This is a genomic window from Caballeronia udeis (assembly GCF_044909315.1).
Lineage (GTDB): Bacteria > Pseudomonadota > Gammaproteobacteria > Burkholderiales > Burkholderiaceae > Caballeronia > Caballeronia udeis_A.
In genome coordinates, this window is record NZ_JBIYEB010000007.1 from 1 (window position 1) to 57,671 (window position 57,671).

The 57,671-nt window shown below is 61.9% G+C and carries 40 protein-coding genes (1 of these 40 running past the window's edge); 23 read left to right on the forward strand and 17 right to left on the reverse strand.

What is annotated here, in order from left to right; translation table 11 throughout:
• Positions 1 to 173: 173 nt before the first annotated feature.
• From ABH944_RS13415 to ABH944_RS13440, 6 genes are all read left to right on the forward strand, one after another.
• Complete coding sequence (locus tag ABH944_RS13415; protein ID WP_404606971.1) at positions 174 to 482, forward strand: hypothetical protein; 309 nt, start codon at positions 174 to 176, stop codon at positions 480 to 482.
• Positions 483 to 1,183: 701 nt separating this feature from the next.
• A complete protein-coding gene (locus ABH944_RS13420) occupies positions 1,184 to 2,014 on the forward strand; it encodes an IclR family transcriptional regulator (RefSeq protein WP_404606972.1) in 831 nt (276 codons plus the stop codon).
• 576 nt (positions 2,015 to 2,590) lie between these two features.
• Positions 2,591 to 3,955, forward strand: a complete 1,365-nt coding sequence (locus tag ABH944_RS13425; protein ID WP_404606973.1) for an MdtA/MuxA family multidrug efflux RND transporter periplasmic adaptor subunit — start codon at positions 2,591 to 2,593, stop codon at positions 3,953 to 3,955.
• A 33-nt stretch (positions 3,956 to 3,988) separates the two neighbouring features.
• Positions 3,989 to 7,117, forward strand: coding sequence for an MdtB/MuxB family multidrug efflux RND transporter permease subunit (locus ABH944_RS13430; RefSeq protein WP_404606974.1), 3,129 nt, complete (start codon positions 3,989 to 3,991; stop codon positions 7,115 to 7,117).
• Positions 7,118 to 7,121: 4 nt separating this feature from the next.
• A complete protein-coding gene (locus tag ABH944_RS13435) occupies positions 7,122 to 10,439 on the forward strand; it encodes an efflux RND transporter permease subunit (protein ID WP_404606976.1) in 3,318 nt (1,105 codons plus the stop codon).
• A gap of 100 nt (positions 10,440 to 10,539) precedes the next feature.
• The gene (locus ABH944_RS13440; protein ID WP_404606977.1) at positions 10,540 to 11,196 is read left to right on the forward strand and encodes an SDR family oxidoreductase; all 657 of its coding nucleotides are present in this window, start codon (positions 10,540 to 10,542) and stop codon (positions 11,194 to 11,196) included.
• Here the strand turns inward: ABH944_RS13440 and kdpE are convergent.
• The 5 genes from kdpE to ABH944_RS13465 all read right to left on the reverse strand — a co-directional run bounded on the left by kdpE (position 11,172) and on the right by ABH944_RS13465 (position 17,412).
• The gene (gene kdpE, locus ABH944_RS13445; RefSeq protein ID WP_062087883.1) at positions 11,172 to 11,870 is read right to left on the reverse strand and encodes a two-component system response regulator KdpE; all 699 of its coding nucleotides are present in this window, start codon (positions 11,868 to 11,870) and stop codon (positions 11,172 to 11,174) included. The two genes, ABH944_RS13440 and kdpE, sit on opposite strands and share 25 nt — an antisense overlap.
• Before the next feature lie 6 nt (positions 11,871 to 11,876).
• Positions 11,877 to 14,732, reverse strand: a complete 2,856-nt coding sequence (locus ABH944_RS13450; protein ID WP_404606979.1) for a DUF4118 domain-containing protein — start codon at positions 14,730 to 14,732, stop codon at positions 11,877 to 11,879.
• A gap of 452 nt (positions 14,733 to 15,184) precedes the next feature.
• Positions 15,185 to 16,159 carry a quinone oxidoreductase family protein gene (locus ABH944_RS13455; protein WP_404606980.1) on the reverse strand — a complete coding sequence of 325 codons (975 nt, stop codon included), beginning with the start codon at positions 16,157 to 16,159 and terminating at the stop codon, positions 15,185 to 15,187.
• 46 nt (positions 16,160 to 16,205) lie between these two features.
• A complete protein-coding gene (locus ABH944_RS13460; RefSeq protein WP_404606981.1) occupies positions 16,206 to 16,592 on the reverse strand; it encodes a methylglyoxal synthase in 387 nt (128 codons plus the stop codon).
• 40 nt (positions 16,593 to 16,632) lie between these two features.
• Entirely contained in the window at positions 16,633 to 17,412 is a 780-nt protein-coding gene (locus ABH944_RS13465) for an SDR family oxidoreductase (protein ID WP_404606983.1), read from the reverse strand.
• 340 nt (positions 17,413 to 17,752) lie between these two features.
• On the opposite strand from ABH944_RS13465, the gene upp reads away from it, so the two are divergent.
• From upp to rng, 9 genes are all read left to right on the forward strand, one after another.
• Positions 17,753 to 18,406, forward strand: coding sequence for a uracil phosphoribosyltransferase (gene upp, locus ABH944_RS13470; protein ID WP_062087891.1), 654 nt, complete (start codon positions 17,753 to 17,755; stop codon positions 18,404 to 18,406).
• 421 nt (positions 18,407 to 18,827) lie between these two features.
• Positions 18,828 to 19,556, forward strand: coding sequence for a YebC/PmpR family DNA-binding transcriptional regulator (locus ABH944_RS13475; protein ID WP_062087893.1), 729 nt, complete (start codon positions 18,828 to 18,830; stop codon positions 19,554 to 19,556).
• 580 nt (positions 19,557 to 20,136) lie between these two features.
• Positions 20,137 to 21,426 (forward strand): phosphoribosylamine--glycine ligase, encoded by a 1,290-nt coding sequence (purD, locus tag ABH944_RS13480; RefSeq protein WP_404606985.1) that lies wholly within the window; start codon positions 20,137 to 20,139, stop codon positions 21,424 to 21,426.
• 218 nt (positions 21,427 to 21,644) lie between these two features.
• On the forward strand, positions 21,645 to 22,568 hold the full coding sequence (gene hemF, locus ABH944_RS13485) for an oxygen-dependent coproporphyrinogen oxidase (protein ID WP_404606987.1): 924 nt from the start codon (positions 21,645 to 21,647) through the stop codon (positions 22,566 to 22,568).
• A gap of 70 nt (positions 22,569 to 22,638) precedes the next feature.
• A complete protein-coding gene (locus ABH944_RS13490) occupies positions 22,639 to 23,361 on the forward strand; it encodes a nicotinate-nucleotide adenylyltransferase (RefSeq protein WP_404606989.1) in 723 nt (240 codons plus the stop codon).
• 16 nt (positions 23,362 to 23,377) lie between these two features.
• Positions 23,378 to 23,818 (forward strand): ribosome silencing factor, encoded by a 441-nt coding sequence (gene rsfS, locus ABH944_RS13495; RefSeq protein WP_404606991.1) that lies wholly within the window; start codon positions 23,378 to 23,380, stop codon positions 23,816 to 23,818.
• Positions 23,819 to 23,890: 72 nt separating this feature from the next.
• On the forward strand, positions 23,891 to 24,361 hold the full coding sequence (rlmH, locus tag ABH944_RS13500; RefSeq protein WP_404606993.1) for a 23S rRNA (pseudouridine(1915)-N(3))-methyltransferase RlmH: 471 nt from the start codon (positions 23,891 to 23,893) through the stop codon (positions 24,359 to 24,361).
• Between the two features lie 69 nt (positions 24,362 to 24,430).
• Positions 24,431 to 25,051: a Maf family protein gene (locus ABH944_RS13505; RefSeq protein WP_404606995.1), complete on the forward strand. Its 621-nt coding sequence runs from the start codon at positions 24,431 to 24,433 to the stop codon at positions 25,049 to 25,051.
• Positions 25,052 to 25,058: 7 nt separating this feature from the next.
• Entirely contained in the window at positions 25,059 to 26,528 is a 1,470-nt protein-coding gene (rng, locus tag ABH944_RS13510; protein WP_062087906.1) for a ribonuclease G, read from the forward strand.
• 603 nt (positions 26,529 to 27,131) lie between these two features.
• On the opposite strand, the gene ABH944_RS13515 is transcribed toward rng, so the two are convergent.
• On the reverse strand, positions 27,132 to 31,286 hold the full coding sequence (locus tag ABH944_RS13515; RefSeq protein ID WP_404606997.1) for a CheR family methyltransferase: 4,155 nt from the start codon (positions 31,284 to 31,286) through the stop codon (positions 27,132 to 27,134).
• A 769-nt stretch (positions 31,287 to 32,055) separates the two neighbouring features.
• On the opposite strand from ABH944_RS13515, the gene ABH944_RS13520 reads away from it, so the two are divergent.
• The 4 genes from ABH944_RS13520 to ABH944_RS13535 all read left to right on the forward strand — a co-directional run bounded on the left by ABH944_RS13520 (position 32,056) and on the right by ABH944_RS13535 (position 37,094).
• On the forward strand, positions 32,056 to 32,277 hold the full coding sequence (locus tag ABH944_RS13520) for a hypothetical protein (RefSeq protein ID WP_404606998.1): 222 nt from the start codon (positions 32,056 to 32,058) through the stop codon (positions 32,275 to 32,277).
• Positions 32,278 to 32,757: 480 nt separating this feature from the next.
• Complete coding sequence (locus ABH944_RS13525; RefSeq protein ID WP_404606999.1) at positions 32,758 to 35,982, forward strand: multidrug efflux RND transporter permease subunit; 3,225 nt, start codon at positions 32,758 to 32,760, stop codon at positions 35,980 to 35,982.
• Between the two features lie 94 nt (positions 35,983 to 36,076).
• A complete protein-coding gene (locus ABH944_RS13530) occupies positions 36,077 to 36,382 on the forward strand; it encodes a hypothetical protein (protein ID WP_062087910.1) in 306 nt (101 codons plus the stop codon).
• 73 nt (positions 36,383 to 36,455) lie between these two features.
• The gene (locus tag ABH944_RS13535) at positions 36,456 to 37,094 is read left to right on the forward strand and encodes a VC0807 family protein (RefSeq protein WP_404607002.1); all 639 of its coding nucleotides are present in this window, start codon (positions 36,456 to 36,458) and stop codon (positions 37,092 to 37,094) included.
• Between the two features lie 63 nt (positions 37,095 to 37,157).
• On the opposite strand, the gene msbA is transcribed toward ABH944_RS13535, so the two are convergent.
• From msbA to ABH944_RS13565, 6 genes are all read right to left on the reverse strand, one after another.
• Positions 37,158 to 38,885, reverse strand: coding sequence for a lipid A export permease/ATP-binding protein MsbA (gene msbA, locus ABH944_RS13540; RefSeq protein ID WP_404607333.1), 1,728 nt, complete (start codon positions 38,883 to 38,885; stop codon positions 37,158 to 37,160).
• 352 nt (positions 38,886 to 39,237) lie between these two features.
• Positions 39,238 to 40,530 (reverse strand): O-antigen ligase family protein, encoded by a 1,293-nt coding sequence (locus ABH944_RS13545; protein ID WP_404607004.1) that lies wholly within the window; start codon positions 40,528 to 40,530, stop codon positions 39,238 to 39,240.
• Positions 40,527 to 41,663, reverse strand: coding sequence for a glycosyltransferase family 9 protein (locus tag ABH944_RS13550; protein ID WP_404607005.1), 1,137 nt, complete (start codon positions 41,661 to 41,663; stop codon positions 40,527 to 40,529). The genes ABH944_RS13545 and ABH944_RS13550 overlap by 4 nt, the downstream gene beginning before the upstream one ends.
• Before the next feature lie 60 nt (positions 41,664 to 41,723).
• Entirely contained in the window at positions 41,724 to 43,004 is a 1,281-nt protein-coding gene (locus tag ABH944_RS13555; RefSeq protein WP_404607007.1) for a nucleotide sugar dehydrogenase, read from the reverse strand.
• A 91-nt stretch (positions 43,005 to 43,095) separates the two neighbouring features.
• Positions 43,096 to 43,920, reverse strand: coding sequence for a polysaccharide deacetylase family protein (locus tag ABH944_RS13560; protein WP_404607009.1), 825 nt, complete (start codon positions 43,918 to 43,920; stop codon positions 43,096 to 43,098).
• Positions 43,917 to 45,014, reverse strand: coding sequence for a glycosyltransferase (locus ABH944_RS13565; protein ID WP_404607010.1), 1,098 nt, complete (start codon positions 45,012 to 45,014; stop codon positions 43,917 to 43,919). Before ABH944_RS13565 ends, ABH944_RS13560 begins: the two co-directional genes overlap by 4 nt.
• A gap of 430 nt (positions 45,015 to 45,444) precedes the next feature.
• Between ABH944_RS13565 and ABH944_RS13570 the strand changes: the two genes are divergently transcribed.
• Positions 45,445 to 46,212, forward strand: coding sequence for a glycosyltransferase family 2 protein (locus tag ABH944_RS13570; protein WP_404607012.1), 768 nt, complete (start codon positions 45,445 to 45,447; stop codon positions 46,210 to 46,212).
• On the opposite strand, the gene ABH944_RS13575 is transcribed toward ABH944_RS13570, so the two are convergent.
• Both ABH944_RS13575 and dnaE read right to left on the reverse strand, forming a co-directional pair.
• On the reverse strand, positions 46,181 to 47,278 hold the full coding sequence (locus ABH944_RS13575) for a glycosyltransferase family 4 protein (protein WP_404607013.1): 1,098 nt from the start codon (positions 47,276 to 47,278) through the stop codon (positions 46,181 to 46,183). The genes ABH944_RS13570 and ABH944_RS13575 overlap by 32 nt on opposite strands.
• A gap of 11 nt (positions 47,279 to 47,289) precedes the next feature.
• Complete coding sequence (gene dnaE / locus ABH944_RS13580) at positions 47,290 to 50,856, reverse strand: DNA polymerase III subunit alpha (protein WP_404607335.1); 3,567 nt, start codon at positions 50,854 to 50,856, stop codon at positions 47,290 to 47,292.
• Positions 50,857 to 51,120: 264 nt separating this feature from the next.
• On the opposite strand from dnaE, the gene ABH944_RS13585 reads away from it, so the two are divergent.
• Entirely contained in the window at positions 51,121 to 52,068 is a 948-nt protein-coding gene (locus tag ABH944_RS13585) for a sulfurtransferase (protein WP_404607014.1), read from the forward strand.
• A gap of 47 nt (positions 52,069 to 52,115) precedes the next feature.
• Positions 52,116 to 53,030, forward strand: coding sequence for a tRNA glutamyl-Q(34) synthetase GluQRS (gene gluQRS, locus ABH944_RS13590; protein ID WP_404607015.1), 915 nt, complete (start codon positions 52,116 to 52,118; stop codon positions 53,028 to 53,030).
• Positions 53,031 to 53,098: 68 nt separating this feature from the next.
• On the opposite strand, the gene ABH944_RS13595 is transcribed toward gluQRS, so the two are convergent.
• Positions 53,099 to 54,601, reverse strand: coding sequence for a DEAD/DEAH box helicase (locus tag ABH944_RS13595; protein WP_404607337.1), 1,503 nt, complete (start codon positions 54,599 to 54,601; stop codon positions 53,099 to 53,101).
• A gap of 329 nt (positions 54,602 to 54,930) precedes the next feature.
• Here ABH944_RS13595 and ABH944_RS13600 point away from each other — a divergent pair, with 329 nt between their 5' ends.
• Complete coding sequence (locus ABH944_RS13600; RefSeq protein WP_404607016.1) at positions 54,931 to 55,107, forward strand: hypothetical protein; 177 nt, start codon at positions 54,931 to 54,933, stop codon at positions 55,105 to 55,107.
• A 146-nt stretch (positions 55,108 to 55,253) separates the two neighbouring features.
• On the opposite strand, the gene ABH944_RS13605 is transcribed toward ABH944_RS13600, so the two are convergent.
• Together ABH944_RS13605 and ABH944_RS13610 are read right to left on the reverse strand one after the other, a co-directional pair.
• Positions 55,254 to 56,711, reverse strand: coding sequence for an aldehyde dehydrogenase family protein (locus ABH944_RS13605; RefSeq protein WP_404607017.1), 1,458 nt, complete (start codon positions 56,709 to 56,711; stop codon positions 55,254 to 55,256).
• A gap of 30 nt (positions 56,712 to 56,741) precedes the next feature.
• Positions 56,742 to 57,671: the 3' portion of an acetolactate synthase large subunit gene (locus ABH944_RS13610; RefSeq protein ID WP_404607018.1), read on the reverse strand. Its footprint extends 723 nt past the window's final position; the window shows 930 of its 1,653 coding nt (coding positions 724-1,653); the start codon falls outside the window, past its right edge — the gene reads right to left on this strand; its stop codon occupies positions 56,742 to 56,744.

Genomic DNA, 57,671 nt, shown 5'->3' on the forward strand with positions numbered 1-57,671 from the left:
GGTTCGATCAGTGCCCACAATTCGTCATCGATGATAGGTGCCGGCATTCCTTGATCCGTTGTTCAGGTATCCAAGGTTAACCGTTTCGTGGAAAACTAAACAGCCCTTCCGAGCTCTTTTTGAACTGGCCTTTTATAGTGCGGCCATCCTGAATTCGATATTGAAGTGTCGCCATGATCCTGATGAACCTGCTGGTTGCCCTCGTCGCCGGGCTGATCCTTTTCGAGCCGTTCACGCGCACGCCAATGTCGCGTTCAGTGCGTTTTTCCGGCTATCGCAACCGTGCCCGACGCTCCTTTGCGCAGGCGGGCGCGGCGCTGGTCGCCTCGATGGTCGTTGCCACCAGCAATCCTTCGCCGCAGCAGATTTCGCCTGTGCTGGTATTCGGCAGCGCGGCGCTATTGGGCATGACGAGCATCTATTGGACGTTGCGCGGTCGGCACTTGCTCAAACCCGGCAAGATGTTCGCCGCACACCGCTAGACGGATTGATCGGGACATGAGCCCTTCGCCGGGTCATCCACCCTGCACATACCCGCGCCTCTCACGATGCCTTTTCGTTTCGGAAGGGCATCGGCTTATTGGCAAAAGCATCAGAATCCTTTAGTTCACCAGAAAATACTAAACATACGCGGCGAACGAATTGGAAAACCGTGAGATAAGGTAGCGTAAGTACTTGCGTCGCGTACGCGCCACATGCAGCGTCTACCCTGTCCTGCATCGCGGCAAGATCAGTACTGGGCAACAACGTTTTTCGACCCGTGAACTCAGGCAGGCAATCAGGATGGTGGCATCCTGAACATGTTCAGGTGTGCCTTTGACAGGCAAAAAAAAGGCGCTACGTTGCCGTAGCGCCTTAAAAGTTCTAGCCATTCCGAGGGCCGTGCTAGAACCTGAGAGCTGGTTATCGATCGCAATTCGACGCGCGCAACTCGCGCTTCCGGAGTGCTTTCGAAATCGGGTTCCATTTTTTACGTTATGCGAAACCTAGTCAAGCGAAATTTCGAGGATTGAGCGACTATCTGACAGTAAGGTACGCTGGTTTGATGACAAAAACGGGTCCAGCAAATGCACGTTTTGGATTGCTGGTTAATACGATTCCGGTGAGCGGTGGCGCGCGTGCTCAGTCAGCTTCAACGAACGGCGTCTCCGGCCTTTCCAACGAAACCAAGTTCCGAAAAATAATGCATACCACTGAGAGCCGGCCTATAAGCCGGGAAAAGGAAAAAGGGCGTGATGGGGAAGAAGTCGTCGCGTTGTCGCGAGGCCTCGATGTGCTCCGGCGAATCGCCGCTGCCGACGCTCCGGTCAGCAATCGTGAACTAGCTGAATGGACGGGTATTCCCAAGCCGACCATCTCGCGGTTGACGGCGACCCTGGTGAGCGCCAATTTGCTGTTTCAATTACCCGACAGTGAGCGTTTCGTCCTGACGGCTTCGGTCCTGGAGTTGAGCAACGGCTTCCTGCGCAACTTCGACATCCGGGCGCGGGCGCGGCCGTTTCTCATCGAACTGGCGGACCGGACCACACTAAGCGTTCATCTGGCCGTGCGCGACAGGCTGGACATGGTCGTCATCGATACCATCCGGCCACGCTCGGCCGTGCTCGTGTCGCGGCTCGAAGTAGGCTCGCGGATGGATCTGGGACGCACGGCGGTCGGGCGCGCGTATCTGGCGGCGCTCGGCGAACCCGACCGGGCCGGTCTGCTCGACAGCCTGCGGACCGCTTCGGGCGACGACTGGCCCAGTATCGACGGTAGCCTGAAGCCGGGTCTGGAAGACGCGGTGCGCCGTGGCTTCGCGATTTCCACCGGCGAGTGGCATCAGGGGCTCAACGCCGTTGCAGCAGGCTTTGTAGGGCCGTCCGGGCAACGTTACGCGGTCAATTGCGGCGGCGCCGAATATCAGGCGCCGCGGGACGCGCTCCTGAACAAGGTCGCTCCGGCCTTGCTTGAATGCGTCGCGAAGATCACGCACGAGATAGGCGGAACACCGTCCGCGCGCCTGAGCGAGTAACACACCCGGCCCCGCGCCCGATGGGCGACAAAACACCGGTCGCGGTGCGCCCGCATCCGCGACATCGGGACATTTCGCCGCCCATCGTTTCATTGCGCCGCGCATACTCGCCGCCGCGCGACGTCCCCTGCTTCGCCCGTCCCAGCGGCGCAGACTCATTGAGCACGCCGTGCCGTGCCGTGGCTTCGTCTGACTCGCAAACGTACAACGCGATACGATGTCGGCCCGCGTTCACGCCCCTCCCGCGCGTTGATTTCGTTTTGCCTTCCGTCCCCGGCGGGACTCGTAACGTTCGTAATCAATCGAAAGAAAGATAGCTGGACTGCAACGAAGCGCGGGACGTAGCATCACACTTCGCGCGCGGCCCAGCTTTCGATACTTTCACTCACGTGAACCCTTCGTAAGCACACTGTGCATCAATGGCATGCTCGCCGCCTGATTCGCGTAAAGTGCGGGACGTAAATTCGAAGGCGTTCCCGGCAGGCTTCAGAAGCGTCCGCGCGAACGCCTGCACGCCAATCCGCCAGCACCTCAAGACAGTTTCCAAGCCCACCGACTCACCGAGCCACTGAAACGATGGACGAACAGAAAAAACACCCAGCACCACCGCCGCACTCTGACACCCGTTCGCCCGTATCCCAAGCCTCGACTCCCCCTGTATCCGCCTCCCGGTCCCGCCGGCGGCGGCTTGTATGGATCGTCGTCGCGATCCTGATGGTGGCGGGCTTGTTCGCGTGGCATCCGTGGAATCGTGGCGGTGCTGACAACTCGCAGCAAGCGCGGCAGGCAGGCGGGGGCCGGCGCGGTGGCGGCGGTCCGGGCATGGCGGCTCCGCCGCAACCCGTGCATGTCGCGACGGTGACGCAGGGCGAAATGCCGGTGGTGATCAACTCGCTCGGGACGGTGACGCCGCTGGCGTCGGTGACGGTCAAGACCCAGCTCAACGGCACGCTGCAGGACGTTGCGTTCCAGGAAGGCCAGATGGTCAAGAAGGGGGACGTCCTGGCTCAGATCGATCCTCGCCCTTACGAGATCTCCTTGCGCAATGCACAAGGCACGCTCGCGAAAGACCAGGCGCTGCTGCAAACCGCGCGCCTCGACCTGAAGCGCTATCAGATGCTGCTCTCGCAAGACTCGATCGCGAGCCAGCAAGTGGACACGCAGGCGTCGCTCGTCCAGCAGTACGAGGGAACGGTCAAGTCGGACCAGGCGAACGTGGATACCTACAAGCTCGACCTGACGTATGCGCGCATCACGGCGCCGGTGTCAGGCCGTGTCGGCTTGCGGCAGGTCGATCCGGGCAACTACGTGACGACCGGCGACACGAACGGCGTGGTGGTCATTACGCAACTGCAGCCCATCAGCGTCATCTTCACCACCTCCGAAGACAACCTCACCGCCATCCTGAAGCCGCTGCATGCGGGCACGAAGATGTCGGTGACCGCGTATGACCGGGCCAACACCAAGTCGCTCGAGAGCGGTTATCTGGAAACCATCGACAACCAGATCGACACCACCACGGGCACGGTCAAGCTGCGCGCGACCTTCGACAACAACGAAAGCATGCTGTTTCCGAACCAGTTCGTGAACACGAAACTGCTGGTCGATGTGATCAAGGACGCGGTCATCGTGCCTACGCCCGCCGTGCTCAACGGTTCGTCGGGCGCGTTTGTCTATGTGGTCAAGCCGGACAATACAGTCACCGTGCGTAATGTGAAGATCGGTCCCGTCGATGGTGAACGCACCAGTATCAAGACCGGACTGGAAGTGGGCGAACGCGTGGTGATCGACGGTTCCGACCGCCTGAAGGAAGGCGCGAAGATCACGATCCCGGCAGAAAAACCCAAGGCCGCTTCCGGCGCCTCAGGCGCTGCTGCGGCATCGGCTGCATCGGCTGCTTCGGGCACGCATCGCGGCCACCATCGCAAACAGCCGCAGTGATGCGCTCATGATCCATAACCGCACTGCACCCGCATGAATCCATCGCGTCCTTTTATCCTGCGTCCGGTCGGCACGGCGCTGCTGATGGCGGCAATCATGCTGGTCGGCCTCGTCGCGCTGCGCTTCTTGCCGCTGTCCGCGCTGCCCGCCGTCGACTATCCGACCATCCAGGTGCAGACGTTCTATCCGGGCGCGTCACCGGATGTGATGACCACCTCGGTCACCGCCCCCCTTGAAAAGCAGTTCGGGCAGATGGCGAGCCTGAACCAGATGTCGTCGCAGAGTTCGGCCGGCGCATCGGTCATCACGCTGCAATTCAGTCTTGACTTGCCGCTCGACATCGCCGAACAGGAAGTCCAGGCGGCTATCAATGCAGCGGGCAACCTGCTGCCGTCCGACCTGCCCGCACCGCCGATCTACGCCAAGGTGAACCCTGCGGATGCGCCCATCATCACGCTCGCGATCAGCTCGAAGACCCTGCCGCTCACGCAGGTCCAGGATCTCGCCGATACCCGTCTCGCGCAGAAGATCTCGCAGGTCGGGGGCGTGGGGCTGGTGTCGGTCAGCGGCGGCAATCGGCCGGCTGTCCGGATCCAGGCGAACACGCGTGCGCTGGCGTCGTATGGCCTGAACATCGACGATTTGCGCACCACGATCTCGAACCTGAACGTCAATACGCCGAAGGGCAATTTCGACGGCCCTTCGCGGGCCTACACAATCAACGCGAACGACCAACTGACCGACGCCAGCGCCTACCAGAGCGCGGTCATCGCTTACAAGAACGGCCGGCCAGTGATGCTGACGGACGTTGCCACGGTCGTTTCGGGACCGGAAAACACCAAGCTCGGCGCGTGGGTGGACAACACGCCGGCCATCATCCTGAACGTGCAGCGCCAGCCGGGCGCAAACGTGATTGCGGTGGTCGATGGCATCAAGAAGATCCTGCCCCAGTTGCAGTCCTCGCTGCCGGCCGCGCTCGACGTGCGGATCGTCACCGACCGGACCACGACCATTCGCGCGTCGGTGCGTGACGTGCAGTTCGAACTGGCGCTCTCCGTGGTGCTGGTCGTGCTCGTGATCTACCTGTTCCTCGCGAACGTCTGGGCCACGCTGATTCCGAGCTTGTCCGTCCCGGTCTCGTTGATTGGTACGCTCGCCGTCATGTATCTGTGCGGCTTTTCACTCGACAACCTCTCGTTGATGGCATTGACCATCGCGACGGGTTTTGTCGTCGATGACGCCATCGTGATGATCGAGAACATCGCCCGTTACGTGGAAGAAGGCGAGCCGCCGCTCGAAGCGGCGTTGAAGGGCTCGAAGCAGATCGGCTTCACCATCATCTCGCTGACCGTTTCGCTGATCGCCGTGCTGATTCCGCTGCTGTTCATGGGCGACGTGGTCGGACGCCTGTTCCACGAATTCGCGATCACGCTGGCCGTGACCATCGTGATTTCCGCGATCGTCTCGCTCACGCTCGTGCCCATGCTGTGTGCCAAGCTGCTGCGCCACACGCCGCCGAAGGAGAGTCACCAGTTCGAAGCGCGTGCGCATCAGTTCATCGACTATGTGATCGGGCGTTACGGCGTCGCGTTGACCTGGGTGCTCGACCGGCAGCGCTCGACCCTGGTGGTCGCGCTGCTTACGCTCGTGCTGACCGCCCTGCTCTACATCTGGATCCCGAAAGGTTTCTTCCCGATCCAGGATACCGGCGTGATCCAGGCGATTACGCAGGCGCCGCAAGCCGCCTCCTACCAGGCAGTGGCCGAACAGCAGCAAGCGCTCGCCGCACAGATCCTGAAGAACCCGGACGTTGAAAGCCTGACCTCGTTCATTGGCGTGGACGGAACCAATATCACGCTGAACAGCGGCCGGATGCTGATCAACCTGAAACCTCGCGACGACCGCAGCAATACCTCGAGCGACGTGATCCGGGCGTTGCAGAAAGACGTGGAGAACATTCCCGGCATCCGGCTCTACATGCAGCCGGTGCAGGATCTGACGATCGATTCCACCGTCAGCCCGACCCAATACCAGTTCATGCTGACCGACCCGAATTCGGCGGAGTTCGCACAATGGGTGCCGAAACTCACGGCGCGGTTGCAGCAATCGCCGGAACTGGCGGACGTGGCGACCGACCTGCAGCAGAACGGGCAGTCGGTGTATGTGGAGATCGACCGGTCGACGGCTGCGCGCTTCGGCATCACGCCGGCTACTGTGGATAACGCCCTCTACGACGCATTCGGCCAGCGCATCATCTCGACCATCTTCACGCAATCGAATCAGTACCGCGTGATCCTGGAGTCCGAGCCGACGCAAGCCCACTATAGCGAGACGCTGAACGGCATCTACCTGCCGTCCTCCACGGCAAGCTCGGGCCAGGTGCCGCTGTCGGCAATCGCGACTTTCCATGAGCGTGCGGCGCCGCTGCTGGTCACGCACCTCGGCCAGTTCCCGGCAACCACGGTCTCGTTCAACCTCGCACCGGGCGCCTCGCTTGGTGCGGCCGTGAAAGCGATCGATCAGGCGCAGAAGGACATCGGCTTGCCCGCCTCGTTCCAGATCCGTTTCCAGGGCGCCGCGCTAGCCTTCCAGGCGTCGCTGTCGAACGAACTGTTCCTGATCCTGGCCGCGGTCGTCACCATGTATATCGTGCTGGGTGTGTTGTACGAGAGCTTTATCCACCCGATCACCATCCTGTCCACGCTGCCCTCGGCGGGTGTCGGCGCACTGCTTTCGCTGATGATCAGCGGGCATGATCTCGACATCATCGGGATCATCGGGATCGTGCTGCTGATCGGCATTGTGAAAAAAAACGCCATCATGATGATCGACTTCGCGCTCGAAGCCGAACGCGAGCAAGGCAAAAGTCCGCGCGATGCGATCTATCAGGCGTGTTTGCTGCGCTTCCGTCCCATCCTGATGACCACCATGGCCGCGCTTCTCGGCGCGTTGCCGCTGATGCTCGGCTGGGGCGCGGGTTCTGAATTGCGGCGCCCGCTCGGGATTGCGATTGTGGGTGGTTTGATCGTGTCGCAAGCGCTGACCCTGTTCACCACGCCGGTGATCTATCTCGGCTTCGATTCGCTCGCGCGCCGCGTGCGTTCGCGTTTCTACCGGAACGCGCCGCCCCGCCCGGCGAGCCCGGTAAGCGATCAGGAGTAGGCGCATGAACCTGTCGCAACCGTTCATCGCGCGCCCGGTCGCTACCACGCTGCTGGCCATCGGCATTGCGCTCGCCGGCCTATTCGCGTTCACGAAACTGCCGGTCGCGCCGTTGCCGCAAGTGGACTTTCCAACCATTTCGGTCCAGGCGAGCTTGCCCGGGGCGAGTCCGGAAACCGTCGCAACCAGTGTGGCCAGTCCCCTGGAGCGCCATCTCGGATCGATTGCCGACGTCACCGAAATGACGTCGCAAAGCTCGGTAGGGTCGGCGCGGATCACCTTGCAGTTTGGCTTGAACCGCGATATTGACGGTGCTGCGCGCGACGTGCAGGCCGCCATCAATGCATCGCGCGCCGATCTTCCCACGGCGCTGAAAAGCAATCCGACGTATCACAAGGTCAACCCCGCCGACGCGCCAATCCTGATTCTCGCGCTCTCCTCCCCTACGCGCACAGCCGGTTCGCTTTACGATTCCGCCGCGACCGTGCTGCAGCAAACGCTTTCCACGGTGCCCGGCGTGGGCGAAGTGGACGTGAGCGGCTCGGCGAATCCGGCCGTACGGGTGGAGCTCGAACCGAACGCGCTGTTCCACTATGGCATTGGCCTGGAAGACGTGCGCGCAGCGCTGGCGTCGGCGAATGCAAACAGCCCGAAGGGCGCCATCGAGTTCAACGGCACCCACTTCCAGCTCTATACGAATGACCAGGCGAGCAAGGCCGATCAGTATCGCGACCTGGTGGTCGCTTACCGGAACGGCGCGCCGGTGCATCTGCGCGATGTCGGCGAAGTGGTCGATTCCGTCGAGGACCTGCGCAACCTCGGCCTGATCAACAACAAGCGCGCCGTGCTCGTGATTCTTTACCGGCAGCCGGGCGCGAATATTATCGACACCATCGACCGCGTGAAGGCAATGGTGCCGCAACTCCAGGCCGCGCTCCCGGCCGACATCGAGATCACGCCGACCTCCGATCGCTCGACCACGATCCGTGCTTCGCTGCACGATACCGAGTTCACACTGATGGTCGCGGTGGCGCTGGTCGTGATGGTCGTGTTCCTGTTCCTGCGCAACTGGCGTGCAACGCTGATTCCAAGCGTGGCCGTGCCGATCTCGATCATCGGCACCTTCGCCGCCATGTACCTGCTCGGCTTCTCGCTCGATAACCTCTCGCTGATGGCCTTGACCATTGCGACAGGGTTCGTGGTCGACGACGCCATCGTCGTGCTTGAAAACATCTCGCGGCACATCGAGAACGGCGTCCCGCGCATGAAAGCCGCCATTCTTGGAGCACAGGAGGTGGGTTTCACGGTGCTGTCGATGAGCATCTCGCTGGTCGCCGTGTTTATTCCTATCCTGCTGATGGGCGGCATTGTCGGCAGGTTGTTCCGCGAATTCGCGTTGACCTTGTCGTTGGCGATTGCCGTTTCGCTGGTCGTCTCGCTGACGGTCACGCCCATGATGTGCGCACGTTTGCTGCACGAACCGCACAACCAGAAACCGCCCGGGCGGTTTTCGCGCTGGCTTGAACGCCAGTTCGTGCGGATGCAGAACGGGTACGCGCGCACGCTCGGCGTGGCACTCGCGCATCCGAGGATCGTGTTGCTGGTGTTGCTCGCGACCATCGGGTTGAACGTGTATCTGTACATCATCGTGCCGAAGGGATTTTTCCCGCAGCAGGACACGGGGCGGCTTGTGGGCGGCATTCAGGCCGACCAGAGCACCTCTTTCCAGGCGATGAAAGGCAAGTTTTCCGAGATGATGCGGATTGTCCAGGCCGATCCGGCTGTGGAAAGCGTCGCCGGATTCACGGGTGGGCGGCAGACCAACTCGGGCTTCATGTTTATTTCGCTGAAAGCCAAGAAGGACCGCAAGGTATCGGCTGAAGAGGTGATCCAGCGCCTGCGCGCGCCGCTTTCCGACGTCGCGGGCGTACGCACCTTCCTGCAGGCCGTGCAGGACATTCGCGCGGGCGGGCGGCAATCGAATGCGCAATATCAGTTCACGCTGCTGGCTGATTCCACCACCGATCTCTACACGTGGGGGCCAAAGCTCACCGACGCCCTGCTCACCCGCCCCGAACTCACCGACGTCAATTCGGACCAGCAGCAAGGCGGCCTTGAGTCGTTCGTGACCATCGACCGGGCAACGTCCGCGCGCCTGGGCATCCAGCCGGCGCAGATCGACAATACGCTCTACGACGCATTCGGCCAGCGCCAGGTGTCCACCATCTACAACGAGCTGAGCCAATACCACGTGGTGATGGAAGTCGCGCCGAAATACTGGCAAGACCCGGAAATGCTCAAGCAGATTTATGTGAGCACGTCGGGCGGGACCGCGAGCGGGGCGGCATCGACGAATGCGACCACGACCACGACGACGTCAACGTCCACATCGACGTCCACGAGTTCCAGTAGCAGCACTTCGTCCACCGACACCACCAGCGCACTCGCACTCGCATCCATCCGCAATGCCGCGACCAACGCCATTGCCGCGAGCGGCAAGTCCAGTTCGTCGGCGGGTGCGGCGGTGTCGACGTCGCAGGAGACCATGATCCCGCTCTCGGCCATTGCCAAGTTCGGGCCGGGCAACACGCCGTTGTCGGTGAATCACCAGAGCCAGTTCGTGGCGTCGACGATCTCGTTCAACCTGCCGCCCGGCAAATCGCTCTCCGACGCCACCGCCGCCATCTACGAGACGATGGCGACCATTGGCGTGCCCAGCACGATTCACGGCAGTTTTGCGGGCACGGCGCAGCAATTCCAGGATTCCACCAAGGACCAGCCAATCCTGATCCTGGCCGCGCTGGCTGCGGTGTACATCGTGCTTGGGATTCTGTACGAGAGTTATATCCACCCGATCACGATTCTCTCGACCTTGCCGTCGGCGGGCATTGGTGCGTTGCTCGCTCTGCTGCTGTTCCGGACGGAGTTCAGCATCATCGCGTTGATCGGGGTGATCTTGCTGATTGGTATTGTGAAGAAGAACGCGATCATGATGGTCGACTTCGCAATCCAGGCGCAGCGGCATGGGGCGGCAACATCACGCGAGGCGATCGAGCAGGCGTGCTTGCTGCGCTTCCGGCCGATCATGATGACGACGGCGGCCGCGTTGCTGGGTGCGTTGCCGCTGGCATTCGGCACGGGCGAGGGATCGGAAATGCGGGCGCCGCTGGGGATCGCGATTGTGGGCGGCTTGATCGTGAGTCAGTTGCTGACGCTTTATACAACACCGGTGGTCTATCTTTATATGGACCGGATCCGGATCTGGTCGGAGGAACGGCGCGCGCGCAGGGGTCCGGCAAGGCCGGCTCGGGCAGTCGAGTAACGAGGTTTGCTCGCGGGGGCGGGCGCCTCCCGAGTGCATGGATTCGAAAAATCGCTTACCGTTTTAGCTCCTGCCCACGAACAGAAGGAGCGAACCAGCAATGAAAGTCCTGCTTATCGGCGCGCACGGCCGGACCGGCCGCCACATTGCACGGCAACTACGCGCCGCATCCCTCCCCTTCAAAGTCCTGCTGCGCAAATCCGCACACCGTGGTGAGTTCGCCGCACTCGGCGCCGAAATAGTACTCGGCGATCTGACACACGATTTCTCCCATGCATTCGACGACGTCACGCACGTGATCTACGCCGCCGGATCAGCGGAAAACGAGGGTGTGAACGAGGAACGCGCGATCGATCGCGACGCTGTCCAGCGCACCGCCGACTACGCGAAACGCCGCCGGACAAAGCAACTGGTGGTGATCAGCGCGATCTCCGCATACTGGCCAAAATCCAGTCCGCTTGCGCTCAAGCACTACTCGAAAATGAAGCGCGAAGCCGACGACTATGTCCAGGCAAGCGGCGTCCCGTACGTGATCTTGCGACCCGGACCGCTCTCCGACAACATTGGCCGTGGCACGATCGCGCTCTCCGCCCAACGCACCGCAGACGCAGCACCCGTTTCACGCGAAGATGTCGCGCAGGTGGCGGTGGAATGCGTCACACGCGATGTGCGCGACGAAGTGATCGGGTTTGTCGGCGGCGAGGTCCCAATAGCCGATGTCCTCGACGCGCTTCAGACAGCCCCAACCAGCCGATAACCCACGCCCGTCTCGGTGACAATGTGCTCCGGCTGGGCGGCATCGCGTTCAAGTTTCTGCCGCAGGTGCGCCATGTAGATGCGCAGATAGTGGTGGCTCTCCACATGCGACGGGCCCCACACCTCGCGCAGCAACTGGCGGTGCGTCAGCACGCGGCCGGCATGCCGCACCAGCGTGGAAAGCAGCCGGTATTCGATTGGCGTCAGATGCACGGGCGCACCGGCACGCGTGACCTGGCGCAGGCCCAGATCGATGACTACGTCGCCGAATTTCACCAAGGGCGATTCACTCGACGCCGCCTGGTTGCGGCGCCGCAAATGCGCCCGGATCCGCGCCATCAGTTCCGACACGCCAAACGGCTTGGTCAGGTAGTCGTCGGCGCCCGCATCGAGCGCTGCGACCTTCTCCTCTTCCTGCGTCCGCGCCGACAACACGATCACCGGCAACTCGGTCCAGCTTCGCAGTTCGCGGATCACATCGAGGCCGTCGGTATCGGGCAAACCGAGATCGACAATGACCAGGTCCGGCTTGCGCGTCGCCGCTTCCACCAGCCCCTGCTTGCCGGTTTCCGCCTCATGCACGGCAATGCCCTCAGCCTCGAGCGACGCGCGCACAAAACGGCGAATCTGCTTCTCGTCCTCGATCAGCACAACAGTGAGATTAGGTTCGCTCATGGGGCTTCATGGGGCTTTAGGGTCCAACGGAGAAAAATCGGCGAAGTCGTCTTCGGCTTCGTCGGAGAAACTGGGCACGGGCGGCGCTGCATCCACGGGCAAGGTGAACCAGAAGCGCGCGCCGAGGACCCGAGGGTCCGGAAGACTCTCGTCCAGCCGGTTATTCGCGCCGATTGTACCGCCGTGCGCCTGCACGATTGCGCGGCAAATCGAGAGCCCGAGTCCAATGCCCGGCTTGGCCGACTCCTTCTCGCCGCGCGTAAATTTCTCGAACACGCGATCTTCCATGTTGGCGGGCAAACCCGGACCGTTATCGTCGATATAAACACGCACGAACGGCTTGCCGTGCACCTCCACGCTCTCAGCGCCAATGACGAGCTTCGAGCCCGGCGGCGTGTACTTCGCGGCGTTCTCCAGCAGGTTCGAGAAGAGCCGTTCCATCAGCACGGCATCGAGTTGCAGGAACGGCAGGTCGGCGGGCAGGCGGACTTCGACCGGGCGGCCGTTCAAGACCCGCCGACACGCCCGCAGCGCTGCGCCGACCGTCTCTTCAAGCAGCGACCATTGCCGGCTCAGCCGCAGGCCACCCGCCTGCAAGCGCGCCATGTCCAGCAAGTTCGTGACAATGCTGGTCATGCGCAGCGATTCATCATGGATCGCCGCGATCAATTCGGCATTGGCGGGTGAGCGGGCATCACCGCGCGCCTCCGCGAGCACCGATGCAAACCCGACGATAGTCGTGAGCGGCGTGCGCAAATCGTGCGAGATGGCGGACAGCAGCGAATTGCGCAGGCGCTCGGACTCCATGCTCACCAGCGCATCACGCGCAATCTCGACGTAATGCACCCGTTCCAGCGCCAGCGCGATCTGCGCGGCGAATGCATCGAGCATGCGCTTTTGTTCGGGGACGTCGAGCTCCCCGGCGTTACGTGTAACGACCGCGAGCACGCCACGGGTGCGCATTGGCGCCTTGAGCGGCAGATAAAGCGCGGCTGCGGCAGGCAGCGTGTCCGTGCCGTGCCCGGCCGGCTTCTGCTGGTCGTAGACCCATTGGCCAACATCCAGATCCAGCGCGCTGGCATCAAGCAGCAGCGCAGCTGCGGATGCATCCGAGGGGTCGAGTTTCTGGCGGACCTTATCGCTGGAATCGGGCAGCAGCATCGCAACTTTCGCGCGGAACACTTCGCTCACGTGCCGCATGCCGATACCGACGATCTGCTCGGTTGCAAGCGCAGCGCCGAGTTCGCCTGCCATTGCGTACATTGCGCCGGTGCGGCGCTCGCGCTTCGATGCCACGCGCGCCTCGCGCCGCAAGCTCGACGTGAGGTGACTGATCACCAGCGACGTCAGCAGCATGCCGGCGAAGGTCAGCAGGTATTGGGTATCGGAGACCGATAGCGACATACGCGGCGGCACGAAAAAGAAGTCGAAGGCCGCGACGCTCAGGAACGACAGCAGCACGCCCGGACCACGGCCAATGCGCGCCGCCGCGTAAATCACGCCGATCAGATAAAACATCACGAGGTTCGTGAGATCGAAATGATCGCGGATCTGGCTTGCGAGCAGCGTGATGACCGCGCAGATAGCGATAGCCTGCGCATAGCCCCGTGGCGCCGAGCGGCGCTCTCGAGCGGCGCTCAACGCGTCGTGCCAGTCGGGGGCAATCCCCTCCTCTTGCGACGGCGCTCCGCTTGCGTCGCCCGAGTCGGCGGCTTCGCTTCGATCGCTCTCCCGCGCTCGAATCAGCGTGAGATCGAGGTCACCGGCGTGTTCCGCCAAACGCTCGGCGAACGAGCGTTTTAACCAGCGGGCGAGACCGCGATGCGTCGATGCACCCGCCACCAGCTTCGACGCATTGCGCGCCTGCGCATAGCCAATCAACGTTGCGACCGCGTCGTCGCCGGCCAGCGTCACCGTCTCCGCGCCCAGTTCGCCGGCGAGCTTGAGCGCGGCGAGCGTGCGTTCGCGACGGGCGTCGGAGAGTTTCTGCAGTCTCGGGGTTTCGACATACACCGCGATCCAGTCCGAGCGAAGGCTTGCCGCGAGCCTTGCGGCGGCACGCACGAGCGTAGGTGCTTCCGGCCCCGGCCCAATGCACACCACCAGCCGGTCGCGCGCCTGCCAGATCCTGTCGATAGAACGATCCGCGCGGTATTCGCGCATCTGGGCATCGACGCGATCCGCGGTGCGCCGCAGCGCCAGTTCGCGCAGCGCGATCAGGTTGCCCTTGCGAAAGAAATTGCGGACCGCATGCTCCGCCTGCTGCGGCATGTAGACCTTCCCATGGCGCAGCCGTTCAAGCAACTCCTCGGGCGGGAGATCGACCAGCGTGACTTCATCGGCCTCATCCAGCACGCGATCCGGAACCGTCTCGAATACGCGGATCTGCGTGATCTGGCCCACGATATCGTTCAGGCTTTCCAGATGCTGGACATTGACCGTGGTGTACACGTCAATACCCGCGTCCAGCAGTTCATGCACGTCCTGCCAGCGCTTCAGATGACGTGCGCCCGGGACATTGGAATGAGCAAGTTCATCAACAAGCAGAAGCTGCGGGTGACGCTTAAGCGCTGCGTCGAGATCGAACTCCTGGAGCGCATGGCCCCGGTACATCGTGTTCGCCAACGGCAGTTGTTCGAGGTCTTCCAGTAACGCGGCCGTTTCGCTTCTGCCGTGCGTTTCCACTATGCCGGCAACCACGTCGTCGCCCTGCTGCTTCCTGCTGCGCGCTGCAAGCAGCATGGCGTAGGTCTTGCCCACTCCCGCCGACGCGCCAAAGAATATCTTCAGCCGTCCGCGATGACGCTTCTCTTCTTCTCTCTGCAACTTTCCGAGTAGCTCGTCTGGGTTTGGGCGGTTCATTTTTTAGCTTCTTGGAGCCATCGCACCCTGGGCGAAGGCCGGTTTCTTTGCTTCGACATCAATATACTGACACGCGGCTTTCCGAGTATGACGAGCCGGTACGTTTTGTGGTTCCGGCGCCGGGTCCGATATTGGGTTCACTGCCGGGTTTTCCCCAAGTATTGAGCAATGGCCCGAACATTAAGCGCGCCAGCATAAAAGGCGGCTCAAAGATCGGGAGGCAGACGTAAAGAATGTGTAAATAGAGAGGAGAAAGACCCTCGCAGCGAAGCTTTTTGCAGTGGTCTTGCCGCGGGTGCTTTAATCATGCAGATCGCAAGGCGTCCAGCCCGGTGCGTCACCTGCGGACTACTTTTATTCGCCTTCATTCACCCGGGCCGCGAGGGATGGCGCGGCATGAACGAACGCCGCGCTCCCCGCGTCCGCCGCGTTCCTTGAACTTCACGCTCTCATCAAGGCAGGAGAATCGTCGATCCCGTGGTCCGGCGCGCCTCCAGATCTTCGTGCGCCTTTGCGGCTTGTGCCAGCGGATAACGCTGCCGCACGCTCGTTTTTACCTGGCCTGTGCTCAGAACATTGAACAGCTCGCCCGTCATCTCCTCAAGATCGCTGCGTTTGGCGATATAGCTGAACAACGTGGGCCGCGTGAAATAAAGCGAACCACGGCCGGCGAACTCGGACGAATCGATAGGTGGCAACGGCCCCGACGTATTGCCGAAACTCACAAACATGCCCAACGGTGCGAGACAGTCGAGCGATGCCGTATAGGTGTCCTTGCCGATCGAATCGTAGACCACCGGCACGCCCGCGCCGTTTGTGATCTCGCGCACCCGCTTCGTGAAGTCCTCGCGGGTATAGACGATTGGATGATCGCAGCCGTGCGCCTTCGCGAGTTCAGCCTTCTCGTCCGATCCAACAGTGCCGATCACCGTCGCCCCGAGCGCCTTGGCCCACTGGCACGCGAGCATGCCTACACCGCCCGCCGCCGCGTGGATCAGGATCGTATCGCCGGCTTTCACGCGATACGTCCGTCGCAGCAAATATTGGGCAGTCAGACCTTGCAGCATCACTGACGCCGCATCCTCGTACGCGATTGCATCGGGCAGGAGCACGACATATTGCGCCGACATCACCCGTTCTTCCGCGTAGGCGCCGGGCGGCCGCGACGCGTAGGCCACCCGATCGCCAACCTTGAAATTCGCCACGCCCTCACCCACCGCGGTCACTTCGCCTGCCGCTTCCATGCCGATACCGCCGGGTAGCGGCATGGGGTATAGCCCGGTACGGAAATACACGTCGATGTAATTCAATCCGACCGCATGATGCTTCACCCGAATCTCGCCCTTGCCCGGCTCGCCCACTTCGACGTCGACCCATTTCATCACTTCCGGACCACCGGTTTTATCGAATCGAATTGCCTTTGTCACCTTTGTCTCCTGTTGCCGGCGTCAGCCGGTCGCTATGCAGCACAGCCTAAACCCGGCTCAGGCGCAGCTTCAGATCATCAAGAATCATGCGCGCCGTCGCGAGGTTCGTCGCGCACGCCACGTTGTGGACGTCACACGCGCGCACCAGTGCGTTGATATCCGGCTCGTGCGGTTGCGGCGTCATGGGGTCGCGCAGGAAAATCACCACGTCGACCCGCCCCTCCGCCAGTTCGGCGCCAATCTGCAGATCGCCGCCGAACGGTCCGGAGAGCTTGCGCTCGACCTCCAGTCCGTGGGCTGCCGCAATCCGCGCACCGGTCGTGCCGGTCGCTACCAACCGACACTGCGCCAGCGTGGCCGCGAATTCGCCGGCCAGGGCCACGATGTCGTCTTTCTTCATGTCGTGCGCGATCAGCGCGACGCGTGGGGTCATCGAATGCCTCCCGGTTGTGATGTTTTATAGGATTCGACGATCAGTACGTGCCCGGATAAGCACCGCCGTCGATCAGCAGGTTCTGCCCCGTGATATAGCCCGCATGGACGCTGCACAGATACGCGCACGCCTTCCCGAACTCCTCGGGCGTGCCGAACCGGCCCGCCGGCAGCTTGGTCATGCGGCGCTTCTTGGCCTCTTCCACCGAAATGTTGTTTGCCTTCGCGTCCGCCTGGAACGTAGTGACGAGACGGTCGGTATCGAAGGAACCCGGCAGCAGGTTGTTGATGGTGACACCGCTGGCCGCGACCTTGCGCGACAGACCCGCAATAAAACCCGTCAATCCGGAACGCGCGCCGTTCGAGAGGCCCAGTACGTCGATAGGCGCCTTCACCGACGAACTCGTGATATTCACGATTCGCCCGAAGCCGCGCTCAATCATGCCGTCGAGCGTCTTCCTGATCAGTTCGATCGGCGTCAGCATGTTCGCATCAAGCGCCTTGATCCAGTCGTCACGCGAGAATTGCCGGAAATCCCCCGGCGGCGGCCCACCGGCATTGTTCACGAGAATGTCCGGCGCGGGGCATGCGGCCAGCGCCGCGGCGTGGCCTGCGTCCGTGGTGATGTCGCACGCTACCGCCGTCACATTCACCCCAAAGCTTGAACGAAGATGCTCGGCCGTGGCCTCAAGCGGTCCTGGCGTGCGCGCCACGATCACGAGATTGACACCCTCCGCCGCCAGCGCTTCGGCACAACCGCGTCCCAAACCCTTGCTGGCCGCGCACACGAGCGCTGTGCGGCCCTTGATTCCCATATCCATTGCTGTCCCTTTCTGGTTGCCCGCGTTCAAACCGGTTGAAACGATTAAAACCGGGGTAATGAAATCTCGTGCCGAATCCTGGTCCACGGTCCGTTCGTACGAACCGCGTGATGCAATTCTAGAAGAATGAGGGATCGGACGTCGGCCGCGCAATAGACCGGACGGCGTATCGCCCGCAAACTCTGCTTTAGGCACGCCTAATTTGGGTAAACTGGCGTCATTGCTTGAGCGAAGCCATGCAAAACCGCCTTGCTGGTGGAAGAGACACGGCTTCAGAACCGAACGAATCACCCGATTCACTCGAATCCACACCTAATGCCGCGGCAACCGCGCGAATTCCATGAAACAGGACAGCCGCTTTCCCAATCTTTTCATCCTCAGCCACCCGCTGATCCAGCACAAGCTGACGCATATGCGGGACAAGGACACGTCCACGCGCACGTTTCGCGAGTTGCTGCGCGAGATCACACTGCTGATGGGTTATGAGATCACCCGCAACCTGCCGCTGACCACGAAGCGCGTCGAAACCCCGCTGGTCACCGTCGACTCGCCCGTGATCGCGGGCAAGAAGCTGGCTATCGTGCCGGTGCTGCGCGCCGGCATTGGCATGTCGGACGGGCTGCTGGACCTGATTCCGTCGGCGCGGGTCGGCCATATCGGCGTGTATCGGGCGGAAGATCACCGGCCGGTCGAGTATCTCGTGCGCCTGCCACCCGACCTGGAGGAGCGCGTCTTCATCCTGTGCGATCCAATGGTGGCGACCGGCTATTCAGCGGTCCATGCCGTGGACGTGATGAAGCGGCGCAAGGTGCTCGGCGAGAACATCATTTTCGTGGCATTGGTCGCGGCGCCTGAAGGCGTGAAGGTTTTCTCCGACGCCCACCCGGACGTGAAACTGTATGTGGCCTCGCTCGACTCGCATTTGAACGAGCACGCGTATATCGTGCCGGGCCTGGGCGACGCGGGCGACCGGCTGTTCGGCACGAAGAACTGACACGGGACCCAAGCACGGCACAGGGACATGAAAGGACGCGCGCACCTTCGGAGCAAGGCCAAAGCCTGCCGAACCGGCTCGCCATGATAAAATTCGGGTCCGCCAAATAAGCGGTTCGCGCGTTAAATGATTGGCTGGCATGAACGGCTGGCGACTGGCCTCCCGTCATTCGGCCGGTGGCAGGTTGTCGGCGGCTGAGTTACCTGGTTAATCCACAGGTTTGTGGAATCGCGGATTATCAGAAACCAGCCCGGCCCCGCAGAACCGCAAAAACAGGGCGTGCGCCGTGCCACGCCTTGCCATTTGAGCCCTGCAACCATGCAGGGCAGACATAAAATGCCGGCCAGCGAAAAACGCCGTATCGAGCGGCATTATTGACACACAGGCGTGCGAGAAAAGCTCGTGCGCGATGGAGAAAGGTATGGCGGGTCATTCAAAATGGGCCAACATCAAGCATAAGAAAGCGGCGACCGACGCCAAGCGTGGCAAGGTCTGGACGCGTCTTATCAAGGAAATTCAGGTGGCTGCGCGCATGGGCGGCGGAGAAATGGACACGAACCCGCGCCTGCGGCTCTCGGTCGAAAAAGCCTACGACGCCAACATGCCCAAAGACAACATCAACCGCGCGATCCAGCGCGGCGTGGGTGGCGTGGACGGCGCGACGTATGAAGAAATCCGCTATGAAGGCTACGGTATCGGCGGCGCGGCGATCATTGTGGACACCATGACGGACAACCGTACCCGGACCGTTGCGGAAGTCCGCCACGCGTTCTCCAAGTTCGGCGGCAACATGGGCACGGACGGCTCGGTGGCGTTCATGTTCGATCACGTCGGCCAGTTCCTGTTCGCTCCCGGCACGTCCGAAGACAAGCTGATGGAAGCGGCGCTCGAAGCAGGTGCGGACGACGTGGTAACGAACGACGACGGCAGCATCGAGGTAGTTTGCCCGGCCAACGACTTCCAGAAGGTGAAAGACGCGCTGCAGGCCGCAGGTTTCAAGGCTGAAGTGGCCGAAGTCATCATGAAACCGCAGACCGAGGTCGAGTTCACCGGCGAGGACGCAGCCAAAATGCAGAAATTGCTCGATGCCCTGGAAAATCTGGACGACGTGCAAGAGGTTTACACCAACGCGACTATCGACGTGGAATGATCGCCGGGTAACGCGGCCAGCGGCCAGCGGCCAGCGGTCCGCCGCGCCGCCCGAGCTTGCCCGAGCGCCGTGACCAACGGGGCGCACGGAGCAGCGCCGGACACGCTGGCAGCCGTTTCTGGCTCGATTGGTGCATGTGCAAAGGGTGTGCTTCAGGCGATTGTCTGGGCAACGGAGCCCGGACGAGTGCGCAGGCGAATGCGGCGGTGGTCATACGTGAACGTAAGCCCGCGGACTCACCTGTCAGGTGAAAGGCAAACCGGCACGTGAGTTGAAATACGGGCCTGAAATACAGGCCAGATATAGTCGTTGAAGTAGGCCGAACCTGGCCGGAGGCCACGTTTGACAGCCGGGAAGTCGAGTGACGCAGCCGCGCGGCGGCGCGAACCACTTCCCCGTGTCAACAACGCACCCAACGGGAATTCGGCAGATGTCCGGCAAAGACCCGGCGCACGGTAAAGCAAATATCCGCGGATCAGGCGCGGCGGACCCGTTTAAAACGGTTCGAATCGGTTCACACCCATTCGAACCGGCCCGCCCCCCTGCCGCCATGAATTTCTTAAGATCTTCGAGGGTTTAAATGAAGTTACTCGTCGTCGGTTCCGGCGGTCGCGAACATGCGCTCGCGTGGAAACTCGCGCAGTCGCCGCGCGTGCAGATGGTTTATGTCGCGCCGGGTAACGGCGGCACGGCTCAGGACGAACGTCTGCTCAATGTCGACATCACCGATCCTGTCGCACTCGCCGATTTCGCCGAGAAAGAGCAGATTGCGCTGACCGTGGTCGGCCCCGAAGGTCCACTCGCGGCCGGTATCGTCAATCTGTTCCGCTCACGCGGCCTGAAGATCTTCGGCCCGACCAAGGAAGCCGCGCAGCTGGAAAGCTCGAAGGATTTCGCGAAGGCGTTCATGAAACGCCACGCTATTCCAACGGCCGAATACGAAACGTTCACAGACATCGCTGCGGCCCACGCGTATCTCGACACGAAAGGCGCGCCCATCGTCATCAAGGCGGACGGACTCGCCGCCGGTAAGGGCGTGGTCGTGGCAGCAACGCTGGAAGAAGCGCACGCGGCTGTGGATTCCATGCTCGCGGACAACAAACTGGGCGACGCCGGTGCGCGCGTGGTGATCGAAGAATTCCTGGACGGCGAGGAAGCGAGCTTTATCGTGATGGTCGACGGGAAGCACGTGTTGGCGCTGGCATCGAGCCAGGACCACAAGCGTCTGCTCGATGGCGACAAGGGCCCGAACACCGGAGGCATGGGGGCTTATTCGCCCGCGCCTATCGTCACGCCGCAACTGCACGCCCGCGTGATGCGCGAAATCATCCTGCCGACAGTGCGTGGCATGGAACAGGAAGGCATCCGCTACACCGGTTTCCTGTATGCCGGCCTGATGATCGACTCGCACGGCAACCCGAAAACACTCGAGTTCAATTGCCGCATGGGGGACCCGGAAACGCAGCCGATCATGGCGCGTCTCAAGGGCGATTTCTCGAAGGTAGTGGAACTGGCGATTGCCGGAACCCTGGCGACCGCGGAGATCGAATGGGACCGGCGTACGGCGCTCGGCGTCGTGCTGGCCGCGCACAATTACCCGGACACGCCGCGCAAGGGCGACCGGATCAATGGCATTCCTCCGGAGACGCCGGAAGCCGTGACGTTCCATGCCGGCACCACGCTGGAAAACGGCAAGCTCAGCACATCGGGCGGCCGCGTGTTGTGCGTGGTGGGTTTGTCGGACTCGGTGCGTGGCGCGCAGTCCGTCGTCTACGATACGATCAATCAGATCGCGTTCGACGGCATGCAGTATCGGCGGGACATTGGTTATCGCGCACTGAACCGCAAAGCCGCGGATCGGCAGAGCTGAAGCGGAGCGGCTAGTACCGTGACAGGATAAAGTGATCGGGTAACGTGGTCAGAAACCGTCGCCGGAAACGCGACAATGCAGCACATGAGCAATACACTGCCGGACCTTCGCGTCCGGCAGTGCGTTTTAGAAGGAATGCACACGGAGCCGGCAATTTGAGCTGAACCAAGCTTCGCTCACGCCGTGCTCTTTTTCCGCAAGCCGTAAAACCGTTCAAGATGACCGCTCCAACCTCCGACGTACAAGCTGTCCGCACTTATCTGACCGGTTTGCAAAAGCAGATCGCGCAGACGCTTGGCGCGTTCGACGGCGCCGAATTTTCCGTCGATTCCTGGCAGCGCGGCCCGGAAGAACGGTTGCGCGGGGGCGGCAGCACGCGAATTCTTGAAGGCGGCCAGTTTTTCGAACGCGGCGGCATCGGTTTCTCCGATGTAGCCGGCGACGCTTTACCGGCCTCCGCGAGCGCCGCGCGTCCACAGCTCGCCGGGCGCGGGTTTGAAGCCATGGGCGTGTCGCTTGTCATGCATCCGCGCAATCCGCACTGCCCTACCGTGCATATGAACGTGCGCCTGCTGATCGCGACAAAAGCGGGCGAAGCGCCGATTTTCTGGTTTGGCGGCGGCATGGACCTCACGCCTTATTATGGCTACGAGGAAGACGCGCGGCATTTTCACGGCGTCTGCCGGGACGCGCTGGCACCCTTCGGCACGGATCTGTACCCGCGTTTCAAGAAATGGTGCGACGAGTATTTTTATCTCAAGCATCGCAATGAAGCGCGTGGGATCGGCGGAATTTTCTTCGACGACTTCTCGGAACCCGGTTTCGACGAATCGTTCGCCATGATGCGCAGTGTCGGCGACAGCTTCCTGGCCGCGTATCTGCCGATCGTCGAACGCCGTCGGGACACGCCTTACGGCGAAGCGCAGCGGGAATTCCAGACGTACCGGCGCGGCCGGTACGTGGAATTCAACCTCGTCTTCGATCGGGGCACGCTGTTCGGGCTGCAAAGCGGTGGCCGTACGGAGTCCATCCTGATGTCGATGCCACCCGCCGTGACGTGGCGCTACGACTGGAAACCGGAGCCGGGCACACCTGAGGCGCGCCTCTACTCCGACTTCCTGGTGGCACGGGAGTGGCTATAAAAAAGCTGCGAAAAAGTCACGAAAGCGCTATGAAAGAGCTGCGGACCACGAGTCCTGATCGCTGTACCTGTTGCAATCTGTCCCCGAAGAGGACCGTCCACTGAATTCGAACCTCCCTTGTGCTCGACGTGTCGGTTTGCTGGGCGGCACGTTCGACCCGATTCACGACGCGCATCTGGCCCTTGCACGCCGTTTCGCCGAGTTGCTCGACCTGACCGAACTCGTGCTGTTGCCGGCCGGACAGCCGTGGCAGAAAAAGGACGTGACCGCGGCGCATCACCGGCTTGCCATGACGCGCGCAGCGGCGGATTCGCTGCATGCGGAGGGGTTGCAAGTCACCGTCGCCACTGACGAAATCGACCATGACGGCCCGACTTACACCGTGGAGACGCTGGCTCGCTGGCGCGCACGGGAAGGCGCGGACGCGTCGCTGTCGTTATTGATCGGCGCCGACCAGCTCGTGCACCTGGATTCATGGCGCGACTGGAAACGCCTGTTTGAATTTGCGCACGTCTGCGTGGAAACGCGCGCGGGGTTCGACGTCGCGACGGTTTCTCCCGCCGTAGCCGCAGAAATTGCCGCGCGCAGCGCCCCGGCTGAGGTGCTGCAATCCACACCGCACGGCCATCTGCTGATTGATTCCGCCCTGGAGCTGGAAGTGTCGGCCACCGGGATCCGCGAGCAGTTGGGAGAGCGCCTGCGAGCACACGCGGCGGGTGAGATAGACGCCGAGAGTCATGTGCCGTCCGCCGTATGGGACTATATTGTTCAACATCACTTGTATCATCGGTAAAACCATCGGTAAAAATATGGAAATTCAAAAGCTTCAACGCGCGATCATCGACGGTCTCGAAGACGTCAAGGCGCAGGACATCAAGGTGTTCAACACCTCCCACCTGACCGCCCTCTTCGACCGTGTCATCGTCGCGAGCGGCACGTCGAATCGTCAGACCAAGGCGCTGGCCAACAGCGTGCGCGACAAGGTCAAGGGGCTGGGCGGCGACGTCATCAGCACCGAAGGCGAGGAAGTCGGCGAGTGGGTGCTGGTCGATTGCGGCGACGCGGTCGTCCATATCCTCCAACCGGCGCTGCGCCAGTACTACAACCTCGAAGAGGTCTGGGGCGACAAACCCGTGCGCGTCAAGCTGCAAAGCTCGGGGGGCTTCAGCGGCGCCCAGGTGAGCGTGTCGGACGACGACGAAGACGACGAGCCCGCCGCCAAACCGGCTCGCAAGACCACCCGCCGCTGACGCTGGCCGTGCACGTTCGTCGCGCCATCACGGCGCGGACGTAGTGCGGATCACGCGCGTTGCATTGCCGCCATGAAACTTCATATCCTTGCGGTCGGCCACAAGATGCCCGACTGGATCGCGACCGGCTTCGACGAGTATGCGAAACGCATGCCGCCCGAGCTGCGCATCGAGTTGCGCGAGATCAAGCCTGAACAGCGTTCATCGGGACGTAACGCCGAGAGCGTGATGGCCGCCGAACGCGTGCGAATCGAAGCGGCACTGCCCAAGAATGCGCGGCTTGTCGCGCTGGATGAACGCGGCCGTGACTGGACCACCATGCAACTCGCCGGCGCATTGCCGGACTGGCAGCAGGATGGCCGCGACGTGGCGTTCGTGATTGGCGGCGCCGACGGTCTAGACCCACAGGTCAAGGCGCGCGCCGAAGTCCTGCTGCGTGTTTCAAGTCTCACGCTGCCGCACGGCATGGTCCGCGTGCTGCTTGCCGAACAGCTCTATCGCGCGTGGAGCATCACGCAGAATCATCCCTATCATCGCGCGTAAGGCGTGGCATCGGGGCGTTGAATGATTACGCCTGGGCCAGCCTGCGCGTGACCTTCAAGACCTGCGAACATGCCATTGTCCAGCCTCCCTTTTGTTTATCTCGCGTCGCAAAGTCCCCGGCGGCAAGAACTGTTGCAGCAACTCGGCGTGCGCTTCGAGTTACTGCTGCCGCGTCCCGATGAAGACGCCGAAGCACTCGAAGCCGAGTTGCCCGGCGAGGCGGCTGATGCATACGTGCTGCGTGTCTGCGCGGCAAAAGCCCAGGCGGCGTACGCTCGTCGCTTGAAGGGCGGACATCGTGCGGCACCCATTCTGGTGGCCGATACAACCGTCACCCTGGATGGCGCGATCATGGGCAAGCCCGACAACGCGGACCACGCTGTCGAGATGCTCGAGCGGCTATCCGGACGGGATCACGAGGTGCTGACAGCGCTTGCCGTGGTCGACGCCGAGGGCGTTCCGCTCACCCCTGTTCTATCGCGTTCAGTAGTGCGCTTCGCCGCCGTCGAGCGTGCTGCACTGCAGCGTTACGCGGCGACCGGCGAACCGCTCGGAAAGGCCGGTGCGTATGGCGTTCAGGGGCGTGCCGCGGCGTTCATCGAACGGATCGAGGGGTCCTATTCGGGTATCATGGGCCTGCCTCTTTTCGAAACAGCAGCACTCCTGCGCGTGGCGCGCGTCGACTTCTAAACAGTCCATGAACGAAGAAATCCTGATCAACGTCACACCGCAGGAAACCCGCGTTGCCCTCGTTCAGCAAGGTGCGGTGCAAGAGCTTCACATCGAGCGGACGTTATCGCGCGGGCGGGTAGGCAATGTGTATCTCGGCAAGGTCGTGCGCGTGCTGCCCGGCATGCAGTCGGCCTTTATCGATATAGGGCTGGAGCGCGCGGCGTTCCTGCACGTAGCGGACATCTGGCATCCCCGTATTGCCGGTGAAACGCATTCGAATGCGCCGCACACGCCGATCGAGAAGATCGTGTTCGAAGGCCAGGCGCTGATGGTGCAGGTGGTCAAGGATCCTATCGGCACGAAAGGGGCGCGGCTGTCCACGCAGGTGAGTATCGCGGGGCGCACGCTGGTTTATCTGCCGCAGGAGCCACATATCGGGATCTCGCAGAAGATTGCCAGCGAGGCCGAGCGCGAGGCCATCCGGGCACGGCTGACCGCTGTCCTTCCTGCGGATGAAAAAGGCGGCTATATCGTCCGGACGATTGCGGAAGATGCGTCGAGTGAAGAGCTCGCGGCCGACGTCGCGTATCTGCGCAAGACGTGGGCAACCATTGTCGCGCAAGCGCAGCGGGTTGCGCCCACCTCGCTGCTGCATCAGGACCTCAATCTCGCCCAGCGTGTGTTGCGCGATTTCGTCAATGACGAGACCTCGCGCATCCAGGTCGATTCGCGCGAGACGTATCAGATGCTGGCCGAGTTTGCGAGCGAGTTCACGCCGGCCGTGGCCTCGCGCGTGCATCACTATGCGGGCGAGCGCCCGCTTTACGACCTGTACAACATTGAAGCCGAGATCCAGCGCGCGTTGTCACGGCGGGTCGACCTGAAGTCGGGCGGTTATCTGATGATCGACCAGACCGAGGCAATGACCACTATCGACGTGAATACGGGCGGTTATGTAGGTGCCCGTAATTTCGACGATACGATCTTCAAAACCAATCTTGAAGCAGCGCATACCATTGCCCGGCAACTGAGGTTGCGCAATCTGGGCGGGATCATCATTATCGATTTCATCGATATGGAGAACGTCGAGCATCGCGAGCAGGTGCTTGGCGAGTTGAAGAAGGCGTTGTCGCGGGATCGGACGCGGGTGACGGTGAACGGATTTTCGCAGCTCGGGCTGGTTGAGATGACACGCAAGCGCACGCGTGAATCGCTCGCGCATGTGTTGTGCGAACCCTGCCCGACCTGCGATGGCAAAGGCCAGGTGAAGACACCGCGGACCGTCTGTTACGACGTGTTGCGCGAGATCATGCGCGAGTCGCGCCAGTTCAATCCGCGTGAGTTTCGCGTGGTGGCGTCGCAGCAGGTGATCGATTTGTTTCTCGAGGAAGAGTCGCAGCATCTTGCAATGCTGATGGACTTTATCGGCAAGCCGGTCTCGTTGCAGGTGGAGTCGAACCTGAGTCAGGAGCAGTACGACATCGTCCTGATGTAGGAATGCAGCCGCTGGCAAGTCCGGCCTCCTGATACTCAGCCGGCCGGCGTTCAACCTGAATCGATTCACCCCCAACCCAAACTACGATGCGCTCTGCGGGACCGTTATCAACCCGCGGATCTTCTGTCGCAGTTGAATCACATCCTCGCTCACATAAGGCACCTGCTCCGTGTACGCACAACGAATCATGTACGTAAGAGCGGATTCGATCTGTTGCAACATTGCGCAAGCAGACTGATCGGTTGAAACGGCCGGTTTGGGCTCGGTCGCCCATGAGATTTCTTGCATGATTTGACTCCAAAGTAAGCAAGCTGTGCCTGGTGTTTAGTTGACACCAAATAGTCACAGCTGTTGCCTTACAAGAAATCACCGACGGTTTTCGTACCTTTTTCTGTTACGTCTGCCAGCAGTCGTGGATACCCTCCGGAAAATAGTCATATTTCGCCAAAAGCGCGCTCTGTGCCCGTCCACGAACCGCATGCAGAGACGATCGAAGCGCTCAATATGTCATCGGCATAACATCGACATAACGCGAGTGACCAAACTGCAAGGTTGGATAAGAATTACTAATCTGAAAGTAAGCAACAATACGCACAATCCCCCTCACCTCCGCAAACTCCGGTCAATCGCCGCGACCAACCCCTTCAGCGATACCGGCTTGCTCAAATGACCGTTAAACCCGGCATCGAGCGCGCGGGTCACATCCTGTTCGCGGCCAAACCCGGTGAGCGCAAGCGCAGGCAACCGCGCGGTGCGTGGTGTCCTTCGCATCTGCTGGATCATCTCGTAGCCGTTCATGGTCGGCATGCCGATATCGGACAGCACCACGTCGAACTCCTGCTGCGCCACCGCTTCAAGCGCCTGCTCGGCGCTCGGCTCGGCACGCACCTGCGCCCCCTCCATTTCAAGCAGCGTGCGAAACGCCTCGAGCGCTTCAACAGAATCATCGACGAGCAACACACGCAGCCCCTTCAGGATGCCCGGATCAACGTATTCACGCGTAGTTTCCACAAGCGGTAACGGTGCGTTCTCCGGCAACCACAAGCGAAAGCGTGCCCCTTGTCCCGGCCCCGCCGACTCAGCTTCAATACGGCCGCCGTGCAATTCCGCGAGTTGCTTCACGAGCGACAGCCCGATCCCAAGACCGCCCCGATCCCGTCGGCCACCCCCATCGGCCTGGCTGAACATCTCGAAGATACGCGGCAGGAAACCGGGATCGATGCCCTGCCCCGTATCCGCCACCTCGACACAAACGAACCCGCTTTCCCGCGATAAAGTAATCCGCACCCGCCCGCCACGCGGCGTGAATTTCAGCGCGTTGCGCACGAGATTCCAGATCATCTGCTCGACGCGCTCGGCATCGGCATGAATCATCACAGCGGCATTGGTGCCCGCCACCGACAGCTCGATATCAGCAGCCTGCGCATCCGCCGCGCTCGCGGCCGCGACCGCCTGCAGCACGGACGCGACCTCCACCGGCGCGAACCGGAGCGCGAGCTTGCCGGTCCGTACACGCGACAGGTCAAGCAAGTCGTCGATGATCCTGGCCTGCCCCGCGACGGCGCGCTGGATGGCATCGGCGGCGTCCTGCACAGTTGAAATGTCCCGCACATCGGGTAAGCGCGTGAGCAATTCGGCCTTCACGTGAATCAGGTTGAGCGGGTTTTTAAGCTCATGCGACAGCACCGAAAAAAACTCGTCCTTCAACCGGTCCGCGGCCTCGGACTGCGCGCGAATCGCACGCTCGAGCGTGAGTGCAAGTTGTTTCTGGCTCTCGATACCCGTCCTGTCAGTGACGTCGCGGGAGATCTTCGCGTAACCACGGAACAGATCGGATTCGACCGGCGTGGTGACGCCACTGCAATAAATTTCGGTGCCGTCGGAGCGCACGTGCCAGCGCTCGTCTTCAGCGCGGCCGGCCTGGCTCGCGCGTTGCCGTTCAAGCAAGGGCGCACGCGCCTCGCGATCGGCGGGAAGAAAGATGAGATCGATCGGCTGGCCTCGCACTTCGCTTTCTGCATAACCGAAAATGCGCTGCGCACCGCCGTTCCACGTGACGATCACACCGTCCATGTCCAGCACAATGATCGCGTAGTCGTTCGTGGTGATGGCCGCCAGCCGCAACCGTTCTTCACTGCCGCGCGCGGCGGCTTCGGCCGCTTTCCGTGCCGTGATGTCGATCAGCGTGATGACCGCGCCATCGATCTGATCGTCCACCGTGCGATATGGCAGCACCCGCGCGAGATACCATTCACCGCGGTCCGTGCGGATCTCGCGCTCGGTAAGGGTGAGCGTGTCGAACGCGGCGCGTGCATCGGCGGCCATTTGCGGATAGTCAAGCCGATGCGTGAGGTCCAGCAATGGCCGCCCGATGTCCGACGCAATCAGCTTGAAAATCCCGACCGCAGGCGGCGTATATCGCTTGATGCGCATCGCGCGGTCGACGAACACCGTCGGAATGCCGGTGGACGAGATCAGGTTGCACAGGTCATCGTTGGCTTTGACCGTCTCGGCAACCGTTTCGGAGAGCTCAAGGTTCACCGTGACCAGTTCTTCATTGACCGACTGCAACTCTTCCTTGCCCGCTTCGAGTTCCTCGGTGGTCGAACGCAATTCTTCGTTGATCGCCTGCAATTCTTCATTCGATGCCATCAACTCCTCGGAGGACACACTGGCGTCTTCAGTCAACGAGTCCATCTGCGTCTGCGTGCGATACAGGTCCTGCTCCAGATCGACGAGTTTGGCGGCATCGGGGCTGTCGCCGCGCGCGGGGACATCCTGTTGCACGACGGTCTCGTTCTCGAATTCGTCGAAGAATACGACGATCACCTCCTGCCCGCTGTCATCGTCCTTGAACGGACGGGCCGAGATATTGACGAACGAAAGTTTCTCGCCCCGAGAAAAGCGCACACGCCGCGACACGACGCTGTCGCCGTCACTTAACACGCAATGCAGCGTGGTCCGCAACTCCGCGCGCAGCTCCGGGTTGACGAGCGTGAGCAGATTGCGCGAAGGCTCACCGCTGACATACTGCAGGAAACGCCCGGCGCGATCGGACATATGCAGGATCACGCCATCGCGATCCACCGTGACGTTGGGCGGCGCATAACGCTCGAATACACGCTGACGCAACGCCGCGAGCGAAACAAGCGTGTCGCGCCCCGGACCTGGCCGCCTGGGGATATTGAAGATCGCGGGGCGGATGAGCGGCAGCGGCGGCATCGCGCGCGTGCCAATGCGCTTCGACTGGTAAATGCGGTTGCGCTTGTCCACCTGCTCGAACAGGTCGCTTGCGATCTCGGTGGATTCCGCGCCGCCGAGAAACAGAAAACCGCCCGGCCGCAGCGCAAAGTGAAACATCTCCAGCACCTGGCGCTGCACCGTTCTGTCGAGGTAGATAAGCAGGTTGCGGCAGGAGACCACGTCCATCCCCGAAAATGGCGGATCGCTCAGGATATTGTGGACAGCGAACACCACCTTCTGGCGCAGCTCCTTGCTCACCTGGTAACGGCCGCCTGGTTTTACAAAGAACCGGCTTAGCAGCTCGGGCGATACGTCCGCCACGATCGATCCCGCATAAACACCCGCACGGGCCGTATCGATCGCACTCGCGTCGACATCGGTCGCGAACACCTGGATCAGCGGAAACTTGCCATGGGCCGGCCCATGCTCGGTCAGCAACATGGCCAGCGAGTACGGCTCCTCTCCCGTCGAGCACCCCGCCGACCACGCGCGCACCGGCTCGTCAGGCGAGCGTCCTGTGAACAGATTCGCCGCGACCCGCTGCCCGAACGCATCGAACGACTTGCGGTCACGGAAAAAATTCGTCACGCCGATCAGCATGTCCTTCAGAAGCGCAGTCGTTTCTTCAGGATGCGTTTCGATAAACCGCTTGTATCCGGCCAGATCGGCTACGCCATTCACCTGCAGCCGCCGTTCGATGCGCCGCATCACCGTGCCGCGTTTGTAATGCCGGAAGTCATGGCCAGTACGGATGCGCAGGATGGTCAGCAATGCTTGAAGCACGTCAGCGTCGGAGTCAGCGTCGAGGTTCGAAATGGGTGACTCGACGCCGGGTTCGTTGCGTGGAAGGTCGTCGACAGCATGCAGCGTTTTCATCGCGCGGGCGCTGTCGCGCAACTCGATCAGACGCGCGGGCATCCGCTCGACAGACAGCACGATGTCGACAAAGCCGGTTGCCAGCGCATTGCGCGGCATCTCGTCATATTCGGCATCCAAGGGGTCCTGCACGATGTTGATGCCGTTCTGCTCCTTGATCCGCGCAATGCCCATGGCGCCGTCGCTGCCCATGCCCGAAAGGATGATGCTGATGGCGCGAGCCCGGTGCGCGTCCGCCAGACTCCGGAAGAACAAGTCGATCGCGACTGGCCGGCGTCGCGATTGATCGCTCGGCGTGACCCGCAGACACCCCTCCGAGAGCCATAAATCGTTCGCCGGTGAAATCAGGTAGACCGTGTTCTTTTCAATCGGCGTGGTGTCGAAGACCTGCACGACCGGCATGGTGACTGAGCGTTGCAGCACTTCGTCGACATGACTCGCGTAATCAGGGAATATATGCAGCACGACAACGAACGCCATGCCGCCGTCCTCCGGCATACCCTGCAGCAAGCGCATCAACGCCTGGATTCCACCCGCCGACGCGCCGATGCCGACAACGGGGAAGTCGATTGGATGCGGATCGGGCAACGAATCCGAAGACGAAATGATCTGGGCGCCGGGGTGCTTTCTAATGGTCATCGGAGGCTCCTTCCGGGTACTCGCAAACCGTCTGGTTAACAGCGATTTGCGACCCGGGTTCCTGGCCATCCGCGCCGGGTGTCCTTCCGACTCGCGAGATAGAAACAGGCAAACAGGTAATAACGACGTTATAGTCTTTAGTATTGTTTAAAATATATTAATCCTTATTGGCGCCGCCGGAGCAAAGATTCTTGATTAACCACACTATTTAATTCTTGCAAAAGCGCTTGCCTCGGCGCCGCGAAACATCTGAACTCGATTTCGGTACAAATTATTATCTCCATGGACAATCAACAGTAAATTATCGGTATGTTTTATCGATAAACAGACAATACTTAAATCGGCAATAACGACACGTATCCAATCAATATGAATTAGCATGTTCGACCGGTTTACCGTTTGCGCGCAATCAACGCCTCCGCGCCTCGACCCGCAAAGGTAACGCGACATGCCGTAACGCCGTAACGGCCGTAACGCGCATCGCCGTAACTCATCACTTTTTAACCACCTTACATTGCCTGCCGATCCTTGCCAGTAAAGGATCCACAGAGTTTTCCCCGAGTGCCGCCCAGCGTGGCACGACTCCTGCTCATGACCTATCAAGCCGGGCATTGGCCAGTGCAGCGGCGAAGCGGCTCTTATCGAATGGATCAGAGGCCGATTTTAATGAAGCACCACGCCGTAATAGCTTATACAACGCATATAAAAGCGTTGAACCGAACGGCAATAACCAGCGACCGCAAAAATGACGGCGCTACCGGGGAACACAATGAATCATCTGCTCATAGAAACCGATCTTGCGCATCTGGAACGCATAATCAACCGGATTGCATCCAGTCATGGCCTGTCTTTATCGTATTGGAGACACCGCGTGGATTGCGTATTGTCGATGAGCCTCATGCCGGCACAACGCAAGCGCATAGGCCATATAGACGCCGTCATCTCGATGCTTGAACAATCGGCCTCGGGCAAGATCCCACACCTCAATTGATGACTCAGCAAGGTCGACAGGCCATCCGGATGGCTTGTCGACAACTCGCTATCCGAATCGACTCGCGTTAAACCAAATCTTCCTGCAGCGCATATTTATTTAATATCACATTTGATAATAGGCCATGTTTTAAAAACATATTCTCGTCATCACCCAATATTAAACAGCGATGAAAATTCCTGCTGTCATTGAGATTCAGGGATGAAATCGCGACTGACAAAAACGGCCGTTCTTTAATAAAGCTGGACACGGTTAATTTATGTTTTTAATATCAGTTCGCTGACGCTCAGGCGAAAACCGAGACGAAAGCGGAAAGCGCAGACGCCCTCAACGTCACCATGTCCGGCACTCGCTGAACCAACGCACCCATTGGCGCGTTTTCCGGATGGGTTGTCACGGCATCCAGGCCGCGGCCGCCTCAATGAAGCTCCGTGAATGCCGCCAGCATTCAATCAACCCCATTGAATCGTCAGGACCCGCGTGCCGTCTTTTTTCATCGATCGTCCGGTTTTTGCGTGGATTGTCGCCCTGGCCATTTTCGTGGCCGGTGCGCTGGTCACGCCCTTTTTGCCGGTCGCGCAATATCCGCGCCTAACGCCGCCGCGCATTGTGATTGCCGCGATGTATCCGGGGGCGTCGCCGGAAAGCGTGGACAACACCGTCGCGAGCGTGATCGAAGAGAGCCTGGACGGCGCGGAAGGCCTGCAATACTACGAAACCACGAGCGACAGCCTCGGCGAACTCGAGATTGCAGCCACGTTTTCAGCAGGCACGAACCCGGACATCGCCATGGTCGATGTCCAGAACCGGATGAAGCAGATCGAGTCGCGCTTGCCGCAGCCTGTCGTGCAGCAAGGCATCACCGTCTTCAAGTCGACGGGGACGTTCCTGATGCTCGTCGCGCTCACGTCCACCGACGGCCAGCACGATTCCGTGCAATTGAGCGACTACGTCAACCGCACCCTGCTGCGTGACCTGAAACGCGCGCCGGGCGTTGGCTCAGCCGAACTCTGGGACGCCGGGGAGGCGCTGCGGGTCTGGATCGATCCGATGAAACTGCGCGAATACAACCTCGCCGCCGCCGACGTGACACAGGCCATCGCCGCGCAAAACGCGACGGTCACCGCCGGTACGCTCGGCGACGTGCCGTTCGTCACCGGCCAGCAACTGACGGCATCGGTCACGGTCAGGGGGCAATTGATCTCGCCCGCGGAATTCGGCGAAATCGTGCTGAAGGCACGCACGGACGGATCGACTGTCCGGCTGAAGGACGTCGCGCGGGTCGAGCTGGGCCGCGACAGCTACGCGTCGTTTTCGCGGTTGAACGGCAAGCCGGCGGCCACCATTGGCATTCGCCTGTCACCGCAGGGCAACGCCATGGAAACCTCCGGCGCGATCCGCGCGAAGCTCGCGGAGTACTCGCGTAACCTGCCGCCGGGCATGGCGGTGGAGATCCCGTTCGACAGCGCCAAGTTCGTCCACGTCGCGCTGCACGAAGTGGTGCTGACGCTGTTCGAAGCCGTATTGCTGGTGTTCCTGGTCATGTGGCTGTTCCTGCGCGACTTGCGTTATGCACTGGTGCCCACCGTGGTCATTCCGGTTGCGCTAACCGGCGCGCTGCTGGCGCTTTATGTGCTCGGCATGTCGATCAACGTGTTCACCCTGTTCGCGCTGGTGCTGGCGATCGGGATCCTGGTCGACGACGCCATTGTCGTGGTCGAGAACGTCGATCGCGTGATGCGTGAAGAGGGTCTCTCGCCGCGCGCCGCCACACGCCGGGCGATGCAGCAGATGGGCGGCGCGATCGTCGGCATTACGGCCGTGCTGACCGCCGTGTTCGTGCCGATGGCGTTTTTCCCCGGCAGTGTCGGCGGAATTTACCGGCAGTTCACGGTTGCGATGATCGCGTCAATTCTCGTCTCCGCGTTCACCGCCCTTTCGCTCACGCCGGCGCTGTGCGCAAACTTGCTGAAAGCGCCTCCGCGAAGCGCCTTGCGGCATGGCGCTCACGGATCCCACAGTGCGCAAAGTTCGCACACGGCCGGTGGCCGCTCGTTCGGCTTTACGGCGGCCTTCGACTGGACCTCGCGGGGATATCGCGGCCTTGTTGCGCGCGTGCTGCGCCGCGCGGGTCCCCTGTTCGCTGTGTATCTCGTGCTGGCCGGTGCGTGCGCCGTGCTCTACCTGCATATGCCGGGCGGCTTTTTACCCCAGGAAGACCAGGCACAGCTTCAGGTGATGGTGCAGTTGCCGGCAGGCGCCACGCAGGCGCGCACGCTCGCGGTTGTGGAACAAGCGGAAGCCATCCTGCAACACGAGCCCGCTGTCGCGAACGTGACGAGCGTGGTCGGCTGGAGTTTCCAGGGCAGCGGTCAAAACGTGGCCATGTGTTTTGTCGACCTGAAGGACTGGTCATCGCGAGACACCGACGCGGCCACGCTGCGCGACACGCTGAACCGCTCGCTCTCGAAGATCATGGACGGCGACGTGGCCGCCCAGATGCCACCGTCGGTGCCCGGCATGGGCCATTCCGAAGGCTTTGTGATGCGGCTGGAAGATCGCGGCGGCATGGGCCTGGCAGCACTCACTGCCGCGCGCGAGCAGCTCTTCGAACAAGCCCGCAACAACCCCGCTTTCGCCGAGGTGCATTCGGAAGCGTTGCCGGACGCGCCGCGTATCGTGCTGGACATCGACCGCGCGAAGGCCTATGCGCTGGGTGTTTCGTTCGACAAGATCGGCGACGCGCTGGGGAACACCTTCGGCTCGTCGTATATCGACGACTTCCCGTCGGGCGGCCGTATGCGCCGCGTAATGGTCGCCGCCGATGCCCCTTCGCGCATGACCGAAGACAGTCTCATGAACCTCTCCGTGCGCAACGCGGCCGGGCAGATGGTGCCGTTATCGTCGGTGGCCTCGTTGCACTGGACGACCGGCCCGACGGTCCTGACGCGCTACAACGGCTCGCCTTCACTCGACGTCAGCGGCCGCCCGGCCAACGGCACCAGTTCCGGCGCGGCAATGGCCGAGATGGAGCGGCTGGCGCAAGCCTTGCCCGCGGGCGTGGGTTTCGACTGGACCGACACTGCGCTTGAAGAGACTCGCGCCGCCCGGTTGACGCCGGTGCTGATTGGCTTGTCGCTGCTGGCCGTGTTCATGGCGCTCGCAGCGCTTTACGAGAGCTGGACCATCCCGCTCGCGGTGCTGACCATCGTGCCGCTGGGGGTGATAGGTGCGGTGATCGCGATGCTTCTGCGCGGCATGCCGAACGATATCTACTTCAAGGTCGGCATGATCACGGTGATTGGTTTGTCGGCGAAAAACGCGATCCTGATCGTGCAGTTCGCGCGCACCTTGTACGCCGATGGCACGCCGTTGACGGAGGCAATCGTGGCGGCGGCCAGTGCGCGCTTCCGGCCGATCGTGATGACATCGGCAGCGTTCTTGCTGGGCGTGGTGCCTTTGCTCGTGTCCACCGGCGCCGGGGCGGAGAGCCGCCGGTCGATCGGGACCGGCGTGTTCGGCGGCGCCATCACGGCGACCGTGCTGGGGCTGGTGTTCACGCCGCTGGCGTTTTATATCGTCGTGTCGGGGCAGCGGTTGATCCAGCGCGGAGTGAAGTCGATGACACGGAACCAGGCAAAGGAGAAGGCGAACGTTGAGTCCGAGGTACCCGGTGCCGATGTTCAAGGTTCGCAGGAAGGATAGGTTTCGCCCGCGCTCCGGCACCCCTTTCTCCCTATGCGATTCCCTTATGATGGCGGCAGTCTCGCGTACTTCCACGCGTGTCAGGAGGTATGACATGAAATTTCCAGCGGGATCCGTTCAGGCGCTCAGTTCGGCCGCATCGACGGTGTTTTCCATCGGCATCGTGTTCCTCGGTTACTGGGGTATCCACGAGGGCTCGCACTGGCGCTCCGGCGACATCTCCGTCGCCCTGCTGGCACTCGCCGGTTTCGCGTGCCTCGGTGCGGTACCCTGGCTCGCCACGTCCCCCACAGAACACCCCGACGATGAATCCCGCCTGCGTCTCGCACGTCACGCGTTCCTGGGTGGCGTAGCGGCGCTGTGGCTGGCGATCGTCGTGTCCGTGTTCACGCAGCAATGAGGAGCGCTCGCGGCGTGGTTCCGGTCGTGGTTGCGAGCATCGGCTCTCGTCTGTTCCCCGGCACCATTTCGTCATGAAGATACGAGCAGGTCTTGTCGCCGAACTCGCGGTCAATCTCGTGCTGCCGTGGCTTGCGTATCGCCTCGCGTTGCCGCATTGGGGCGAGCTCGGCGCGCTGTACGCGTCGGCGGTCCCGCCTATTGTCTGGAGTCTCGCGGAGTTCGCAAGAACCCGTCGCGTCGATGCCCTCAGCATCCTGGTCCTGCTCGGGATTGCAATGTCCATCGTGCTGATGGCGCTTGGCGGGAGCCCGCGGTTGCTGCTGATGCGCGAGTCGATGGCGTCCGGCGCAATCGGCGTAGTGTTCCTGCTGTCGCTCGCGATGCGGCGCCCCCTCACCTTTTATCTCGCGCGGGCGACCGTCGCGCGTGAAGCGGAAGGCGGCGCACAACGCTTCGAAGCGCTATGGAACGAGCGGCCACCTCTGCGCCGATCGATTCGCCTGATGACAGCGGTCTGGGGTCTCGGCCTGACCGGTGAGAATGCGCTGCGAAGCTGGCTGGCGTGGCACTGGCCAATCGAGCGCTTCCTGGTGGTTTCGCCGTTCATCGGCTATGCCATCTACGGCGCGCTCACGGTATGGACCTTGATGTACCGCAAGAAGCTGCAGAAGCGCGCCACGGCGGCACCTGCAGCGCCTGTTCGCCCGTGAGGGAATAGCCGGCTTCCCCAAGCGAAAACGCGTCCTGGCTTTCGGCGCAAGGACGCGCATCGATTAAACGGAAAAACCCTCAGGCTGCTGCTGATACTGGATACGGTGAAGGTTCGCGTACAGTCCGTTCAGGCGCAGCAACTCGGCATGGCTGCCTTGCTCCGCAATTTTTCCGGCGTCCATCACCAGAATCCGGTCGGCGCGCTCAATGGTAGAAAGGCGGTGAGCAATCACCAGCGTCGTGCGCCCTTTCATCAGCGTTTCCAAGGCTTCCTGCACATGCCGTTCGGACTCGGAATCGAGCGCGGACGTGGCTTCATCGAGGATAAGAATAGGCGCGTCCTTGTAGATCGCCCGTGCGATGGCCAGCCGCTGCCGCTGACCACCCGACAAGCGCATGCCATTGCCGCCCACACGCGTGTCCACACCGTCGGGCATGGCCGCGACGACATCCGCCAGATTCGCTGCAGCCAGCGCAGCCATCACCCGCTCACGATCCGGCGTCTGGCCGTACGCGACGTTGGCGGCGATCGTGTCGTTGAAGAGCACCACGTCCTGGCTCACCATCGCCATTTGTCCGCGCAGATCGTGCAGGCTGTACTCGGGAAGCGGCACGCCGTCGACCAGCACCGCACCGCCGGCGGGATCGAAGAAACGCGGCAGCAGGTTGACCAGCGTGGTCTTGCCGCTTCCCGACGCACCGGCCAGCGCCACCATCTCGCCGGGCGCGATCTTGAACGAGATCGCGTCGAGCGTTGGCTGTGCGGCCCCATATGTGAACGACACCTCGCGGAACTCCACCTCGCCGCGGGCGCGCTCGAGCGGCCGGCCGCCGCCTTCGGGCTCGGCGGGTTCATCGATAAGCCCAAAGATCAGTTCCGCCGCCGTCATGCCGCGCTGCAGCGGCTGGTTGATATCGATCAGGTGCTTGAGCGGCGAGATCACCAGCAGCATGGAGGTGACGAACGCCACGAATCCGCCGACGGTGGTCTGGTCGTTCGCCGACTGCACCACGGCGATGGTGATCACGATCGCCAGCGCAATCGATGCCAGAAACTGCGTAAGCGGCTGCGCAAGCCCGCCGGACACCGTCATGCGCATCTGGTAGCCGCGCAGGCGATTGCTCATGCTGGTGAAACGGTCGTTTTCGTAGCGCTGGCCGTTGTGCACCTTGACGACCTTGTAACCACCAACCGTCTCTTCCACGATGTACGACAGCTCGTTCGTCAGCAACTGCGACTCGCGGTTGAGCCGCCGCAACCGCCGGTTGATCTTGCTCACCAGCCAGCCGATAGCCGGCAGGATCACCGCGATCACCAGCGTCAGCCGCCAGTTGAGGATAAACAGGTATCCCAGCAGGAATACCACGGTGAGCGAGTCGCGCACGAGCGTGACGACCACGCTCTGGAGCACGTTGAGGATCTGGTTCACCTCGAACACGATGGCGTTGATGATCGTGCTGGCCGTTTCCCGCTGGAAGAAGCCGGCGCTGGTATGGATCATCCGGTCGAACATCTTCAGGCGGAGTTCGAGCAGGATCTTGTTGGTGACGTAGGAAAGCAGGTAGCCCGACGCGTATTGCGCGCCGCCCCGCACGACCGCGAGGCCGACCACCGCTGCCGGCACGATCCACTTGGCGCTGGCGCTGCCTTTCGCGCCAAAGCCATGATCGAGCAGCGGCTTGAGCAGCATCGGAATGCCTGCCTCGCTCGCGGCGACGAAACCCATGGCGATCAGGCCCAGCGCGACAATCCAGATCAGCGGGCGGATATACGGCCAGAGCCGGCTCATCACGGCGGCCGGCGAGGTGGTATCCCCGCTGCCGATCGTCTTGCTCAAGGTTGGCTTCTGACTCAAAAGGTGTCCTTAGTCGTAGGTCGGACGGCGGGCGGAGCAGGACTGAACCTGCGTCCCGGCGGCTCTGAGCAGGCTGAATCCCGCCGACACGGCAAACCGCTATTGTAATGCGCCGGACGAGCTTGTCTCATTAAGAGGTTCGCCCCGGCAGGAGACGCAGCCCGGTTGGTTTTGGGCCGCAATGGGGGTAGATTTGCCACGTTTTTGCGGATCACGCGTCAAGCTGTTTCAGACCTGAGGATATCGGCCGCCTGCGGTCAATGCCCCGGCCAAAACAAACCGGCCGCTATTGCTGCTGCGACAATGCCCGCCGCGCCGGCGCAACCCTCCCCGCCAGGCGTTCGCCGCGTCCGAGCAGGAACCCTGAAAAGCACCAGAAGGCGAGCGCAGTGGTCTGCCACATGAAGTCATCGGTGGAATTCTTTACAACCATGCCGATGACCAGCGCCATGCCCGCCGAGCTCAGCCAGGGCACCACATGCCGTAGCCGCCAGAAACGCCGGATCAGCGCAAGCAGCAGCGCAGCTTCCAGCACCACGCCTACTATCCCCGTCTCCAGCCACGTATTCAAAAACAGGTTGTGCGCATGCGTCAGCGCCTGCGGCTCCGTCTCCAGCAAGGCCGGCGGTATTTCATTCTGGAACACCCGCCCCGGCAACGGCTTGCCAAAACCAATGCCCGTCCACGTATGCGGCTTGCCTTCCCGGCCGTAGAACGCCCACAGTTTGGGACGGGTGTCGGAAGACATGACGTCGCCAATGCCCGCGAGCGCCTCGGGTACGTACACCTGGTCCCCGCCCACCGCCAGCTCCCGTGCTGCGGGTTTCGGCATCGCATGGCCATAACGCAGCCGTGCGCTCAGCTCCAGCGTGCCGACCGCCGCCACGCCGATCACCGCGATGCACACGCCGGCTATCAGCAAGTGCTTGCGATACAGCGGGTAGCACGCAATCACGAGCGTCACGGCCGCGGCCGGCCAGAAGAAACGGTTGAGCGTCGCCAGCCCGATCACCAGCGCCAGCACCAGTCCGCTCAGGCCGATCGGCCACCAGCGGCGGTTCAGCATCAGGCCGGTGAACAGCGTCATGGAAAAGATGACCAGCGTGCTCGTGTGGCCGACGCGGTTGTAATAGTGAAGCAGGAGATCAGCGGGATTCGTGGGCGGCTGCAGGCGGCCCCAGTAATACAGGCTGCCGGCGGCCAGCAGCACGCATGCCACCCAGTTGATCACCACGATCCGCTCGGGCTTCGTGATGCGCGTTCCCATCAGCCAGAACGCGAAGAATGACACCAGCGGATACAGCACTTCGTCGAGCCAGGCGTGCATGCTGTCGCGCGGATAGGGTGACCACGCGATCGACGCGAGCGCCCATGCACTCCACGCGAGGACAGGCCACAGCAGCGGCCAGTGCAGCGGCGACGGCCGTTCCGAAGAACAAGCCGCGGCGATCGTGCCGATACCCACCAGCCCCAGCGCCATGTTCTCGAGCGCGGTCATGTGGGCGAACATCGCGACAAACATAATCACCGGACACGCCACCCACAGGACGCGTTCCACCTGCACGCACGTCTTCGTCATTGCACTCCCGGAAGGACCGCCTGCAAGCTGTTGCAGACGACCTCAAGCGAAATAAGTCCCATGCAGTCCGCATGGTCACCGCGCCACGCGACGCAAGTCGTCGTATTGCGGTCGCAGCGGCGAGCCCAGGCCACGTGCCGTCTGAAAATATCCGGCTGATCGCGGCAAGGCATGTCCGCGATAGTAACCGGCATGAACGGTGCATCGCGCCAGTAATTTCCCGCGCCGTGTATCAATGCATTACCGGGGCCGAACAATGTAACCGTCGGCACGCCGGTCAGACGTCCGAGGTGCGCCACGCCCGTGTCCGGACAGACGATCGCCCGCGCGCCGGCGAAGAGGTGCCACACCTGTCCCAGGTCGATCCGGCCCGCGAAATTCGGGTAACGGCCGTCGGGATCGATTGCATCGATCAGCGCCGTCTCGCTCGGCCCGCCGCTCCACACAGGCGTGAACCCCCGCGCTTCGACAAACGCCGCCAGTGCTCTCCAGCGTTCATCGGGCCAACGTTTGACCTCGGTGCTCGCCCCCGGATGCAACACTACGTAAGGACTTCGCAACACGCTCGCGTCGGATTTTGACAACACTGCGGGCGCGGGCGCCGGCCAATCGCTCAGCCGATACGGCCGCGGCGGCGGCCCCGCCACCAGTTCGGCAGCGAGATCGGCCCATGCCGCGGGCGCATCGGGATACGGCACGGCTTCGTTGAGCGGGACATTTTTCCAGGCGGGCGTGTCTGCGGCATGTCCGACGATCCAGCGGCATCCCGCCGCCAGCGCGAGCCACGCATGCCTGTTATCCCCGGCCACGATGCCGAGATCGTACGGTCCCGAGCGCAGCACCGCGTTGACCGAGCGGAAGTCGCGCGGGTCGAACGGAATCACGTCGAGGCCAAACGGCCTGCCCGCGTAGAGCGGCACGATCGGCTTGGGGCAGGTCAGCACGATCTGCGCGTCAGGATATTGCGCGCGAAGTTTCGCCACGAGCGGCGTGAGCAGCAGCGTGTCGCCGAGCAACAGGTGATGCGCAATCAGGATGCGCTTCAAGACTTGAGGCTTGCGGCGCAGCGGCTTCAACGCCAGCCGGGGCAACGCGCGGGCGAATATGCGCACGCGTCCGGAAAGTCGGCTCATCGGGTGGCGTTCCTACGTGAAATCCAGATTATGCCGGTTGGTCGTGGTGAGCCCGGGTTTTCATAACCGCCATACTACGAGACCGGCTGCGCTGATGGCGTCGAGCGACAAGCTCGACTTGACATCGGCGAACACAGCGCCTGGTTTCGCCAGCGCCAGCAACGCGTCCGTCTTCACCAAGAATTCGCGGTGCGGAACCGCCAGCACGATCAGGTCGGCGGGTTCCAGCGCGTCGAAACCGGTCAGCGTCACGCCATATTCATCAAACGCTTCCACCGCGTCCGCGAGCGGATCGTGAAGCTGAACCTCGAGCCCGTAGTCTTGCAGGTGATGCACGATATCGATGACTTTCGAATTGCGCAAATCCGGACAATTTTCCTTGAACGTCAGCCCGAGGACCGTCGCCTTCGCACGCAGCGGCGCGCGACCCGTCCCGATCAGCGTCTTCACTGCGCGATCGGCCACGAACCGGCCCATGCCGTCGTTCACGCGCCGCCCCGCGAGGATCACCTGCGGCGTGTAGCCGGACACCTGCGCCTTGTGCGTCAGGTAATACGGGTCCACGCCAATGCAATGCCCGCCCACCAGTCCCGGCGTGAAGTCGAGGAAGTTCCACTTCGTGCCGGCGGCTTCCAGGACTTCGCGGGTATCGATACCGAGGTAATCGAAGATGATGGCCGCCTCGTTCATCAGCGCAATATTCAGGTCGCGCTGCGTATTCTCGATAACCTTCGCGGCCTCCGCCACCTTGATTGAACTCGCGCGGTAGACGCCGGCCGTCACCACCGAGCCATAGACCTCGGCGACCAGATCGAGCGTTGCGGCGTCCGACCCGGACACGACCTTCACGATATTGCGGAACGTGTGCTGCTTGTCGCCGGGATTGATGCGCTCCGGGCTATAACCCACCGTAAAACCCGCACCCAGCCTGAGGCCCGATTCGCGCTCGAGGATCGGTATGCAGATCTCCTCGGTCACACCGGGATAGACCGTTGATTCGTACACCACCACATCACCGCGTTTCAGCGCCCGGCCGAGCGTCTCCGACGCCTGCTTCACCGGCGTCAGATCCGGCTGTGCACCGGCGCTGATCGGGGTCGGCACCGCGACTATATGAAAATCGGCTTGCCGCAGCACACTGATGCTGTCGGTCAGTTCGAGGCGAGCAGCGGCCAGTTCCTCGCGGCAGATTTCGCCATTGCGATCGAGGCCCGCGCGCAGATCGGCGAGCCGGGCCAGGCTCGTATCAAAACCGATCGTGCGGCGCTGCAGGCCGAATGCAATGGCGACGGGCAACCCCACATAGCCCAGGCCAATGACGGAAACGTGGCGATCATGCATGGTAATCAGTGCTCGGAAAGGTCAGGACGGTCAAGCCCGGGGGTAGCGCCCGACGGGTCAGCGGGGGACTGGCATGACATGGGGCAGGCCGTCATTTGATTTTCAGGTAAAGGCGGCTCAGAAGCGGCCGGCCATGTACCCACAGACGGCTTTTCAGCCAAGCGGCCGGTTTGTCGCGCACGTCGAGGCGCAAGATGCGCGCCGGATCGCCGTGACGCTGGTTCGTGCCGGGTTCAACGGTGTAGAGATGGCGAAATCCTGCTGCGTGAGCCTCTTCTACGTAGTCGGTATCGAAATAGCCCTGCGGCCAGCAAAGATGATCCGATACGCACCCAAGGTGGTGTTCGAGCGTCGCCCGGGCTTGCTGCAGGTCGTCGCGCAGGCTCGCGCGTTTGGCTGTCGCGTTGGTGCTGATCCGGTCCCAGCGTGTATGCGTGTGCGTGTGACTGTGGAACTCGAACGTCCCGGCTTGCCGCATTGCGTCGATTTCAGACCAGCGCATGATGGCCCTGTCGGTGTCGCCGGCCTGGATCGCCGCCTTCGCTGCTGAGTGGTCCAGCAGGTTCCCGGTGGCCGCCGGGTCCTCTGGATCCGCCGCGTTCGGACGCACCGGGCCACTGTTTACCCAAGCCGACACCAGGAATCCGAGCGCCGTAAAACCGTGTCCGGCGAGCACCGGATGCGCGTGAACCCAGTTGTCGAGATAACCGTCGTCGAAGGTCAGTACGACCGACCTCTCCGGCACGGGCTTGCCCGCCAGATATTCCGCGAACGCCGCCGCGCCGAGCGTGGTGTAACCCTCGCGCGCGAGCATTGCCATCTGGTCCGCGAAATGCACCGGCGACACCGTCAGCGCGCCCGCCGCCGGACTCACGTGGTGATACATCAGCACTGGCACGGCGCGCGCGTTGTTCATGCAACGCCCCGCTCGCTCAGGCTGCTCCGGTAGAACGCAGCCATCTCGCTCGCCATGGTATCGACGGAAAAGCGCGTCTGCGTGGTCCGCAAACCCGCTTCGCCCATCCGGCGGCACTCGTCGGGCGCATCGACCAGACGCAGCAGTGCGGCAGCCAGCGCGTGGTCGTCGTGCGCCGGCACGAGCAGGCCGTTCACGCCGTTATCGATCACTTCAGGCACACCGTCCACCGCCGTCCCGATCACCGGCAGGCCTGCTGCCATTGCCTCGATGAACGACGTACCCAGCGCCTCCTGGTGGGTCGGCAGCACGAACAGGTCGAAGCCCGCCAATACGTTCGGAATATCGCGGCGCAAGCCGAGTAAATGGACGTGATCGGCAAGCCCCTGCGCCTGCACGTGTGTACGGATGTCGTCGAAGAGCGGCCCGTCGCCGGCGAAGACAAAATGCAGGTTCGGCCGCTGCTCGATCAACCGCTTCGCGACGCGGATCAGATCGGGATGCCCCTTCTTGTCGCGCATGATCGCCACCGTGCCCGCGATCACGGCGTCCTCGCCGAGACCCAGTTCCGCGCGCAACGTGGAACTCGCGCGGCTCACCGGCTGCGGCTTGACGACACCCGTATAGATGGTGACGATGTCCTCCTGCGGCACACCTTCGGACACCAGGTACCGCATGACCGACTGGCTCACCGCCACCACCTTGTGCGGCAGCCACGTGTAGGTCGCGCGCGACGTGATGGCGAGCGCCAGGTGGCGGGTACGCACGATCAGCGGCGTGCCCGAGAGCCGCGCGGCGGCGCCGCCGAGCAAACTGTCGCGGCCGCTGTGGGTGTTTAGCACATCGAAACGGCCTTGCTTGAGAATGCGCCGCATGTGCGCAATCGCGGTGAGATCCGCGCCTGAACGCATGGGCGTGGTGTGGACCGTGAAGCCTTCAGCCGCGAGACGCTCGCCGAGCCGCGCGCCCGGCACGCATACGAGTTCGAGCGCGTGGCCGCGTTCGCGCAGCGCGAGCATTTCCTTGAACGTCCGATGTTCCTGACCGCCCCAGCCGTTGGACGATTCGCTGTGCAGAATTCTCAGCGGCTTCATTACTATGGCGAACTCCGAGTGAATGTTGATGGTTTCAAGGTGAATGGCGCCGAGCGCCGGATGCCGGATTGGTGGCCCTGAGTTTCGTCTGTTTTGTGCGCTTAAGCTGCAGCGGTCAGCGTCTTTTCCGGCGGCGCATCCGCGCTCAGTCCTGCTTGCCTGCGCACACTCGGGGGCGCGGCATCCCGCGATTTTTCAGGCCCGGGACCCTGCCGGCCGGAGCATGCGGCCATGGGTCTGGTATAACGGTGGCCGGGCGGCAAACATTGACGCGGGACGCCTATGGCGTCAATTTACCCTGCCTCGCGAGCCCGCCCCGCCCTGTAAGGGACGAGAAAACACAACAAGACAGCGACTATAAACGCAGCAATCACCGCTGGAACTTTTCGCATCAAATTGTAGCAATTCGCATACCTCACGCTTACGCCCCATGACTCGTCCAACGCTTGGTATTGCCCTCATCACCTTCAATGCAGCCGCACGCCTCTCGCAGTGTCTCGAAGCGGTTTCCTTCGCCGATGAAATCGTCGTGATTGACGGCGGCAGCACTGACGCGACAGCCGGCATAGCGGAGGCACATCGCGCACGCGTGATCGAGGCGCGCGACTGGTCGGGTTTCGGCCCGCAGAAAAATCGTGCGCTCGATGCACTCACCACCGACTGGGTGTTGTCGATCGACGCAGATGAAGTGGTCTCGCCGGAATTGGGCGCGGCGATCCGCGCGGCGGTGTTGAAGCCGCAAGCCGATGTCTACTCCGTCGACCGGCTGTCGAATTTCTGCGGACAATGGGTGCGGCACAGCGGCTGGTATCCGGACTGGATTCCGCGCCTGTTCAAGCGTGGCACTGCCCGCTTCTCGGATGACCTCGTCCACGAACGGCTGGTGCTGGCGAACCCCGATGCAACCAAGGTCGTGCGCCTGCAGGGCAAGCTGATGCACTACTCCTACGAGGACTTCGAAACCGTCCTGCGCAAGCTGGATAACTACTCCACGGCCGGCGCGCGTCAACGCCACGCGGCGGGAAAACGCGGCAGCCTGGGCACCGCGGTGCTGCGCGGGGCGTGGGCCTTCGTTCGCACCTACTTTCTGCGACGCGGTTTTCTCGATGGCCGCGCCGGTTTCATGATTGCCGTGTTCAACGCGCAGACCGTGTATTACCGGTTTCTCAAGCTCGCTGAATTGAACCGGATGCGCTGACCGGCATGTCTGCCGCAATGCCCTCGGCGAGTGTCAACAACGCCGAAACGTGCGCGGCAATGCTGGTGTCGTAAAGAATGGACGCCGCCGTCACGTGGGTATTTTTTGCATCCAGTGCACGCCGGACAGCGTTGCGCAAGTCATCTGCATCGCCCGGCTTGAACGTAAATTTCGCGTTTTCCGCAATCGCGCTGCAACAGCCTACGCTTGTCGGAAAAATCACCGGCGTGCCGCACATCACGGATTCGATACCGACCAGTCCGAATGGCTCGTACTTCGACGCCAGCACGGTGAAGTCGGCCGCCCGATAAGCGTCTTCAATATTCTTCGCATAACCGATATAGCGCACCTGCTCCGAAGTCTGCGCGGGCGGCCTCCCGGCGACCGCCACAACCACCGGCAAGCCACTTGCACGCAGCGCCGCCTCGATCAGCGGCAAGCCCTTGCGCTCATGGCTGCTCGACGGAAACAGCAGCACGATCTCGTGATCGGCGAAACCAAACTGCTTGCGCAGTTCGCCGCGTTTTTCGTCCGGCACCGGAGAAAACCGCGTGCTGTCCACGGGCGGATAAAGCACGCGGATCTTTGTATCCGCTATACCGTAAAGCGAGCGCAATTCGTCGCGCATCATGTCCGAGTGCGCGACGATCACGCTGGCTTGCTCGTACTGCAAACGCTCGAGCACAATCTGGCGGCTGTCCGAGCGCCGCTCGCGCCGGCCGGTCGCGGCCAGAAAGCCGATATGCGTGCCGCCGCAAATCGCAATCTCGGAGGACTCCACACGATTGCAGCCAATCAGCACATCCACCCGCGCCTTCTTGCGCGAGCGTTTGAGCGCCCAGTTGAAATACGTGTCGCGCAGCCTGGAAGGCAGGAATGACACGTTGATCCGGCGCGCGTCGACCATCTGGCTTTCCGGCTGCGACGGATCAATCTTGCGTGCGAAAAATACCGGCTTGCGCTCGCCGGCGAAACCGGCTGCGTTGAACCCTCGAATCAGGTCCAGCGCGTAACGTTCAAGTCCGCCGCTGAGTTTCAGCGCGTTGGCGGAGATGGCGACTTTCATTCCGGCGCGCATCAATACACGATTTCGATTGAGCTTCCCGCGAATTCGCCGCGCAATGCCGTGATGAGATCGTCGGTAGGCTTCACGCGCCACGCATCGCCGAGCCGCACTTCGCCCTCGGCATGCTCGCTGCGATACACAATGCTCACGTTCAGACCGTTCGGGATATGCACCGGTTGCCTCTGGCCACGGCCGCCGTCACGCTCACCGCCTCCTCGCGAGCCTCCACGCGATGGAGCCTGTACCGCCGCCGCAGGTGCAGCAGCTTGTTCCGGGGGCGCGCTATGCGCTTCCAGCACTTTCTTCAGTCGCAGCGAGTCGGCATTGCCGTTCATTTCCACCTTCACCGCCTGCGCATAACGGCTGCGGGCGCGCTCGAGATCCATCGCTGCTTCCACCGTGAAGCGGATGCCACCGGTGAATGCATCATTGCGCGCCTGACCCTGCACGACCAGCAACTCGTCTTCCTTGTAGAGTGCCTTGTTCGCTTCGAACTGCTCGTTGAACACAGTGACTTCGCACTGGCCGGTGCCGTCGTCCAGATTCACGATCAGCATCTTGCCGCGCTGAGTCATCTGCGTGCGCATGGTGGTGATCACGCCCGCGACGAGCTTCTCGCGCCCTTCCTTAAGTTCGCCAATCTTCTGCCGCACGAAGCGCCGCACTTCCGTCTTGTAGGCGTCGAAGAGATGGCCCGACAGGTAGAAGCCGAGTGCGCTCTTCTCTTCCTGCAAACGCTTCTTGTCCGACCACATGGGTTCATCGACGAGATCGTGGCCTTGCTGTGGTTCGTCGCCCATGTCGAAGAGACCGGACTGCATGGCGTTCGCCGCGGCTTGATCGGCCGCTTCCATGGCAAGCGGCACGGACGCAATCAATTGCGCCCGGTTCTCGTGCAGCGAATCGAACGCGCCGGCACGGATCAGCGCTTCCACCGTGCGCCGGTTCACCATGCGGCGGTCCACCCGCATGCAGAAGTCGAAGAGATCGGTGAACGGCGCTTCTTCCCGCGCGCGCAGGATTTCTTCAATGGCGCTCTGCCCGCTGCCCTTCACCGCGCCAAGGCCGTATCGAATGGTCTTCGAACGCGTGCCGTCGGCTTCAGCCACCGGTTCGAACCGGTACGCAGACTGGTTGATATCCGGCGGCAATACGGCCATCTTGTTGACGAGGCAATCCTCGAACAGGATCTTGACCTTGTCCGTGTCGTCCATGGCGAGCGACATATTCGCCGCCATGAATTCGGCAGGATGATGCGCCTTCAGCCATGCCGTGAAATACGCGAGCAACGCGTAAGCGGCCGCGTGCGACTTGTTGAAACCGTAGCCCGCGAACTTCTCCATCAAGTCGAAGATTTCGTCGGCTTTGGCGGCGGTCAGTCCATTTTTCGCCGCGCCCTGCCGGAACAGTTCGCGATGCTCGGCCATTTCCTCGGCCTTCTTCTTACCCATCGCTCGACGCAGCAAGTCGGCGCCACCGAGCGAATATCCGCCGATGATCTGCGCCATCTGCATCACCTGCTCCTGATAGACCATGATGCCGTAGGTCTCTTTCAGGACAGACTCGACACGCGGATCGGGATACTCGACGATCTCGCGGCCGTGCTTACGTGCGCAGAAGCTCGGGATCAGGTCCATTGGGCCTGGTCGATACAACGCCACCAGCGCGATGATGTCTTCGAAACGGTCAGGCTGTGCGTCCTTCAGCATGCCCTGCATGCCGCGGCTTTCCAGCTGGAACACAGCAACCGTATTGGCTTTCTTGAGGATCTGGAACGACGCGGGGTCGTCGAGCGGAACCTGCGACAGGTTCCAGTCTTTCTTCGATGGATCCAGACGGCGGATATACCGCTCGGCCCAGTCGAGAATGGTGAGCGTGGTCAAGCCCAGGAAGTCGAACTTCACCAGGCCGACTGCCTCCACGTCGTCCTTGTCATACTGGCTGACCACGCCGCCGTCTTCGCCCTGCGTGTAGAGCGGGCAGAAGTCCGTGAGCTTGCCCGGGGCGATCAACACGCCGCCCGCGTGCATGCCGACGTTACGCGTGAGCCCTTCCACGCGCTGCGCGAGTTCGATCAGCTGATGCACTTCGTCTTCGTTGTCGAAGCGTTCCTGCAGCGTGGGCTCTTCCTTCAACGCGTCCGCGATGGTCACGTGCTTGCCCGGCTTGAACGGGATCAGCTTCGCGATGCCATCAGTGAACATGTAGCCGAGATCGAGTACGCGACCTATGTCGCGCACAGCCGCCTTCGCGGCCATCGTGCCGAAGGTCGCGATCTGCGATACCGCGTCCGCGCCATACTTCTGCTTCACGTACTGAATGACGCGGTCACGCCCTTCCTGACAGAAGTCAATGTCGAAGTCAGGCATGGACACGCGGTCCGGATTCAGGAACCGTTCGAACAGCAGGTTGTATTTGAGCGGATCGAGGTCGGTAATGAACAGCGCGTACGCGACCAGCGAACCCGCGCCCGAGCCACGGCCCGGACCGACCGGCACGCCATTGTTCTTCGCCCACGTGATGAAGTCGGCGACGATCAGGAAGTAGCCCGGAAAGCCCATGCCAATGATGGTCTTGCACTCGAATTCCAGGCGCGCGTAATACATCTCGCGCTGCGCTTCGCGTGCGGCTTCATCGGGGTAAAGCTGGATCAGCCTTTTCTCGAGACCTTCCTTCGACAAATGCACGAGGTAGTCGTCAAGCGACATGCCGTCGGGCGTTGGGAACAGGGGCAGTTTCGGCTTGCCGAGTTCAAGCTTCAGGCTGCAGCGCTTCGCAATTTCGACCGTGTTGGCAAGAGCCGACGGAATGTCCGCGAACAACGCGCACATTTCCTCTTGCGTGCGGAAATACTGCTCGGTCGTGAAGCGTTTCTGACGCCGCGGATTCGCGAGGATATCGCCCTCGGAAATACATACGCGGGCCTCGTGCGCCGTGAAATCGTCCGGCGTCATGAACTGCATGGGGTGCGTAGCGACGACCGGCAGCTTGAGCTTCGCGGCAAGCGCGACAGCCTGCTGAATATAGGTCTCGCCGCCCGGCAGTGCAGCGCGCTGCAATTCAATGTAAAACGCGCCCGGAAAGAGCTTGGCCCAGCGCTCCGCGTGACGTTCCGCTGCCTGATCGCTACCGGCGGCGAACGCCATGCCTATATCGCCATGCTGCGCGCCCGACAACGCCAGCAAACCCTCCGACAGCCCGCTTTCCAGCCACTCGTATTCGACTTCCGCGCGGCCACGGTATTGATTCGTCAACCAGGCTTTCGACAGCAGCTCGCACAGGTTGAGATAACCGCGCTGGTTCTTGACCAGCAACAGCAAACGCGCGGGTTTGTCGCGGTCGGCAGGATTGGTGATCCAGACGTCGCAGCCGGCAATGGGTTTGACACCCTTGCCGCGCGCTTCCTTGTAGAAACGGACGAGGCCGAACGCGTTGCCGAGATCGGTCAGCGCGAGCGCGCCCTGACCGTCCTTGGCAGCGGCTTTAACGACGTCGTCAAGGCGCACGATGCCGTCGGCAATCGAGAATTCGGAGTGAACACGAAGATGGACAAAGCGGGGATCTGACATGAGCGATATTGTACATGCGCCTATTCGCGAAATTCTCCTCGACGGCACCGTTAGCCGTTCGGCCAAGGCTAATTAATTTAGCCAATAAGCGGAACAAAAACCGGGTTGAAAAAAGTGCCGCATCGGCGCGGGCTCATCGGCCGACCGGTCGAGTCGGAAGCCCACGCCGTTTGCGGGATAATACGGATTCGATGAACGCCGCCAGGCGCTCGGCGAGACCGCTTTTTTCCTCCGGCAACGCCCGTTTTCCAGCACTTTAAGAGCATTTGCGTCATGAGCATTGTTAACCTCTCCGCCTATAAGTTCGTGACCATCGAGAGCGGCGCCGACTGGCGTCCGCTGATTGTCGACCAGTGCGCCGCACTCGGCCTGCGCGGCACCATCCTGCTTGCGCCGGAGGGCATCAACCTGTTTGTCGCGGGCGAGCCGGAGCAGATCGGCACGTTCATGGACTACCTTCGTACAGACCCGCTTTTCGAAGACAAATTCGCCGATCTCGAGTTCAAGGAAAGCGTGTCGGCCACACAGCCGTTCGGCAAGATGCTCGTCAAGCTGAAGCGCGAAATCATCACCATGAAAAAGCCGGCGATCCGGCCGGAACTGGGCCGCGCGCCCTCCGTCGGTGCGGTCACGCTCAAGTCATGGCTGGATAGAGGACATGACGACGAGGGCCGTCCCGTCGTGATGCTGGACACCCGCAATGCATTCGAGGTCGACGTCGGCACGTTCGATCAGGCGCTCGATTACCGCATCGCGAAATTTAGCGAGTTTCCGGGCGTGATCGAAGAGCATCGCTCGGACCTCGAGGGCAAGACGGTGGTGTCGTTCTGTACGGGCGGGATTCGCTGCGAGAAAGCGGCAATTCACATGAAGGAAGTGGGCATCGACCACGTCTACCAGCTCGAGGGCGGTATTCTTAAATACTTCGAGGAAGTCGGCGGGGCGCATTACCATGGCGAGTGTTTTGTGTTCGATCACCGGGCGGCATTGAATGCCGCGCTCGAACCCGCGGCAATTGCGCAGAACGGCGAGGACCGGGCAGCGCCGGCCACGGCAAGCACGGAAGACGAAGCCGCCGATACGGACGAGGCACATGCCGCGATTACGGCCGACGGCCAGGCGTCGTTCCCGGGCCCGAACAATAGCCGGCACGAAGCGCATGCCGGCGCCTCCGGCGCGCCGGCAGCGGCGCACGACCTTGCGTCGCGCGCCCCGCGCTGATCTGATGCCCGCGCGTTGCAAACCAAACTCACGGTTCGGCGGACGGGATGAACCCTGAATCGGGCTATCGGGGCCGCTTTGCGCCCTCACCCACCGGGCCGCTGCACTTTGGCTCGCTGGTGAGCGCATTGGCGAGTTTTCTCGATGCGCGGGCTCATCGGGGAACGTGGCTGATCAGGATCGAAGATGTGGACGGGCCCCGCACCGTGCCGGGTGCAGCCGAGGAAATACTGGACACGCTCGGCCGGTTCGGCATGCATTCCGCAGAACCACCGGTCTGGCAAAGTCAGCGTGAAGCGGCATATCAGACAGCCTTCGAGCAGTTGGTGACGGCCGGTTTCGTGTTTCCGTGCGACTGCACGCGGCGTGAAATAGCCGATTCACTCGCGATCGGCCACACGGGTCATCACACGGGCCACGCGCGGCATACCACGCTGGCTTACCCGGGAACGTGTCGCGACGGGCTGCATGGCAAACCGCCGCGGGCATGGCGGATGCGCGTCCCCAATGGCGATGCCGCCATTCTGACCTTCGAGGATCGCTGGGAAGGAAAACAGACGCAGGATCTGGCAAGCGAAGTCGGCGACTTCGTGCTCAAGCGGGCGGATGGCGAGTGGGCGTATCAACTGGCGGTTGTTGTCGACGACGCGGATGAGCGCATCACGCATATCGTGCGCGGCGCCGACCTGCTGGACTCAACCGCGCGCCAGATTTATTTGCAGCGCTGTCTGGGCGTTCCAACGCCCGCCTATCTGCATGTGCCCGTGGTGGTGAACCAGCAAGGCGAAAAACTCAGCAAGCAAACGGGCGCCACGGCGCTTGATACCGGAACGCCGCTGGTTGCGTTGATACAAGCGGCACAGCACCTCGGCCTGCACCCGTGCGAAACCGGATCACTCGAAACGTTTTACTCCGATGCAACGGCGCAGTGGGCGAAGCGGTTTGCGGGTTTAGGGCGCTGAAAAACAAAAAAGCGGCATCTCTGCCGCTTCATCGTGTTTTCACATGCACTTCAACCCAGGCGATAACCTCAAGACCCCGAAGGCGTTCTCCGCGGCATACCCAGGCCGCCGAGCAACGCAGCCAGCGGCTGACGCGGCGTGTTCTTGCGTTCGGCTTCAGCCGCCGCATCGTCCTGCGTCTTTCTTGTCGATGCCGCCGACGGCTCGTACGGCTTCAGGAAGAAATCGTCGACAGGTTGCTGGCGCGTATGCGAACGCTCGAACGACGTCGAACGACGACGCGGTTCCTCGCTGCGCGCGTGCCGATGTTCACCGCGCTCCGGCCGGCCCGAGCGCTCTTCGCGACGAGGAGCCGACGACGACTCGCGCCGCACCGGCACATCGACCTTCAGCACCATGACTTCGAGCGGCCGCTTGATCAGCTTTTCGATATCGGCGAGTTGCTTGCGCTCGTTCGGGCTGCACAGCGACAACGCATCACCCGACGCACCCGCGCGGCCCGTACGGCCAATCCGGTGAACGTAATCTTCCGCGCTGAACGGCAGGTCGAAGTTGATCACAGCCGGAAGGTCGGTGATGTCGAGGCCCCGCGCGGCCACATCGGTTGCGACCAGCGCTTCGATCTCGCCCTTCTTGAATGCGTCGAGCGCCTGCATGCGCTCGCCCTGAGTACGGTCGCCGTGAATCGCCGTCGCAACAATCCCGTCCTTCTCCAGCACGCGCGCCAACCGGCTCGCGCCAATCTTGCTGTTACAGAACACCAGCACCTGCTTCAGGCCGCGCTCACGAATCAGTTGCGTCACTGCGCCGGATTTATCGCTTTCCGCGACTTCGAAAACGATCTGCCGCACATTCGCGTTCGTTGAGTTGCTGCGCGCGACTTCGATGGTTTGCGGATTGCGCAAATAGGTTGCGGCAAGCTTCTTGATTTCGCCCGAGAACGTGGCCGAGAACAGCAGCGTCTGACGGTCCTTCGGCAGCAGATTCAGGATGCGCTGCAGATCCGGCAGGAAGCCCATGTCGAGCATCCGGTCGGCTTCGTCGAGAACGAGAATCTGCACCTGGCCGAGATTCAGCGTCTTTTGCTGAACGTGATCGAGCAATCGTCCGGGCGTGGCGATCAAGATTTCAACACCGCGCCGCAGCGCTTCCGATTGCGGGTTCATGTCGACCCCGCCGAACACCACCGTGCTGCGCAACGGCGTGTGCTTGGAATACGCCTGCACGTTCGCGGCAACCTGGTCGGCGAGTTCACGCGTTGGCGTGAGAATCAGCGCGCGTACCGGGTGGCGGGCGGGCGACGCACTCGTGCTGGCCATGGGCAGCAGACGCTGGATGATCGGCAGCGAAAAGCTCGCCGTCTTGCCCGTGCCCGTTTGCGCGGCGCCCATCACGTCGCGGCCGGCCAGCACCACGGGGATAGCCTGCGCCTGGATGGGCGTGGGGATCGTGTAGCCGGAATCGACCACCGCTCGCAGGATGTCGGGAGACAGGCCGAACTGGTCGAACGTGGGCACGGGACCAGGCACGGCTGATTCAGTGGCGCCCAACTCGAGCGCGGCAGCAGGCATGGCAAGACCTGCCTGAACCTCAATGCTGGAATCAGCCCCGGGTGCGGCGTCAGATGATGAAGCGGCGGACGGGTTCGTGGCGACGGAATCGGACATGGTGACTTTGGTGGCTTTCGCTTTCGCTAAAAATGCGCCGGAGCGGCGCGCGAGCGGTCATTCCACCGCTCATGGACATCGGATGAAGAAGAACCGCGTGTTTCGTCGATGCGACCGGCAAACGACGATCAACGCGCGGACTTCAGACCCGCAGGGTGTCGATCGCTGCGAATCATCGCTTAGGTCCGGTCTGACGCAACCGGACGGCGTAGTACATATGTGGCGTAGTACGTATGACTGGTACAAAGCGGGTGCTAACGGCTAAGTACGGTGGCAAGTACTGCTGCTGCGTGGCCATGACGGCAACCGCCGCGGGCATGAAAAAACTTGGCAAGCAATATCTTGGCAAGCGATATGAAAGAACACTGGCCTGCCAGCGCAACGACCCGGCCTCCAGTCCCGCCGGCTGAGGCGTTCGGACTACGGGAAAGCCCGGTATTGTAGCACTCCCCCGCTGGCCAGCACGTTGATCGGCGACGCGCCTTCAACCGGCGACGCGGCCCAGAAGCCCGGCCAGACGGACCTCGGCGCCGCGCGCCACCATTGCCATAACAGCCTATTTCGCTTTCTGCGCCGGTTTCGGTGCATCCCTCACGACCATCAGACGCAACTCCGTCATGTCCTCGATCGCGTATTTCACGCCTTCCCGGCCCAGCCCGGAGTCCTTGACACCGCCGTAGGGCATGTTATCAACGCGAAATGACGGTACGTCGTTGATCACCACCCCGCCCACTTCCAGCTCGTCCCACGCAAGATTCACGTTCGTGAGGCTGTCCGTGAATACGCCGGCCTGAAGGCCAAAGTCGCTGTCATTGACCGTTTCCAGAGCCTGGCCGAAGTCTGTGAACTTTTCGAGAATGGCGACCGGTCCGAACGCTTCCTTCCGGTACAGATCCTGGTCACGCTTGACGCCTTCCAGCAACGTTGCTTCGAACATTGCGCCGTCGACCTTACCGCCCGCGATGATTTTCGCACCGCTCTTCACGGCGCTTTCCATCCAGCCGGCCAGCCGGTTCGACTCGGATTCCGAGATCATCGGGCCGACGAAGGTCTTTTCATCCTTCGGATCGCCCATTTTCAGCGACTTCGTTTTCGCGATGAGTTTTTCGCGCAACGCGTCGTAGATATCGGCGTGAATCAGGATCCGTTGCACGCCGATGCAACTTTGCCCCGACTGATAGAACGCGCCGAACGCCAGCCGGTCCACGACGTAGTCCAGCCGGCCGGCCTGATCGCGATCGACGATCGCCGCCGCATTGCCGCCCAGTTCCAGGATCACCTTCTTCTTGCCCGCTTTTTTCTTCAGTTCCCAGCCGACCGCGGGCGAACCGGTGAACGACAGCAGACGGAATCGATCGTCGGTGGTGAAAAGATCCGCACCGTCACGATGCGCCGGAAGAATCGAGAACGCACCTTTCGGCAGATCGGTTTCGGCGAGAATCTCGCCCATGATGAGCGCGCCGACGGGCGTGCGGCTCGCAGGTTTCAGCACGAACGGGCAGCCCGCCGCGATGGCCGGCGCAACCTTGTGTGCGGTGAGGTTCAGCGGAAAATTGAACGGTGAGATGAACGAGCACGGGCCAATTGGCACGCGTTTGTAATAGCCGTGATAACCGGCTGCACGGGGCGCAATCTCCAGGTTGATCATGCCGCCATCAATACGCACCGACTCCTCGGCCGCGACCCGGAAGGTATCGATCAGCCGCGTGACCTCACCCTTCGAATCGTTGATCGGCTTGCCCGCTTCAATGCACAGCGCCTCGGCGAGTTCATCGAAACGCTCGCGGAAACGCTTCACACAATGATCGAGTACGGCTTGCCGCTGGTACGGCTTGAATTCGCGCATCGCGCGCTGGGCGGCAACCGCGTGGCCAATGGCGGCATCGATCGCCTTCGCGTCCGCCATTGCCACCCGGGTGGCCACTTCGCCGCTGAATTTATCGGTGACTTCCAGGTCCGTGTTCGCCGCGACGGGCTCGTTTGCCAGGTAATACGGATAGGTTTTCTTCAGCATGTCAGCCTCTGCTTAGCCTCTGAATCAAGTCTAAAGTTGTGCGCTGAGCCGTTTGATCTCGCGGTTCAACACGCGCTCGTTGTCCGAATAGTCGATAGGCACATCGATCAGATGCACGCCCGGCGTCGCAAAACATTCGCGTATCAAAGGCGCGAGCGCCGCCGCCGAGTCCACCCGGTGCCCTGTCGCCCCGTAACTTTGCGCATAGGCGACAAAGTCGGGGTTCTGCAGCGTCATGCCGTAATCCGGGAAATTCATGTTTTCCTGCTTCCAGCGGATCATGCCGAACGCGTCGTCGCGCAGGAGGAGGATCACCAGATTCAGCTTGAGCCGTACGGCCGTCTCCAGTTCCTGCGAATTCATCATGAAACCGCCGTCGCCGCAGACCGCCATCACGTTTCGATCCGGATGCACGATCTTGCTTGCGATAGCAGACGGCAGACCCGCTCCCATGGAAGCAAGCGCGTTGTCCAGAAGAATGGAATTCGGCTCGTGCGCCCGGTAATAACGGGCGAACCAGATCTTGTACATGCCGTTATCGAGGCAAATGATCCCGTCCTTCGGCATGGTGTCGTACACGTCCTTCACGATCCGTACCGGATACAGCGGGAAACGGTCGTCATGCTGGCCCTTCGCGAGCTGCGCGTCGAAATGTTCCTTGATCATCTTGAAGCGCGAGAAATCCCAGTTTTGCTCGCTCTTTTTCAACAGTTCCTTCATCTGCCATACAGCGTTCGCGATATCCCCGACCACTTCGATCTGCGGGAAATACACCGGATCGACCTGGGCGCCCAGGAAATTGACGTGGATCACGGTTTTTTCGCCCGCGTCGCCGCTGCGCATGAAAAAGGGCGGTTTTTCGATCACGTCATGGCCGATATTGATGATGCAATCGGCGTGATCGATCGCGCGATGCACGAAGTCGCCATCGGAAAGCGTGGCGTTGCCCAGCCACATGGG

Bases quoted from the DNA above. Each gene is read 5' to 3' on its own strand.
- gluQRS (WP_404607015.1), top strand. From the start codon at position 52,116: ATGAACCCTGAATCGGGCTATCGGGGCCGCTTTGCGCCCTCACCCACC.
- ABH944_RS13430 (WP_404606974.1), top strand. From the start codon at position 3,989: ATGAATCCATCGCGTCCTTTTATCCTGCGTCCGGTCGGCACGGCGCTG.
- ABH944_RS13585 (WP_404607014.1), top strand. From the start codon at position 51,121: ATGAGCATTGTTAACCTCTCCGCCTATAAGTTCGTGACCATCGAGAGC.
- ABH944_RS13530 (WP_062087910.1), top strand. From the start codon at position 36,077: ATGAAATTTCCAGCGGGATCCGTTCAGGCGCTCAGTTCGGCCGCATCG.
- ABH944_RS13595 (WP_404607337.1), bottom strand. From the start codon at position 54,601: ATGCCTGCTGCCGCGCTCGAGTTGGGCGCCACTGAATCAGCCGTGCCT.
- ABH944_RS13425 (WP_404606973.1), top strand. From the start codon at position 2,591: ATGGACGAACAGAAAAAACACCCAGCACCACCGCCGCACTCTGACACC.
- ABH944_RS13440 (WP_404606977.1), top strand. From the start codon at position 10,540: ATGAAAGTCCTGCTTATCGGCGCGCACGGCCGGACCGGCCGCCACATT.
- ABH944_RS13420 (WP_404606972.1), top strand. From the start codon at position 1,184: ATGCATACCACTGAGAGCCGGCCTATAAGCCGGGAAAAGGAAAAAGGG.
- ABH944_RS13465 (WP_404606983.1), bottom strand. From the start codon at position 17,412: ATGGATATGGGAATCAAGGGCCGCACAGCGCTCGTGTGCGCGGCCAGC.
- ABH944_RS13600 (WP_404607016.1), top strand. From the start codon at position 54,931: ATGACTGGTACAAAGCGGGTGCTAACGGCTAAGTACGGTGGCAAGTAC.
- ABH944_RS13555 (WP_404607007.1), bottom strand. From the start codon at position 43,004: ATGCATGATCGCCACGTTTCCGTCATTGGCCTGGGCTATGTGGGGTTG.
- ABH944_RS13565 (WP_404607010.1), bottom strand. From the start codon at position 45,014: ATGAAGCCGCTGAGAATTCTGCACAGCGAATCGTCCAACGGCTGGGGC.
- ABH944_RS13415 (WP_404606971.1), top strand. From the start codon at position 174: ATGATCCTGATGAACCTGCTGGTTGCCCTCGTCGCCGGGCTGATCCTT.
- purD (WP_404606985.1), top strand. From the start codon at position 20,137: ATGAAGTTACTCGTCGTCGGTTCCGGCGGTCGCGAACATGCGCTCGCG.
- ABH944_RS13435 (WP_404606976.1), top strand. From the start codon at position 7,122: ATGAACCTGTCGCAACCGTTCATCGCGCGCCCGGTCGCTACCACGCTG.
- ABH944_RS13460 (WP_404606981.1), bottom strand. From the start codon at position 16,592: ATGACCCCACGCGTCGCGCTGATCGCGCACGACATGAAGAAAGACGAC.
- ABH944_RS13605 (WP_404607017.1), bottom strand. From the start codon at position 56,711: ATGCTGAAGAAAACCTATCCGTATTACCTGGCAAACGAGCCCGTCGCG.
- upp (WP_062087891.1), top strand. From the start codon at position 17,753: ATGAAACAGGACAGCCGCTTTCCCAATCTTTTCATCCTCAGCCACCCG.
- hemF (WP_404606987.1), top strand. From the start codon at position 21,645: ATGACCGCTCCAACCTCCGACGTACAAGCTGTCCGCACTTATCTGACC.
- rlmH (WP_404606993.1), top strand. From the start codon at position 23,891: ATGAAACTTCATATCCTTGCGGTCGGCCACAAGATGCCCGACTGGATC.
- ABH944_RS13545 (WP_404607004.1), bottom strand. From the start codon at position 40,530: ATGACGAAGACGTGCGTGCAGGTGGAACGCGTCCTGTGGGTGGCGTGT.
- kdpE (WP_062087883.1), bottom strand. From the start codon at position 11,870: ATGAGCGAACCTAATCTCACTGTTGTGCTGATCGAGGACGAGAAGCAG.
- ABH944_RS13520 (WP_404606998.1), top strand. From the start codon at position 32,056: ATGAATCATCTGCTCATAGAAACCGATCTTGCGCATCTGGAACGCATA.
- ABH944_RS13505 (WP_404606995.1), top strand. From the start codon at position 24,431: ATGCCATTGTCCAGCCTCCCTTTTGTTTATCTCGCGTCGCAAAGTCCC.
- ABH944_RS13550 (WP_404607005.1), bottom strand. From the start codon at position 41,663: ATGAGCCGACTTTCCGGACGCGTGCGCATATTCGCCCGCGCGTTGCCC.
- rng (WP_062087906.1), top strand. From the start codon at position 25,059: ATGAACGAAGAAATCCTGATCAACGTCACACCGCAGGAAACCCGCGTT.
- ABH944_RS13575 (WP_404607013.1), bottom strand. From the start codon at position 47,278: ATGAAAGTCGCCATCTCCGCCAACGCGCTGAAACTCAGCGGCGGACTT.
- ABH944_RS13570 (WP_404607012.1), top strand. From the start codon at position 45,445: ATGACTCGTCCAACGCTTGGTATTGCCCTCATCACCTTCAATGCAGCC.
- ABH944_RS13515 (WP_404606997.1), bottom strand. From the start codon at position 31,286: ATGACCATTAGAAAGCACCCCGGCGCCCAGATCATTTCGTCTTCGGAT.
- ABH944_RS13450 (WP_404606979.1), bottom strand. From the start codon at position 14,732: ATGAACCGCCCAAACCCAGACGAGCTACTCGGAAAGTTGCAGAGAGAA.
- ABH944_RS13535 (WP_404607002.1), top strand. From the start codon at position 36,456: ATGAAGATACGAGCAGGTCTTGTCGCCGAACTCGCGGTCAATCTCGTG.
- ABH944_RS13560 (WP_404607009.1), bottom strand. From the start codon at position 43,920: ATGAACAACGCGCGCGCCGTGCCAGTGCTGATGTATCACCACGTGAGT.
- ABH944_RS13475 (WP_062087893.1), top strand. From the start codon at position 18,828: ATGGCGGGTCATTCAAAATGGGCCAACATCAAGCATAAGAAAGCGGCG.
- rsfS (WP_404606991.1), top strand. From the start codon at position 23,378: ATGGAAATTCAAAAGCTTCAACGCGCGATCATCGACGGTCTCGAAGAC.
- msbA (WP_404607333.1), bottom strand. From the start codon at position 38,885: ATGAGCCGGCTCTGGCCGTATATCCGCCCGCTGATCTGGATTGTCGCG.